Genomic DNA, 57671 nt, shown 5'->3' with positions numbered 1-57671 from the left:
CCATGGGTTCTGACGAGGACTGGGCACGCGCCGAGGAGGGCCTGCGCACCGCTCTGGAGAAGCTGGGCATGGACTACGAGGTCAACGAGGGCGACGGCGCCTTCTACGGCCCCAAGATCGACTTCCACCTGGAGGATTCGCTCGGTCGTACCTGGCAGTGCGGTACCGTCCAGCTCGACTTCCAGATGCCGCTCAACTTTGACCTGGAGTACGTTGACGCCGACGGCACCAAGAAGCGCCCCATCATGCTGCATCGCGTGTGCTTTGGCTCCATCGAGCGCTTTATCGGTATTCTGATTGAGCACTTTGCGGGCAAGTTCCCCACCTGGCTGGCTCCCGTGCAGGTCAAGGCGCTGCCTGTCTCCGAGAAGAGCCGCGACTATGCCCACGAGGTGTGCGCCACGCTGGAGGAGGCCGGCATTCGGGTGGTCTGCGACGACCGCGACGAGAAGATCGGTTACAAGATCCGCGAGGCCCGCAGCATCGACCGCGTGCCCTACATGCTCATCCTGGGCGAGAAGGAGGTCGAGGCCGGCAACATTTCCGTCCGCGATCGCTCCAACGAGACCGTTCAGATGAGCGTCGACGAGTTTGTTGCCAAGGTGCTCGAGGAGATCAAGACTCGCGCCTAAGGCAAGCTTCACAACAATTAACAAAGGCGACCGTCCACATAGGGCGGTCGCCTTTTTCATGCCGAAATAAGAAAAGCCGCAGGTTGAGCGGCTTTTTTTGTTGCACAAAAAGGTACAGGTTTTTGTATCTTTCGACAAACGTCATTATACGAGCAATTAATCAGCGTTTGCCCAGATTACGCAAATGTACTGCTAGTAGGTAAATCTCCATACCCCTCTACAAAAACCTGTACTTTTGCGACTGCGCCTAGCTGCGAGCGAGAAGCCTGTTCTAAACGCCCCTGCATTTGCGTGCATCGCAAAGCCAAAAGAGGGGGCGAGAACATGGAGCAGACGGCACGGCGTCAAGGGCAGCTGCCGGGTGCATTTAACGGCGCCACCACCAACAGCCAACATGGCCGCGTCCGCTGGTATCTGGTCCACACCCCCAATGGAAAAGAGCGCGAGACCTGCGAAAAGGTCCGCCGCATTATCCCACACAACCTTATGCAGGACGCTTTTGTAATGCAAAAGGAGTTCTGGTTTAAGCGGGACGGCGCATGGTCGCTCCAAACCAAACCCATGTACAAGGAATATTTCTTCGTCGCCACGCACGATGCCGCCGCGCTCGATAGGGCTTTGGCCCAGTTGAGCTTTGGCTGTCGCATTGCCGGCAGCAGGGAGCGGGCGTACATGCCCATGCCGGACGACGCGCAGGACTGGTACCGCAGCGTGCTGGACGACGACGGCGTGGTGCGCAACAGCGTGGCGCGCATAGAAGACGGCGTGCTGCACATAGAACAGGGTCCCTTGGTGGGGCAAGAGGCCCGCGTGCACATGATTGACCGCCATAAACGCTGGTGCCTGGTAGACGTGGGCGAAGGTGACTCCGCATTTAGAGAGCTGCTACCGCTGGACGTTCCCAGCAAAACGTAAGGAAGACGTCGCACCAGCTATTCGTTCGCATTTTTGAATTTACCGATTGGGGGATCCCTGGGGAACGGGGACGTAGGTTTGACTGTGGCTGCTAAAGAAGTAACAGAGAGCAATGCGCCCGCGGGGGCGGCGCTGATTGCTCAGGCCATGGACCGGCGTGAGGGCGCCGGCCGGTACAAGGCTATGCAATCCATCATGGACTGGGACCGTTCGCGCCTTGTCTATAGGGCCGTCAAGCGCACGTTCGACATCGTGTTCAGCGGTGCTGTGCTCGTCGTAATCGCGATTCCCAGCTTGGTGCTGGCGGCGCTCATCCGCCTGGAGAGCGACGGCAGCCCATTCTACAGCCAAATCCGCGTTGGCCAGACCCGCCCCGACGGCAGTCTGACTACCTTCCGCATGTGGAAGTTCCGCTCCATGTACAGGGACGCCGACGAGCGTCTCGCCGAGCTCAAGGAACAGAACGAGATCGCAGGTGCCATGTTCAAGATGAAGAACGACCCGCGCGTCACCAGGATCGGGAAGTTCATCCGTAAACACTCCATCGACGAGTTCCCGCAGTTCCTCAACGTGTTCCTGGGCCAGATGTCCGTCGTGGGCCCGCGCCCGCCGCTGCCGAACGAGGTGGCGGAGTACACAGAGTACGACCTGCAACGCCTTGCCGTGAAGCCCGGCATCACCGGCTGGTGGCAGGTGACCGACCGCAATGACACCGACTTCGACGGCATGGTGCGTAGGGATTTGGAGTATATCGCCAAGCGCGGAGTGCTCACTGATTTAAAAATTGTTCTTCTCACGGTTGTTGAGGTCTTTTCCGGTGGCGGTGCTTGCTAAATGACTGAACCGATTAGAGTAGCTCAGGTTGTTGGCAAGATGGTCGGCGGCGGTGTCGAAGCTGTCGTCATGAATTACTATCGCCACATTGACCGCAGTAAAGTGCAGTTTGACTTTCTTGTTGATGCCGATTCAACGCTCGTTCCGCGCGAAGAAATTGAATCGCTCGGTGGTAGGGTCTTTGAGATTCCGCCCTATCAGCATGTTGTTGAATACCAGCGAGAGCTCCAGCGTCTCTTTAAGCAAGAGGGCTGGAAGATTGTCCACAGTCACATCAACGCGCTTTCGGTCTTTCCGCTTCGTGCCGCGAAAAAGGTGGGTGTTCCTGTGCGCATTGCACATAGCCACTCTACGAGCGGTAAGGGTGAGTATGCCAAGAATGCCCTGAAGGCTGTACTGAAAACGCAGTCAAATCGTTATCCGACGCATCGTTTTGCGTGTAGTAAATTCGCTGGTGAATGGTTATTTGGATCTAGTTCTCAATTTGTAGTCATGCGTAATGCTGTCGACTTGTCTGTTTTCGCACCAGATGATGAGGATCGCTTAAGGACGCGGCGATCGCTTGGTGTTGCTGACGGACAGCTTCTAATTGGGCACATTGGTCGTTTTACAGAGCAGAAGAATCACTCATATTTGCTTAAGATATTCGATCAGGTTTTAAAGATTCGTAATGATGCAGTATTAGTTTTGGTAGGTTCTGGTCCGTTGGTTGAACAGATAAAGGACCAAGCTGATTGTCTGGGGATAAGCCATTCCATTCGGCTTTTGGGCACTAGAAGCGACGCTGCATCTTTATATCGAGCATTTGATGTTTTCTGCCTGCCGAGCCTGTATGAAGGTCTCCCAATGGTCGGAGTCGAATGCCAGGCATCGCATACACCCATTCTTGCGTCTGATGCCGTTACCTCTGAGACTGCTGTTACAACCATGATGCAATTTGAATCACTTTCTAGCTCCTGTATAAAGTGGGCCGAAAGACTTATTGAGTTGAGTACAAAGGTCTTCGCGCCTGGCGACGATGCCGGTTTGCAGGTATTTGAAATTAATGCTGCGGCCAGAGTTTTATTGGATTGTTATATGACCTATTTGGGTTCTGTTGATTAAGGGGATGGTTTGACTATTAAATGTTCTAAGCGAGTCGCAGTCGCGTCGTGTCATGACAAAATCAACTTTGGCAGCGTTCTTCAGGCGTACGCGACCCAGCGTGCCCTTGAGGAGCTGGGCGTTGAAGTCAATACTATTGATAAACGTGGTCTGGGTCATGCTATTTCTGCAGGACGTAATGATTACTATCTTGAGCATCTATTTGATGTAGATCTTTATCGTGCAAAGCTGGGGTTTGTAAAGCATCGCATCAAGCAGAAGTTTGATGCTGACTTTGGAAAGAAAATGGCAAAGAGGAAAAGTGCATTTTCCTCTTTCGAGTCAACACATTTTAGTTTTACTCCTCAAACTGCTTCGTTTGAAGATCTTGGGGCGCTTGTGGCTGATTATGACAGCGTTGTTGTTGGTAGCGATCAGCTTTGGCTGCCTGTCAACATTGCTGGTAGGTACTTTACACTTTCTTTCGTGCAGCCTCCTGTCCGTAAGGTGTCTTATTCCACTAGTTTTGGAGTATCTTCCCTTTCTGAAAAATATCTTCGTAAAACAAAAGAGTTTCTTTCTGATTTTTCGGCCATTTCTGTTCGCGAAGATACGGGAGCGGATTTGGTAGAAAAAGCTACGGGCGTCCGATGCTCTGTTGTATGCGATCCTACGATGCTGCTGGCTAGAGATCAGTGGACAAGCCTTGCTGGTTCCTCATCGATTAGCGTTCCTGACGAGCCGTATGTTTTCTGCTATTTCATGGGTAAGAATGCATGGAATCGTGAATGTGCCCAGGAGCTTGCCGAGCAGCATAATTTGAAGATCGTCGCAATTGCCCATCCCGATGAGTATGTTAAGGCTGATGACGATTACGCGGATTATTATCCTTGGGAGGCCGGTCCGGCTGAGTGGGTCAATCTGATTGCCCATGCTTCGTATGTCTGTACTGACTCTTTCCACGGAAGCGTGTTCTCAAATATTTTTGAAGTGCCCTTCTTCTCGTTCCGCCGCCACGAGAATATGGGTGCTCAGTCTACGAACTCACGTATTGATACATTGCTGCGTGTCCTTGGAAACTCCGATCGTATTTGCGAATCGAAGGATGCTTTCCATGCCGCAATGGCAAATGAAATCGACTTTGTGTCAGTACGTCAACGACTTAATGCGTATAAGAATGAATCGGCCAATTGGCTTAAATCCGCTCTTGAGCTGTAGGGAACAGTATGATCTCCATCACTGATAAAAGTAAATGCTGCGGTTGCGCTGCCTGTGCTCAGAAATGTCCCAAGCAGTGCATATCAATGGAATATGACGCCGAGGGCTGCGAGTACCCCGTAGTCAATGTTGATCAGTGCATTGATTGCGGATTATGCGAAAAGGCTTGCCCGGTGCTTAATGTTGATAAGGACGAGCCTAAGTCCCAGCGAGCCTTTCTAGTTCAGCATAATGATCAAAAGGTGCTTGCTGAAAGTACTTCTGGCGGGGCCTTTACTGCCCTTGCTCAGGCCGTGATTGCTAACGGCGGTATTGTGTTTGGCGCAGGTTATTTGCGCGGTGAACAGCTTGTGCGAGCCGAAGGAGCCCCTGGGCGACTTAAGGTCGGACATTTTTCTGTGGAAAGCGTTGATGAACTTTGGCGCTTCCGCAACAGTAAATATGTTCAGAGTGTCGTTGGCCCTGCGTATCCCGAGGTCAAACAACAACTAAAAACTGGACGTGAAGTTCTCTTTATTGGTACCCCTTGTCAATGCGAAGGCCTGCTTCAATTTTTGGGCGACAGGCCGGCAAATTTACGCGTGGCAGACTTCGTCTGCCGCGCGAACCCTGCTCGCGCTGTGTTCGCGCGGCAGGTCGAATGGCTTGACGCAAAGATTGGCGTAAAAGGTGAGACCGTTCTTTTTAGAGATAAATCACTGTTTGGCTATCGCTATTCAAATATGTGCGAGCTCGAAGGCGAGACTCTGGATGGAGAAAGGCTGTACAGCGAAGGTGTCGAAACGGATCCTTACCTAAGAGCTTTTTTTGCAGACCTTTCAGATCGACCCATCTGTTACGAATGCCCGTTCAAAAAGCGTTATCGCGTTACTGATTTGACTTGCTGGGATTTCTTCGATGTTTATCGACTCTCGAAAGAGTTCGATGACAATCGAGGCGTCACTCGAGTTCTAATCCAAAGCGATGAGGGGCAAGAATTGCTTGATCGTGCCTCAAGCTATGCCCGTATGAAGGAGATTGATGTTGAGGCCGCAGTAGAAGGTGTTCGTGAACTTACTAAGTCCGTGAAGTTGAATCCGCGCCGCGATGAATTCATGGCTGATGTGGCGAATCTGGATGGTGAGGAGCTAATGAATAAGTGGTTCCCCGATTCCGGAAAAGTGAAAGCCGAGCGCTTTGCTAGGCATATATGCGAAAAGCTTGGAATTTATGACCCGATGAAGCGTCTGGTTAAAAAAATCATAAAGAAGTAGCCTAATGTTCGAAAGGGAATTGATGATTCCTAAAGTTCTGCACTACATCTGGTTCGGAGGAAGTGAGCTTCCTGAACTTGAAAGAAAATGCATTGAGTCTTGGTCGAAGATCATGCCTGATTGGGAAATTCGTAGATGGGACGAAAGCAATTTCGATATAAATCAATGTGACTTTTCTCGTGAGGCATATGCCTCAAAAAAATGGGCGTTTGTCAGCGACTATGCGCGATACAAAATACTGTATTCAGAGGGTGGAATTCTTCTCGATACAGATGTTGAAGTCCTGAAGCCTTTGGACGGGCTTTTAGATAATGAGGCCTTTGCGGGATTCATGAAGAATAATTTCTTCTTGAATCCCGGCCTCATCATGGGTTCTGAGTCCGGAAGCCATGTCATGAGCGATGTCGCAAAATTATATGAATCTATGAAATTTGAGCTGCGAAAAGGCCGCAACTCTATGGATACCTCTCCGAGGGTGCTGACTGATTACTTGGAAGTGAATTGCGCTCTTAGGAGAGACGGTTCATTCCAGGAGTTAAATGGTTTCACTGCATACCCTGCTACTTATTTTGATCCCCTAGACAGCCATAGTGGCAAGTTTGAAATTACTGAGGATACATATTCTATTCATCATTATTCAGGCACCTGGTTGTCACCCGCTAAGAAGTTCCGTGTTGAAATGAGGAAAAAGCTTGCGCCAGTAATTGGACCCAAGCTGTCTTGGTTTATCTCCTCTGTTCTATCGGTTCTTAGATTTGGAAGGAAGGCTTTTTAATGGTTTCGTCTGCCTTGGACCACAATAAGCCTAGGGTTTTAGTTTCTGGCCTTTCAAATGGGCTTTGTGGAACCGAATTCGTTGTTGGGAGGTATATAAAGTGTCTTAGCTCATATGCTACGTTTGACTTTCTTGCAACGTTTGAGGGACTTGGTGTTGCTGCAATTGAGGCCCAGCTTAACGGATTGCCTTGTGTCTGTTCATTTGGCGTTCCAGATACGGCTGATATTTCTGATAAATTTTTAAAATGCTCCTTTAATGTTGCCGAATGGATTGACGTAATTATTTCTATGGGTCGTCCAAATAAGCTTGCGGGGGTCGTCTGTTTATGACGTCAACAAGCAAGCAGGTAAATTGCTGTCAATCTTCCTTGGTCAACAATCCTCTTGTGAGCGTGATTGTGCCGATGTATAACGCTGAAAAAACGATTCAAAAGACATTAAATAGTCTTCTGCGTCAGAGTGTGAGCAACATTGAAGTAATTATTGTTGATGATGGGTCGACAGATCGTGGCACTGAGCTAGTTATGGCTATTGCAGAGGGCGACAACCGGATTAAGCTGATTAGTCAAAACAATAGCGGTGTATGCGTGGCGCGTAATAGGGGTATCGATGAGGCCTCCGGTGATTGGGTGGCATTTGTTGATGCTGACGATATACTGCCTATAAATGCAGTTAGGTTGTTGCTTGAATCCTCAGATGGCTGTAGCTTGGTTATCGGGGCGCTGCTGAATGAGCATGGCGATTATTCGAGCAAGGCTATAAGTATTGGATGGGAAACAGCATGCTCGCTTAGCCTTGCATTTTGGGACAATGTTAATAAAGTACCGTTTCCGAGCTTTGCTAATGGTGTTGCATTTCGAAGCGTCTGTGGAAAGATATTTAACAAATCATTATTTCGGAACGGTTCTCTTAAATTTGAAGATGGCATTCGTTTCGGTGAAGACGCACTGTTTATGGTAGATGCTTATCGTCTGGCGGAAAATGTAAAAGTGGTAGACTCGGCGGTCTATTGCTATGTGAACAATAGTGATTCGGTGACGAGAAATACTGATATCTCGGCTATCGAGGGTGTCGATAATTTATTGATTAAACTATACGAGCTATGTCTCGTGAATCCGGATTTAAACGAACTTTACAAGCAATCTGCAGTCAGGGAAGTCTTATCTTTGATTCGTAATCTTGCACGGTTTGAATCGAATCAGCTTTATATGCCTGTCTCTGATATGGTCTGCCAGCCGTATTTCAGCTATTTAATGGAAGGTTTTGCCTCTCACCGTTATTCACGCCGTTTAATCTCTGAAGTGAAAAATCGCATTACGATCCGTCTTCTTCTCGCGAGGCGTGTTATGGCTGCAATTGGCTTTACTAAGTTTGTTTATGGGGTATGTTAATTGACTTTGACTAATGTTGAAAGATCCTGGACTGAGATTAAACGGGTAAATGCGGGGGCTGTACTGTTCAGCTTCGCATTGGCTTTATTTTCAACTTCTTATTATATTGGATCAGTAAATGCTAACAATGTGTTTGGGATTTCTCTTGCAGTGCTTTCGCTGGTTTTTGAGTTATGTGCCTTAGCGTTTCTACTGTTGAAGCTTTTACTACAAAAGACTTCCCATGTAAAAGTGCTTGTTGGGTTGCTGTTGATTTTAATCTGCGTCGGGTCGCTGAAATCAAATAAAGCTCCTCAGATTATTTGGTTGGCTCTGCTTTGTCTATGTGCTGAAGACGTCCCTGAATCCTACATTTCTAGGCCTATTCTTGTATCTTCCGTCTTAACTCTATTGATGGTTGTTGGTCTTAATAGTGTCGGTGCCATTCCTTCTGTATTAATGTCGCGCGGTAGCAATTTTGTTCGAAATTCGATGGGTTTTGCCCATCCTAATAATTTTGGCCAGCTTTTGTTTATCGCCTATTCTGCTTCTGTTTTTGAGCTGAAAGGCAGAAGTGGTCTTGTGGGTATCTTCTGCTTTGCAATTGCTTTTTTCGTAGCGGATTCAAAAACTTCTGCAGCAGGCATTTTCGTAATGGCCTTGTATTCGGTTATTTTATTCAGAAGCCCCCGTTCAAAACCATATGGGTCCCTTTTTACTTTTTTACCGCTTTTTCTGGCGATTGTTAGTATAGCCTTGCCTTTTATGTGGTCCCATGGTGTCAATACTTGGCTTGTCCAGCTTGATAATTTAATGACTAACCGGATTTTTTATTCCGCCTATTATTTTGAAAACTATCCTCTGACTGTTTTTGGTAATGACTTAACGGCCATAGTTTCGCTGCCGTCTGCAACGGGCGGTTATTTAATCCAAACAAGAGTCATGCTTGATAATGCTTATTGTCGATTACTTATTCAATATGGTTTGATCCCATTTACTGCGTTTGTTGTTTTCTATTGCGTAGCGATAAATAAAGCGCGTATTTCGGCCCACGTGACATTCATGGGCTTGGTCTTGTATTCCCTAATGGGGTTTGTTGAATGCGGAATGTTATATCCAGCATGTAATTTCTTTATGCTTATGGCGCTGCCCGCCTTTTCATATAAGGGGTCCTGTCAATCCGGGGTGCCATCAAAGGATGTTGTGGAGATGGCTAAATAATGGCAAAAATTAATACTACCAAGTCAGACATTTTGTGGAACTATGTAAGTACTGTTCTTTCAATGGGGAGCAGCTTTCTTCTTCTTCCGTTTCTGCTTGCTTACTTATCTAGCGCCGAACTTGGTCTCTGGTACACATTTGTTGCCATTGGTAATTTAACGCTCTTATTTGAATTTGGCTTCACACCAACTTTTGCGAGAAATATTGTCTATTGTCTTAGCGGTGCGCGTAGCATTAGCAAGAGCGGCTACGATTCATCTCAAGTTGGTGATTCTGTAGACTATGAGCTGCTTGGCAAATTGATTAAAACATCCCGGCTTGTTTACGCGTTAATTTCTTGCGTTGTCTTGATGCTTACCGCTACAGTTGGAACTGCCTACATTTCTTCAATTTCGAGTGCTATTGATCCCTTTTCTTGTTGGATTGCATGGTTAATTTTTTGTTTTGATGTGTTTTTTAATTTATTCTTTTTTCATTATACGACCTGCCTGAGAGGATTCGGGGATATCTCCGCTGAAAGCAGGGCAAAGTCTTATGGTCGCATTGGGCAGCTTGTGGTGTCTGCGCTTTTGCTGTTTATGGGTTTTGGCATTATTGGCGCTGCCATCGGTTATCTGTTTAATGACATTGTGCTGAGATTTTTTTGCGGTCGCTTTCTGGAGGTTCACTCAGAGGCGATGAGAAAAGCAAACGACGCTTGTGCGGGTGTTTCTATTTCTGAAATAAAAGAAACGTTTATTTCAGTGGCTTATTTGGCGTGGAGGGACGGCGTTGTTCAACTTTGCTGCTATGCTTCCACTCAGTTGAGTTCACTGCTCTGCTCCTATTTTCTTGGCGTGGAGGTAAACTCTCAGTATTCATTAATTATTCAAGTTGGCGGTGCAATTTACGGGTTTGCCAGCGCCTACGTTCGATCTTTTATTCCGATGTTTCAATCTGCTTATGCTGGTGGTGAAGTTCAGACTGCACGAAAAATTATTGAAAAAAGTCTGTCTCTATATTGGATTTTAATTGTTGTATGCACAATCGGTGTCTGGTTTGTCGGCTTCCCAGTCTTGTTCCTAGTTAAGAAAGGTTTTTCCCCCGACGGGCTTCTTTATTTTGCCTTGGTTGTTTATCTTGCGGTTTGGAACCATCATTCATTGTGCTGTAATTACATTATCAGTACAAATGAAATCCCCTATCTTCCGGCATATATAGTTTCGGCTATTGCAGGTTTTGTATTGTCGTATGTCTTAATTTCCTTTACTAACATGGGTGTCTGGGCGCTTGTGGTTGGTAATGGGGTTGCTCAGCTTACATATAATAATTGGAAATGGCCTATGTACCTTTCACGTAAATTTTCTTCTCATTATTTTGCGTTGATTAGAGCTGGTCTCATGCAGTGGTCCTGCGCATTGAAGAAATAAGTGTTAATCATTGTTTTAATGTGACTTATGATTTCGATCTCGTCAGATATGTTGATGTAAATCCGCAGACGGCCAGCCGTCGAAAAGGGCAAAACTGTCCCTGTTCATGAATCCGGAATACCATAATACGGATTCTGGGAAAGGACGGTGACCGCTATGGAGATGCTGTCAGACGCGATGCCGGGTCCGTGGCGATGCTGCACCCGGAGGCCGAGGCCGCGACGGCCATAGATCCGTCCACCGCGCTCGCCACCCGGTAGGCGCCGTCGTCGACGACCCTCTCCAAAGCTGTGTTTTGGTATTTAGCTGTTAGGTCGTACTTAGCGCACCATTTGTAGTTCGATTCTTTGGTGACGTTAGATGCCGCAGTAAGCTCAACCTTGGCGCCACCGGTCTTCCACTCCCTTAGATTCATCGCATAAGCAGCAATCCCGTTCTGAATCCCCGAGATGCTCGGCGGGAAGGACTGATTGCCGGCATCAATGGAAAAGCTCTTTTCCTTGGCATCCAAGTGATGCTGAATGCGGTCGGCATACTTCTCCGCCCATTCATCGGCCTTGCCATTTCGCACTGAGTAATTGTTGGACAGGTCGGTTGAGCGGTAGGCGTAGTCGGCCTTCTGGTAGTTAGCCGGGTGGTCGGAGTGGGCGATTGCCATGAGCTCGTCGGTCAGACCAAAGTACAGATGGCGCTGGTCCAGGTCTCCGTACCAGTTGTCGTTCGTGTCGTCCCAGGTTAGGTCCATCTGGCATCATTTACCGTCGATCTTTACGGCGTTCCAGGTGTGGCCGTTGCCGGTGATGCGGCCGTTGGCGATGCCCGCGGCGTCAAGGAGCTTGGAGTAGATGCGCTGGTAGCTCTCGCAGGTGCCCTGGTGGCGTGTGAGGCCGCTTTCGGCCGAGCACCAGTTGAGGCTGTGGTCGTACTCCAGCTGGTCGAGCGTCCAGTCGTGGAGCCACAGCGCCATGTCGTATTCCGAGCCGTCTGTCTGTTGCCTGCACAGGTCCACGGCGCCGTTGACGATCTGCGTGACGCTCGGACGGGCGGCGTCGTTTACGGTCACCTCCGCCGTGGTGCGCAGGTAGTAGATCCCCTTGTCGTTTTGAGGGTCGTTTCTGTCGTTGTCCATAAAGTAGAAGTAGATACGGTACGTGCCCGATGCCGTGAAGTCAAAGGTAAAGTCGTGGCCCGCGGTGCCCAGGCTGCAGTAGCTGGCCCATGCCGGGCGCGACGGGTCGCAGATGCTTTCCTGGCTGCCGCCGTCCCAATAGGTGGGCACGTCCATGCGCGCCTTGGCCTGGGACGAGCCGTCGGCCTGAGTTACGTGGAAGGTCGTCGCGGTGCCCGCGGGGGCGTCGTTCCACGAGACGGTGAAGGTGACGCCGTTTTGGGTTGCGGTAGTGGAGTGGGCGTAGCCGGTTTGTGACGTGGCGGAGATCGCGGCGGGCGCGGGGTTGGCTTGGGCTCGGAGGGATGGGGCGGGGGTGCCGGTTGTGGCGGGGGAGTCGGCATTGGTGGCGTCGGCGCTTTCCGTGTTGACTGCGCTCACGCCGGTGGATGTTGCGGTGCCGTCCTCTACGGTATCCGCTGTCGCATTTGTGCTGGTGCCGTCTTCGGCCTTGCCTGTGTCGCTGCTCGTGGCGTCGGCTTGCGCCTGCTGCTCGGCTGTTGCTTGAGGCTGAATCGCCTCCGCAATGGCTGCCATGGGCATCGTCGCGCCGACCATGGACGTGTACGCGATCGCGCAGAGCAGGTAGTAAAGGGGTCGTTTCATAGCGGAGCCTCTCGGTGAGCAGCCAATAGGGTCCGAAGGCAGCTCCAGGCCAGCACTCCGCACATATTTTGTTGGGGTTTATTTTACGGGAACCCCAGTCAACATCAGCGAACTTTCTGGGGAATGTTGGGGAGGGGGAGCCTTAGGAGACGGCTTGGTGCATGCAAACAACCTTCTTAGGACTACGCTTTTGATTTACAAGCCTCTCGAAGTGGCTGTGCCTCAAGTTCAGTACAACACGAGGCGTGTTAGATTGTTGGAAGCCATAAAACCATAAAGGTCGGGAGGACGCATGAGGATCTCTAAACTGAGGATTGAGAACTATCGGAATCTCGATGGAGTGTCGATTAGTTTTGACGAGGACGTGAGCTATATTGTCGGCGAGAACAACCTCGGCAAAACGAATGTGCTTGACTTGCTCAATACAGTTTTCAATCAAGCGACGATTAGCGAAGAGGATTTCGCTGACATTGAAAAGCGCGCAGGGGCTCTAGTAACTTTAAAGTTGGACGAGGACGAGATCGGAATAACGGGGCTCGACATCGATCCTACGACCGGAAACACTATTACCATCTGCGCTTTTGCTGACGACCCGGATTCTCGAATTGAATTTAAGGCCGAAGGGAGCGGAGAAAGTATTCCACCCTCTCTGATGCGATCCGTTCACATGTTCAGGTACTCGACTGCATCCTTTAATAGGGGAGACCTGGCGTTTGATGGTACCCGAGGTGTCGGTAAAGTTCTCTCCAAAGGTATCGCTCTTTATCTAGATAAGGAGGGTAAAGAGGTCTCCGATTTTCTGGATGGGAGCGAGCTCGAAGGTCTGGTTGCAGATCTCGGCGAAATCGTCGGCGACGTCCCGATCCTGTCATCATATGGTGTGAGGCCTGGCGTCGATTCATCGGATGGCGGAACGCTTGGAAGTTTGGTTACCTTGCTTGACAAGAGGGGCGTTCATTTTAAAAAGGCAGGGGTAGGCTTGCAGTACCTCGCTATTGCCTCGCTCTCGATAATCGAGAGCATTATGCGTCTTTCGCCTAAACGCCTTCAAGAGAGCCTTTGCTCAGATGATGATGACAGACGCGTGCTGCATGCCGTTCTGGCTTATGACGAACCCGAAGCCCACCTTCACCCGTATATGCAGAGGCGTCTCTCGAAGAGCTTGCATAGGATTTGCGAAGGGAAGGATGATAGATTCAATGCTCTTCTAAAGGACTATTTTGGAATTGATTCAATCAAAGCTCAGCTGATCATGGTGACGCATTCGCCTAACATTCTGGCTCGCGGCTATAAGAACATTGTGCGATTCGGGCAGGGCGAAAATTCGCCGAAGGTCATATGCGGTAGGGATATTGACCTGTCCGACAAGGTTGAAAAGCATCTTATGCTGAACTTTGAGTCGATACGAGAGGCCTTTTTCGCGCGGTCGGTTTTGGCTTTTGAGGGGCAGACAGAGTCTGGAGCCATTCCGGTGTTCGCTCGCAACCTTGGGATGGATCTGGATGATTATGGAGTTGTGCCTATCAGGGCCGGCGGGAAAAAGAACGTTAAACCACTCTGTGAACTTCTGGGCAAGTTCGAGATTCCAAATTATTCAATTGTCGACAGAGATGAGGATGAGCTGCAAGAAACTTCTGAAGACCATATAACGACAACCGAACGGGATTTCGAAGGTGAGGTCGTTGACTCGTTCTTCGCTAGCGATAACCAGGGTGCGTTTATTGCGCTTCTTGAGTCGATTGATCCTTTTCAGAGGGCAACTTGCATCAAGGGGAATAGTAAAGCTTTGAAAAGCGCCTGTGCTGTCTACGGCGTTAACTTGCGGGACCCTGAATACGATTTCCGGGGATCGGAGTTTGACGGGTTATTCGCAGACACGCCCAAATCACGTGCGCTTATGTATGCATGGCTTTCATCGAACAAGGGCGTCGTGTCTGGCGTCGCCCTCGCGGAGGCTCTTGGTGCTAATGGCGTTCCCACATGTTACAAAAGTATTATTCGCAAGGCCGTGGGGCTCGAATGCTGATGAGTCAGACTGACCTGCGGGATAGTGTTAGAGCCGAGATTGAGGCGCGCTGTGGTGGGGATGCATCGCAGTGCTCCGCGATTTTCTCGCCATCAAAGAGGGTGTTCGTGGAGGCGCCGGCAGGCTACGGGAAGACCACGGTGATGACTGGGCGGGCTTGCTGGCTGCTGGCATCTGGCGAAGTCCATCCGCCAAAAAGGATTTTGGCCCTGACCTTTAGCGTTGCCGCCGCGCGGAGGATGCGTATGGATTTGGGCATCACTATGTCGGCACTTCCTGGTCCCGTGGCCAAGCGTTTTGAGGACAGCGTCATGGCGACCAACTTCCACGGCTTTGCTTGGGCTCTGCTACGCAGATACTGGAAATCGCTCTCGCTCCCAGTGAACGTTGGCGAGCTCTCTATGGTTGATGACAACAGCGCCGTTAGCGAGCTGGTTTCGCGAGGTGGCAGGCTGACCTGGGATGAAAAGAATGCCGTTGACGACTTCCTCCGCTTCATGAGAAACGGTCAGGAAATGGACTTGAGGCGTGTGATGTTTTCCTTTAATAGGATCATCAAGGAAAGGTTTGCATCGAACGGTCTCTTGCCATACTCCGCAATGATTTCCCTTGCAATTGAATTGCTCGCTCATTTTCCCAAGTTAAGGTCCTATCTGTCGGCAGCATATCCTGTCGTGCTTGTCGACGAGGCGCAGGACACGAATGCGTTGTGCTATGTCTTCCTAAGGGGTCTGATTTCTGATGAGTCGGGGATCTGCATGTTCGGCGACCCCATTCAGCGTGTTTATGGTTTTATTGGTGCAATGGAAGGCTTAAAGGCAAAGGCCACTACCGACCTGCGTCTAACGCCGTTGGAACTCGAGTATAACCATAGGTTTTCTGGGAGATCTATCGTCGGAGAGCTCGGTGCTGCGATTCGCTCCAACATGAAGGGCGCCATTGCCGGCGGTACGCCCCGACTTCCCATATTTGTTGGCTCTACTCAGCAAGACGAAGCGACTGCCATCGTTTCCAAGGTTACGGCGCTCGCTCAAAGCAGTGGCGGGAGGATTGCGATTCTTGTTCGTAAGCGTGGTGCCCTTGCCGATCTCATTATGGAAGAGCTTGCTAAAGAAGGTATCTCTTACTTCAACGGACTCTTCTCGGATACAAGTCGGGGATTCATCGAATTCAATGCGTTTGCTTTATCCAGGATTACCGATGCAGTGTCTGGAGAAAAGGGCGTCAGCCGGTCTGCTGCGGACAAAATAATCGACTCCATCTCTGAGGAACTGCTGACTGGCTCCAAGAGGTTCGAGTATGGGCGGTCCTATGCCATGCTTCTAGGAGCGCTGCGGAAACACCTTAAAAATGACTGCGTCGCGATGGGACCTTCGGAGCGCTTCGACTATATCGTTAGTATCTTTTCCGAGGGCTCCCTGCGACGTTTCTCCGATTACCTTGATGTGGGCATCTCCATGATGACCGTTCACTCCGCTAAGGGGCTCGAGTGGGACACCGTTTTCATTCCGGGCGTTACGCGTTTCGATTGGCCTGGAGGGATTTGCTCTCGTTGCGAAAATGCTGGTATATGCTTACGTTCTGCGCGAGGTTGCCAGATTGCTGATGCGAAGAAAATGCCAGATGGGCTTATTGAGGAAATAGGCCTGCTGTACGTCGGCGTCACTCGCGCCCGCAAAGCGGTATACGTCTCCGCTTCGATGCAGCGCAGAACAAATTACGGGAACTATCAGGTTGCCTGCCCCTCTTGCCTAACGTCTCTTCCGGGCATTGAGCCTGTAAGCTGGACGGTCATGGACGGGGAGGGGTGACTTCCCTGTACCATGAAATGGGCACGCTATCGGCGCGTGAGCCGTTCAGCGGCTTTGGCCGGACCTCACTGGGCATGAGGAGGCCTTTCTTCAGCGGCTCGCTGAACCTAAATGGACCTAGCCGTGTCATCGTGCGAGTTAAATAGTTACGGTGGGGTAAAATAAAACCATTAATGACTTTATGGCGGTGTTATATGGACCGATCGGGAATATTCGCCCAAGCGGGTTTTGCTTTCCAGTTGAACGTGTTTCTAAAACAGGTTACAGAATTAACCCCTGGTGCAGTTGCTCGTTATGAATATCTTGATGATATCTCAGCTTCCACTGGCCTTGATGAATTAAGTGGGCAGATAGGGCTTTGTGAAACTCAGCTTTTTCAGGTCAAAAATACCAACGTTAGCAAAAAAGATGTAATTCAAATCTATACGAATTGGATTCTTGCTGATTGCGAGCAGGAGTCGATATCTTCTTTTTGGCTTCTTTATTCGGACCAAAAAACTCTCTCTGAGTTTTTTAATGCTATTACCGCCGGTCAATTCATCGAGATGCTGGATAATAGGGCGGAAAAGTCCAACAGGTCAAACGCTGCAAAACTAAAGGCTACTTATAGCAAAGATGAAATTGTTAGATACTTTTCTCGTGTTAAAAAGTGTGCATGTGCTCGTCCTATTAACGAGGATAAGCTCAATGCAGAGATTCGGGATGGACTTGCAAGCCCCTTTCACCTTACTTCAGACGTCGATTTATTCAACGAACGTATTGCTGAGTTGAAAAGGGTGATTCATTACAATATTGCTGATGCGATGTTAAAAGCATCTCCTTATGAAATCGGCTATGAGTCATTTATGCAGCTTTGCGAGCAGATATGCGAGAAAATATCCTCAAACCGATTTGAACCTGATTATTCTGCATGGATGGCTGCTGCGGATAGCGATTTGCTTAGTGCTAAGGAGTCATCGCGTGAATATCGGCAACTGCGGTCCTGTCTGGATGAGCCTTCATTCATTTCACGGCATCTGTATTATTCGGAATACTACCGTTCTGTTAATTATGAGAGGCTCGCTAGGTGTCAAGCTGGCGCTGCTGCTAGCTTGGAAAGTGTGACGTTCGATAACTTTCGTGACTCCTGTCTTTTGCTAAAGGCCAATGCAGACGATTCTCCAATTAAACGGCTGCTAGCTACTAAAGACAAATCAAATCAGTACGCTTTTAATGAGCATGAAAAATGGGGGTCTTGTATTTGGCTAACGAGGGAAGAAACCCCTGCTGATAAACTGATCTCTTGGGAAGACGAAGCCAATGACTAACTGTTCAAATAATCTATTTCTTCGCCAGCGAGCAATAGTGGTAAGCATTTATCTTGACTATTTGCTTGCCGTTCTTTCCTGCGTTAACAGTATGAGCATTACTAAATTACTAGTTTTAATGTTCCTATCTAAATCGATTGAATCTCATGGTAGCGAGCTGCTAAATGGCAGATATTCAAAGCATTTAATTGAGAGGGCGACCTGTGCGGTTTCTGGTAACTATGAGTCGTTCTTATATGAGCTTCAATATTCAGTTGAAACAATTGAGATAGCCGCTGAAGGCGGTCTCATTGCTATCGAAGGCGCTCTTGCTTGCCTTACTGGCGAAGGACGAGCACAGGACTGCAAGGTAAAGAATCCGTTTATCCCTAAATTGATATGTGAAGTCGCTTCCTTGGACGATAAATATGTTCTGTCGGAGATGATTCGTAATGTTTAGCATTGAGTGTTTGGAACTAATCTCTTTTTCTGGCAAGACGTTTAGATATTCCTTTTCTAGCGGTATAAATTACATCCACGGGCCGAATAGCTCTGGAAAAACGGAATTTTACAATTTTATTGATTATATGCTTGGCGCTGATAAAAAGAATCTATCCGAGGCACCTTGGTTTAAGGAGTCGTTGCAGACGGCCAAGATGCAGATTTCCTTTAATGGTCATGTCCTTATCTTATATCGCGATTTACTCGACAATGTGTTTAGGCTGGTAATAGATGGGACAGCTTGCAAGGTGTCTGATCTTGAGGAATATAGAAGATACCTTAATTCTTTGTTTCTGGAATCAGCGGACGAGCCAGCTAGCCTTTCTGAATATGTCGGACAAGATCTGACATATAGGACGTTCACCTTATTCTCTTTTCTAAGCGAAGTTACAGTCGGCCGAATTAACAGTTTCTTCAGCAAGCTCCTCGAAACTAAATATCGGGTTAAACAGAGGCCGCTATTTGATTATCTCTTTAGCATTGACGCGAATCAAATCGTGCTCCTTCAGCGCAAGATAGCTGATCTTAACAAACAGGCTCGCGAGTTGGAAGCCCGGCGCGCCTTTAATAATCATTATCTAGAGGCGGTTAATCAAGAGCTGGCAAAGCTTGGAATTGTCGAACGGTTTGACGGCAGCAATGCCGCTGTAATATCTGAATTGGTTGAGTCGGCCGCAATTTCCACCAAACTCGACTCTTCTTCGAGTTTAAATGCGAACGATGTTGTGGAGGCGGATCAGTTAAGGGACGATATCAAGGCTCAGAAACAAATGATTCATGAGCTGAATGGGACAAAGGTTCAGGATGCGAAACGGCATCGCCTTCTGGACAGGTTGAGTTCACTGATTGCTGAGGATGATTCTAGAGCAGATTTATTGGACCAAACTTGCAGTCTGCTTAACGAAATTGAGGTGTCGATACCCCGAAAAGATCTTGATTTGCAAACGGCTTTGCTTGAGCGCAAAGAGAATAGATTAACTCATCTTGAAGCTAAGTTAACAGCCGCAAACGTGGTATTCAATCCGCTTGATTTTAATGAAAAAAGCAAGGCCGTCTTGGTGGTAAATGAGTATCTATCTCAGTATTCGGCGCTCTGCAAGCCAGATAATTATGATGATGTGAAAAAGGAAATCTCTCGTTTAAAACGGGAGCTGTTTAAACTCAAGCATTCTGATGATGATACTTCTATTAATTCCATTTCTGACACCGTTACCGATTTGTATCATTCCGCTTCTCCGGCCTCTTCCTTTGTTGTGTCTGACTTTAAGCAACTTGATTTTCATATCAAGTTTCAAAAGGAAGGAGTGGGGCTTCAGCCTACATTTACTGAAGGAGAAGATAACGTTGATGTGTTTACGGGGAGTCGTGCTCGTCACACGTTGATGCAAGTCTGCGGCTATTTTGCCTTCATGCATTACTTGCTTCCAAAGCGCAACATTCCGCTTGTCCCTTTGCTTGCTTTTGACCATGTTTCGTCGCCGTTTGATGAGGAAAGCCGTGGTGCGATAGGGGCAATAATTTCGAAGTTTTATTCACTTGTCGATAAGGATGATGTCCAATTATTTCTGTTTGAGACGGAAGATCCTGATGCTTTGGGAGTCGTTCCAGATAAATACATTTCTCTTGTCTCAGACGTTCAGACTGGGTTTAATCCTTTTTACACAGCCGACTAGAGTGATTTGATTATGGTGGGGGTGTAAGTGTGCCTGGAGTTAAGAATCAGCATTACGTGCCTCGATTTTATCTTAGATCGTTTACCGATGACTCGGGTTATCTCAGTGCTGTAAGGCGTGACGCTAGCGGTTTGAAACCCGTCTTTCGAACGAAGCCCGAAAACGTTTGTGCAGAAAACTACCTCTATGAGGTTAGGCGACGCGAAGCCTTGGGCGAAGACGGTTTCGTTGAAAAGGGCGTAATTGAAGATGCTCTTGGCAGAATCGAGAATGATCTTGCTTCTGCCTACCGATCGCTGCTCAGTTATCTTGATTCTGGAAAAATGCCAAAAGGTGAAGCGTGCGTAGAGTTGATTACTCAGCTGGCTTTTTTGCTTGCCTTTCTCATTGTGAGGAATCCTAAATGGTTGAATGAGGTGAGGGGTAACGCCGGTGCCCACTCTGTCGAATTGTTGTCGAGTGGCTTTTTCTCGGACGAAGACATTTCGCAAATGGATTTGGCAGGGTACGGAGACGAATTTGAAGCCATTGTCGAGCTTGCCTATCTGGATACGGCGCTGTTCAGGCTCGACAAGGGCGCGCCTCTGTACGATCTACTTGTCTTATTGCTTGACATGGATTGCCTGTTTTACATAGCACCTGAAGGTACTGACTTTGTCACAACGTCGCTTCCCGTGCATGTCGAGTGGAAGGACGAGAGTGACGAAAATCCTTGTGGCATCTATTTCCCGTTGAGCCCTCGTCACGCCGTTGTATTTAGGCAAAGATTGGAGATTGAGCGTTGCGTCTCTATCTCTCACCTGGCTGATTATGCAGTAGATTCATTTAATCGCATGCTCATGAACGGTGACGGTTTGTGGGAGTTTCTGATCGCAAGAGATCGGTCTAAATTGGAGCGTCTTATTGAGGAATATTTTGACAGAGTTTAGGCCGAGTGATTATTTGCTCGCCTGAGTACTACTGAATATCGTCAATGGCACAGCCTCACGGTGTCTTTGCCATGTCAACCTAGGTCACGTTATTCGTACTCCTACTACTACACGCTGGACAACTTGACTTCGACTATAAGGCCCTCGCCAAGTCGCCTCCATGTTATACTTGCCGTAAAAACTTTACGGCAAGTATAACATGGAGGTTTCGATGCTAACGCGTTTTGAGGTCGAGGGATTCCGAAACTTCTCCCATAGATTTACCTTCAATTTGACCGATGTCAGGGACTACAGATTCAACACGTCAGCCATCGATGAGGGCATCGTTTCTTGTGGTCTTATCTACGGTAAAAACGCTGTCGGCAAAACAAATTTCTCCAATGCTCTTCTCGATATTTCAGCAAATGTGGGGCGTCGGACCTTCTATTCCAATAAAACTAATTACCTCAGCGCAGTTGATGGGGTCACGTCGGCGTGCTTTGCCTACACGTTTCGCTTTGGGAATGACGAAGTTGCTTATCGTTACGAAAAGACTGGGATAACAGATTATCTTCGTGAGACAGTGGCTGTTAACGGCAAGATTGCATTTGATTACGACCACCGTGCAGGTAAAGTGCTCGATGGCGATTTGGCTTCTATCGGTGCCGATCGATTGAACTGGGAGTTCAAATCTCCCGGCATTTCTGTTTTGGCGTATGTGTGCAATAACATTCCTTTTGAGAGGGCAATGCCTCTTTTTAAGCTTTATACGTTTGCGCGGTCAATGGATGCCATTGGCGACGCGCATATGAACGACCGTAACCTTGTCTCTACCATCGCCGAAAATGTTATTTCGAATGACTTGGTTTCTGAGCTTCAGGCTTTTTTGAATGACTTTGGGATTCGAGAACGCCTTACTGCGCGTGAAACGCCATCGGGTGATATCGCTTTGTACTTTGAAAAAAGTCGACTTATTCCGTTTGTAGAAAACTGCTCAAGCGGCACTGTTGCACTGCTGCGACTGTTTAATTATTTCCATGCTACAAGTGTGCCGTCCTTGCTTTTTGTAGACGAGTTCGATGCGTTCTACCATCACGATCTCGCCGAGAAGGTCGTTGGCTATTTTAAGTCCCAGACCGGACGCCAAGTGCTTTGCGCATCGCATAATACAGATTTGTTCAGCAATAAAATCCTTAGGCCAGACTGTTTATTCATTCTTTCGGATCACAATATTATTTCAGCTGCCAATGCAACAGATAGGGAACTAAGGGAAGGGCACAACCTCGAAAAGCTCTATAAGGCTGGCGAATTCGATGTCTAGGAAGCAAGTCCTGCTTATCGTTGAGGGTGTAAAGCAAGAGATTAATCTCTTTCATGCTCTCTTTGAGTGCTATGGCCTCGACATTGGCTATGAGATCGTCCCCTATAACACAAATATCTACGAGCTTTACGAAAGGATGTTTTCGGACGGCTTTCAGGATGACTTATCGCTGCTCGGCGTCCTTAAGGAACGTGCTTCTCAAGAGGATAAGTGGCTATTTGACCAGGATTATTCTGATGTTTTGCTGGTCTTTGACTATGAGCCCCAAGATAATAGGTTCTCACCTGCACGGTTAGAGGTAATGCAACGTTACTTTAACGAGAGCACAGACAATGGCAAGCTCTACGTTAACTATCCAATGGTTGAGGCATGTAAGCACTTTCTGAAAATGCCCGACGCTGAATATCTAAATAGAACTGTTTCTCGCGAAGACGTTTTGAAATACAAGTCAATTGTTGGCAATGCTTCTAGGTACCAGAGTTTTGAACGGCATTTTATTAGACCTGACGTTGATGAAATGATTGTTCTTACCGCCATCAAGGCGCTTCGGTTGTGCGGCTATAACGGCGAGGCCGGTTATGAGTCTGAGTATAGAGACCTTGACCATGAGACGATCGTGAAGGCGCAAAACGATACTTTGCGTTTGGCTGATGAGGTATGGGTTCTTGGTACCTGTCTGCTATTTATTTTAGATTACTCAACGGGTCTTATTGATTTCGCGGGAATCGAGTCGAAGCTACTTGGCTAGACTTCTGGACGCTGCTAGTTCTGATTAATGTTGTCGATGCGGGGCTGTCATTTCGGAAGTGCGGTGAAAAAATCGGAAACCTCCGAGCACAAACTGATTTTCGGCAACAAAACCGCAGGTCTCGGATGTCTAAAACAGGGGTCTGGTCGACCGTTCTCGGTTTTTCACCGCACTTCCGGATTGGGCGCTCATTTAGCACTCTCGATGTCCCCACATCCTCTAAAAAAGTTCTTAATACAGCCTTAAAGGCGCTCCAGCTCGCGTTGACAGCGTAAAATACGCATGTTTGACTATGACAGAAGTGGATTTTAGAGGAAGGGTGCGCTATGGAGGTGCTGGTTGTTGGCAACACCGCATATGTTGACGATGACTTTTGCGCCAAGGCGTTCCCCGGGGACCACGTTAAGGTCGTCGCTGCCGCGGAAGCGCGCCGCGACGAGTCGTCGCCCCATGCCTCGTGGAAAGAGCTGCTTCGGCACTTGGAGCAGGCCTACGAGTTCGACCGCGTGGTCTACCTGTCTAATTACCTAACCCCGCATACCGATACCGTGGGCGATATCGAGCTGCTGCGCTCGGTCTTTCGTACGTGCGCGGGTCGCCGGGTCCAACTGCTGTATGTAGCGGGGCCCGCGGGTGCCGAGGGTGCCGCCGATGCCGCGGGGCGAACGGGCAAGGGCATTATCGCGCACGCAGCCAACGACCTGTGCCGCTACTACGCTGCTCGCGAGGGCGTTCAGACCAAGATCCTGCGCGTGCCGTTCCTGTATACCGCGTCTGCCGCGCTGGAAGACCCGTTTTTGGTGCCGATGCTCGACGCATGCTCAACCGGATCGGCCGCTCTGCAGGGCGCGCAGGATGCGGCGTTTCCTCTGCTGTGTGCCGAGGAGCTTTCGGTGCTGGTACGCCGTATCTTCGACAGCTGGGATGGCAACTTTGAGACGCTCGACGTAGCCGATACCTTCCATCATACGGCGGGCGAGGTGGGCGAGGCCCTTCAGGCACTGTTCCCAGGGCTCTCAGTTGCCTATGGCGATTCTGCCGGCTACGCCCTGCCCGCCAGCGACGTCGCTCGCGTGCACTATGGCTGGTTTCAGCGCTACGACTTGCTGCGCGACCTCTCGACCATTCAGGCTCGCTGGGATGCTGGCCGTGCAAAGAAGGTCATCCCCTTGCGCGCGGCCATCGACCGCATTCAAATGCGCACGCTGCCTGTCAAATGCCTGGAGACGGCAGCCGCCTGGGTGCTCTTTGAAGTGCTGGAGCGCTTGTTCTCCCAATCGACCCAGCTCAACGTGCTCGATTATCGCCTGCTCTACGTGGTGCTCATCGGCACGCTGTATGGCTTGGACTTTGGCCTGGTTGCGGCGCTGCTGGCGTCGGTGGGTTTGGCTGCGAGTTACTTTACTTTGTACGGCTATACCTTCCAGGGCCTGTTCTACGAGCCGTCCAACTGGCTGCCGTTTATCGCGTACTTTGTTGTGGGTGCCGTGTGCGGCTATGTGCAGCTGCGCAACAGCGAAGCCATTAGGGCGGAGCGCGATCAAAACGAGCTCGTGCGCAACCGCAATACGTTTCTTACGCAGCTCTACCACGACGCGATCGAGGATAAGCGCGCGTACAGGCGCCAGATCGTGGGTCGCCACGACAGCTTTGGCAAGATCTTTGCCGTGACGCAGGAGCTTGACGTGCTCAACCCACGCGACATCTATCGCAAGTGCTGCGAGCTTCTGGGCGAGATCCTCGAGAACGATTCGGTGGCGATCTACCATGTTTCGGGCGGGGCATTTGCACGCCTGGTGGCAGCAAGTCCCGCGATTGCCGAAGATGCCGCACGCTCGCTTACGCTTGAGCAGCTTTCGCCCCTTTTGGGCGACGGGGGTCGTTCGAACCTGTGGGTGAACCGCGAGCTGACGCCGGGGCTTCCCATGTTTGGATACACGATCGAGTGTGACGGGGCGCCCGCCGTGTTGATCTTTGTGCGTCGTGCGGCCGAAAACCAAATGACCCTCTATTATCAAAATCTGTTCCGCATCTTGTGCGGCCTGGTCGAAAGCGCGCTGGGCCGTGCCTTTGACTATGAAGCGGTGGCACAGGATAAGCGTTGCGTTGACGGTACTTGCGTGCTCAAGCAGGCTGCCTTTGGCCAAGAGCTCGCGGCCGAGCAGGCGCTGGTAGATGGCAAGATGGGCAGCTTTTTGCTCCTGCGCGTGGTACCGGGCATGGAGCCTGTCGGCGAGCTAGTGGGCGCAATTGGGTCGGCAATCCGCGAGAGCGATGCGGCGGGCCTGGTCGATGGTGACATGCTCTACCTGCTTATGCGCCAGGCAAAGGCGTGCGATCTGCCCATTATCCGCGAGCGCCTGAGCGCAAAGCAGATTGCGGTGGAGCCCGTCGACGGCGAGGACATCGTGGCGCTGCTGCAGCACATCGCTTACACCGGTGACGGTGAGGGGGATGTCGCTTGATCTCGCTTGTCGTTGCCGCCGTCTTGTTGCTGATTCATGCGCTGGTTTGCCTGGTGCTGTGGATGCTCATGAAGTTGGGCCTGCTGCCGGTGCGCGGGCACATGCTGGCTGTGATAGTGCTGGTGCCGCTGTGGGGACCGTTGCTGGTGGTTCTGCTATCGGTCCGCAGCGCGGTGTTTGGCGAGGGACTGAAAGAGTCTGCGCTGGAGTCGCTGCGCTTCAACGACGACCTGCATCGCAGCATCCTAGTGCACGAACGTGATGCCGATGCAGGCGTAGTGCCGCTCGAGGAGGCGCTCATCGTCAACGACCCGGCAGACCGACGCCGCCTAATGCTCTCCATGCTCACCGAGGAGCCCGACGCGTACTTGGCGCAGCTGCAGGCGGCTAAGCTTAACGACGACGTTGAGGTGGCACACTATGCCGCGACGGCGGTGGCGCAGATCTCCAAGGAGTCCGACCTTAAACTGCAGCAGCTGGAGCGTGCCTTTAAGACGGACCCGAGCGCGCAAAACCTCAACGAATACTGCGATTTTCTTGGTGAATACTTGGGCTCGGGCTTGGCCGAGGGGCGCGTGGCTCAGATTCAGCGCCAACAGTACGCGCGCCTGCTTGCGCGTCGCTGCGAGCGCGAGGACACCCTTGAGCTTCGCATTCGATACGCGACGGCGCTGGCCGATGTCGGACAGATCGACGAGGCGCAGGCCGTGACCGACCAACTGGTGCTCGACGTGCCCGAGGAGCAGGAGGTTTGGATGCTTTGCCTGCGCCTGGCGGTGATGCGCCGCGACGGTGACGAGGTCCACCGCGTGATCGATGCAATTGACAAACAGCATGTATACTTGAGCGCCGCCAACCGCGAGGAACTGGCGTTTTGGCGCAACGGAGAGGAGGCCCGATGAGCGTGGTACAGCATATCCGCGACCGTGCGGGCCATTTTCGCTGGATGGGGCTGCTTGTGGTGTGGGCGGTCTTTATTGCCATGGCGGCCGTGCTGCTGGTGGAGCGCGCCGGCGTACAGTACAGTGCGGGCCAGCATAAGCTGGGGATGCTTGCCGCCAACGATGCGCTGCCGGCTTCCTCGGCAATATTTGGCCAAAAGCCCACGTGCCTGGTCATTACCGATTCCGATCAAGCTGGCGTCGAGGACGTAAAGGAGCAGTTCGACCAGATTCTGCTCGACATGAAGATCGCGCACCGCGACGTGGACCTTGCCCTGGACGGCGCGGATGCCATTCCCTCGCTGACCTCCTACGATTGCGTGATTTTGCTCATGCCGTCGCTCGATGGGCTCGGTACGCACCTGAGCGACATTATGAGTTGGGTGAGTGCCGGCGGTTCGCTTATGCTCGCCATGCCGCCGGATAACTCGAGCTATCTGCAAGTGATTGCCTCCAAGCTTGGCATTGAATCGGCCGGATATGACTATGTAAAAGCCGAAAGCATTGTGCCGGGCGAGGACTTTATGCTGGGCGGGGGAGAGCGCTACGAGCTCTCGGACCCCTTTGATTCGTCGCTTTCGGTTTCGCTGCGCGAGACGGCTCGTGTGTGGGCTAAGACCGGCGATGCGGGCGCCCCGCTCATTTGGTCGAATGACTGCGGTAGCGGTCGCACCGTGGTGTGCAATATCGGTATCTATGACAAGGTCATGCGCGGTTTTTACGCCGCGGCGATCAGCCTGCTGGGCGATGCCACGGCCTACCCCGTCATCAACAGCGCCGTCTTCTATCTGGACGACTTTCCCAGCCCCGTGCCCTCGGGCGACGGCACCTACATCAAGCGCGACTACGGGCTTTCTATCGCCGACTTTTATGCCAAGGTCTGGTGGCCCGATCTGCAAAAGCTCGCGCAAAAATATGGCGTTCGCTTTACCGGCGTGATGATCGAAAACTACGAGGACGCGGTCAACCAGACCGAGCCCGCGCGCCAGGCCGATACCACGCAGTTCCGCTACTTTGGCGGCATGCTGCTGCAGATGGGCGGAGAGCTGGGTTTCCACGGCTACAACCATCAGCCGCTTGCGCTCTGGGACACCGACTATGGTACGTTGTACGTCTACAAGACCTGGAAGAACAAAGAGACGCTCGTCGCTTCGCTCAACGAGCTTATCGCCTTTCAGGACGAGGTGCTGCCTAATGCGCACGGCTCGGTCTATGTGCCACCGTCGAATATCCTTTCGGCCCGTGCGCGCAAGCTTATCGGCACCGACGTTCCGCGCATTAAGACTATCGCCAGTACGTATTTTGAGGATGGCACTGACCTGCCGTACGTGCAGGAGTTTGGCGTGGCGAGCGATGGCATTGTGGAGCAGCCGCGCATTGTCTCGGGCGGCATGGTCGACGATTCCTACATGCGCCTGGCTGCCGTGTCCGAGCTCAACATGCACTACGTGAGCACGCACTTTATGCATCCGGACGACCTACTGGATCCCGATCGCGGCGCCAAGGAGGGCTGGGAGGTCTACAAGGGCGGTCTGACCGACTACCTGGACTGGCTTACCAAGTCTGCGCCCGACCTGCGGCGCCAGACCGGTTCGGAATGCTCGGGCGCCATCCAGCGTTTTTCGTCCGTGACGGTGGGCGTGGACACAGGCGCGGATGCCTGGACGATCAGCCTGGGCAATTTCCACGACGAGGCGTGGCTCATGTTCCGCGCCAACAACGGCGAGCCTGGTGCAGTCACGGGTGGCGAGATTACGCATCTGACGGGCGACCTGTACCTGGTCAAAGCCACGGACAAGAGGGTGACTATTGCACGCAAGGAGGGTGGCGACAAATGAGAATCTGCTTGGTACTCGAGGGTTGCTACCCCTATGTGCACGGCGGCGTGTCCACTTGGATGCACGGCTACATCCAGGCCATGCCCGAGCACGAGTTTGTGCTGTGGGTGATTGGCGCGCATGCTGCCGACCGCGGCAAGTTTGTCTACGAGCTACCCAAAAACGTGGTCGAGGTACACGAGGTGTTTCTGGACGACGCCCTGCGGCTTTCGGGCGAGCAAGAAGAGGCCGACTTTAACGCCCGCGAGCGCGAGGCGCTGCGCCGCCTGGTGTCGCTCTCCAATCCGGACTGGGACGTGTTGTTCGATATCTTCCAGCGCCGTCGCGTGCATCCGCTCTCGTTTTTGCAGAGCCGCACGTTTATGGATATCTTTCGCGACGTGTGCCTGGCCGAGTACCCCTACACGCCTTTTGCCGACGCATTCCACACTATGCGCTCCATGTTGCTGCCCGTGCTCTACCTGCTGGGCAGCGAGGTGCCGGTGGCCGATGTGTACCACGCCATCTCAACCGGCTACGGCGGCCTGCTCGCCTGCCTGGGCTCAAGCGTTCACCATGCGCCGGTGCTGCTCACCGAGCACGGCATCTATACCCGCGAACGCGAGGAAGAGATCATTCGCGCCGACTGGGTGGTGCCGTCGTTTAAGGACCGCTGGATCCGCTTTTTCTACCTGCTTTCGGAGGAGATCTACCGCCGCGCCTTCCGCGTGACGAGTTTGTTCCATAACGCCCGCAAGACGCAGATCGATATGGGCTGCGATGCGGGTAAATGCCTGGTCATCCCCAACGGCATCCAGTTCGACCGCTTTAAGGACATTCCCTTAAAGCCCGATGACGGCTGGGTGGACATTGGCGCGGTGGTGCGCCTGGCGCCCATCAAGGACGTCAAGACCATGATCTATGCCTTCTTTGAGCTGCACGAGCGCCTGCCCCGCGTGCGCCTGCACATCATGGGTGGCGTGGATGACGAGGAGTACGGCGCCGAGTGTCACGCGCTGGTCGATACCCTGGGCGTGCGCGACTTGATCTTTACCGGCCGCGTCAACGTGGTTGAGTACATGGAAAAGCTCGACTTTACCATTTTGACGAGCATCTCCGAGGGCCAGCCGCTCAGCGTGCTGGAGTCGCTTGCAGCGCGCCGTCCCTGCGTGACGACCGAGGTGGGCTGCTGCCGCGAGCTGCTCGAAGGCGCCCCGGGCGACGACTTTGGCGTGGCGGGTTTTGTGACGCCGCCTATGTATCGCAAGGGTTTGGCTGATGCCATGGAGCGCATGTGCAAAAGCCGGGCCCGTCGCATTGAGATGGGGGAGCGTGGCCAGCGTCGCGTTGCCACGTACTTTTTGCACGAGCAGATGCTCGCCAACTATCGCGCGATGTACGACGAGACGGCGCGCGTGTTTGACCTGCCCAGAGAGGGGGAGTAGCCGGTGGCCGGAATCGGTTTTGAGCTCAAACGCCTATTTAGGCGCAAGGGTCTTTTTGCCACGATGCGCGCCTATGGCTACGCCGGCATTGTGTGCACGGGCCCCATGCTGCTGGGCGTGCTACTCCAGGTGGGTATCTTGGTGCTGTGCGGTCTGTGGGGCGTGGGGCGCGCCAACCAGGATCTGCTGGTGTGCATGGTGACCTATACACTGCTGGCCTCGCTTACGCTCACAAGCTTTTTCTCCATGCCGGTCACGCGCTTTTTGGCCGACATGCTCTTTGCCGAGCGCGAGGATGAGATCCTGCCTTCGTTTTGGGGATCTAATGCCATCATGCTCGTTGCGGGCACGGTGCTCTACGGCGTCTTTTTGCTGTTCTCGGGGGCCACGCTGCTGCAGGGGCTGCTGTGCCTGTGGCTCTTCAACATCATGATCGTCAACTGGAACGGCATGAGCTATCTCACGGCCATCAAAGATTATCGTGGCATTCTGTGCAGCTTTGCGGCCGCCATTGGCGTGGCGTGCCTGTGCGCCCTGGCAGCGCTGGCACTGGGGCTGCCGCCGGTCGAGGGCCTGTTGGCATCAGTTGCTCTGGGCTACGGCGTCATGCTTGCCTGGGATGTGGTACTGCTGTACCGGTATTTTCCACAGAGTGATCGGAGTCCCTGGCGTTTTTTGCGCTGGCTCGACCAATTTATGCCGCTTGCGCTTACGGGGCTGTTTACCAACTTGGGGCTTTTCGTACACCTGGTTATTATCTGGGCGGGCCCTATTGGCGTGCAGATCAAAGGCCTGTTTTACGGGGCTCCTTACCATGACGTTCCGGCACTCATTGCGTTTTTGACCACACTCGTCACGACCGTCAACTTTGTGGTGTCGGTCGAGGTCAATTTCTATCCGCGCTACCGTGACTACTACAGCCTGTTCAACGACGGCGGCGTGGTGGGCGATATTGTGGTGGCCGAGGAGGAGATGCTCTCCACGCTCAACAGCGAACTGCGCTTTTGCGCGCTCAAGCAGCTGTTTGTGACCGCGGCGGTCATCTCGCTCGAGACCACAGTGCTCTCGGCCCTGCCGCTGGGCTTTAACAATCTTATGCACGGGTATTTTCGCACGTTATGCGTAGGCTACGGCCTGTATGCCGTGGGCAACACGATCCTGCTTATCTTGCTGTACTTTACCGACTACAAGGGAGCCGTTCTGGCCTCGGGCCTGTTTGCCGGTGTGGCAGGGCTGGCGACCGCCGTGTCGTTGCTTTTGCCGCAGCAGTTTTACGGCTTTGGCTTTTTGTTGGGTGCGGTGGTGTTTTTTATCGTGGCCCTGCTGCGGCTCGATACCTATACCGCCAACTTGCCGTATCGTATCCTGAGCCAGCAGCCCATTGTGGCGACCGACAAAACGGGTCGCTTTACACAGCTGGGCCGCTTGCTCGACCGTGCCGAGCAGCGCTATGAGGAGTGCCGCCGCAAGGGCATGCCGCACGGCGCGTTTCAGCGCGCAGTAGTTCGCGTGTATCGTAACCATTGGGGAGGTTCTGATGATCGATAAGTTGATGTCTCGCCGCTGCCTGATCGAGGCGGCTGCCGGCGCGCTGTTGCTTTCGGGCTGCTCGTCTCAGGACGAATCCTCGACTAAAAAGGGCAAAAAGCAGGACAAGATTAAAAAGGCCGAGGCCTCCGACCAGTCCAAGCACCTGCGCGATAAGGACGAGCTGTACGAGGTCTATGATGACTCGGGCATTGTGACCATGTACCTGACGGTCTCGCGCGGCAACAGCTCCGAGAACACCGACCACAGCTGGGCCGAGATCAATACGTACTCGGTATATGACTATGCCGACATGGGCGTGACGCGCTATCAGGTTATGGGCCTGCTGCAGCCGGGCGACGAAGACGGCCCGGTGGCCGGCGAGGTTGGCTATGGCGAGGAAGCGCCCAATGCTACCGTGCAGGTGCGTGGCCAGACGTCGAGCTCCTACACGCAAAAGAATTACAAGGTGGAGCTCAAAAAGGGCAAGGGTACCTGGCGCCAACAGCGCGCGATTGCGCTCAACAAGCACATGGGCGAGGGTATGCGTTTTCGCAACAAGATGGCCTACGACCTTATCCGCGGGATTCCCCAGATGATGGGCCTGCGTACGCAGTTTGTGCATCTGTGGGTGTGCGACCAGACCGAAAAGTCCAACGATACCTTTGAGGACTACGGCCTGTTTACGCAGGTGGAGCAGCTCAACAAGACGGCGCTTAAGGCACATGGCCTGGATAAGAGCGGGCACCTGTACAAGGTGAACAGCTTTGATTTCCATCGCTATGAGGACACCATTAAGCTCGCCGACGATCCCGACTATAACCAGGCAAACTTTGAGGGCATGCTCGAGATTAAGGGCGATTCGGACCACACCAAGCTCATCGAGATGCTCGATGCGCTCAACGACGAATCGCAAAAGATCGATGAGGTTCTCGACACCTACTTTGATACCGAGAATCTGGTCTATTGGCTGGCGTTTCAGATCCTGACGGGCAACTGCGATACTCAGAACCGTAACTGTTATCTGTACAGCCCGCTCAACTCAAATACCTGGTACTTTTTGGATTGGGATAACGATGGCATGCTGCGCAAGCTGGAGCTTTCTCTTACAGGGTTTTCGGACTACGCGAGCTGGGAGCGCGGCGTAAGCAACTATTGGGGTAACGTGCTGTTTAATCGTGCGCTGCGCAGCAAGGCGTTTCGCAGTGAGCTCGATCGCGCCGTCATGGACCTGCGCTCGTATATGACCGAGGCACGTCTGAGCAAGATGATCAAGCATTATCGCGAGGTTACTGAATCGCTGGTCTTTGCTTCGCCCGATATCGATAATCTGCCTGTCACCAAGGATCAATACGAGCAGATTGCCGCGGCGATTCCCTCCGAGATTGAGGAGAACTACAAGAGCTTTCGCGAGAGTTTTAAAAAGCCCATGCCGTTCTACATCGGCGTGCCGCAGATCGATAACGGTAAGCTGCGCATTAACTGGGATACGTCCTACGACTTTGAGGCGCGCGACATTCGCTACACCGTAGAGCTTTCGCGCGACTATGCCATAAGCGACGTGCTTTTTAAGGCCGAGGACGTGCTACTGCCCGAGGTGACCTGCGATGCGCCCAATGCCGGCCAGTATTTTGTGCGCGTGCGCGCCACCAACTCAGACGGCTATATACAAGATGCGTTTGACTACTATGTGACCGACGACGGCAAGCACTACGGCATGAAGTGTTTTTACGTGCAAGACGGCGGTAAGGTCGTGGAGGACACGTATGAGGAGGGCTAGCGCGCTGCTTGAGCGCTTAGCGGCTCCGCCTGTGCGCGCCACGCAGGAGCGTTATCGCCACGAGCTCAAATATCTCATTAATGAGGGCGAGCACGCCGCGCTTGCCTGCCGCATGGCGCCGGTGTTTAAGCTGGACAAGCATGCGCGGGCGGGTGGTTACACCATTCGCAGCCTGTACTTTGACGACTACTGCAACTCGGCCTACGAGGAAAAAGACGCCGGTATTCTCATGCGCAAAAAGTATCGCGTGCGCATCTATAACGGCAGCGACAAGGTGATTAAGCTCGAGCGCAAAAAGAAGTACGGCAGCTGGATCTACAAGGAGGACGCGCCGCTCACGCGTAGCGAGTATGAGCAGATTCTGGCCGGCGACTACGACTTTTTGCTGAGGAGCCCCTATCCGCTCTGTCGCGAGTTCTACATCGAGTGCATCTGTAATATGATGCGCCCGCGGACCATCGTGGACTACGAGCGCGAGCCGTGGGTGATGGACGAGGGCACCGTGCGCATTACCTTTGATAGCAACGTGCGTGCGGCGGTGGGGAGCTTTGACATCTTTGACGCGACGTTGCCCGCGTTGCCCGTGCTGGAGCCCGGCAAGCTGGTGATGGAGGTCAAGTATACCGAGTTTTGCCCGCAGCTGGTGCGCGATATGGTGCCGCCAGGTGCGGCCGAACTCACGGCGGTCTCTAAGTACTGCCTGTGTTATGACAAGACCGCCTACCTGCGCGGTTTTAACTACTGGGAATCGGATTTTGGGAACCGAGGGGATATTTAGACCATGAGCACTAGGGACTTTTTTAAGAACTCTGTCTTGGAGGCGTTTGGTCAGGTCGACCCTGCCAAGATCGGCCTGTCGCTGCTCGTGGCGCTCGCCATGGGCATCCTGATCTATTACGTGTACAAGCGCTTTTTTACCGGCGTGGTGTATTCGCGCAGTTTTGCCGTAACGCTCGTTGGCATGTGCGTGCTCACCTGCATGGTCACGCTCGCGATCTCGACGAATGTGGTCATCTCGCTCGGTATGGTCGGTGCTCTGTCTATTGTCCGCTACCGCACGGCGGTCAAGGACCCGCTCGACCTGTTGTATCTGTTTTGGGTCATTACCACGGGCATTACGGCGGGCGCCGGCATGTATGCGCTCGTAGGACTCACGGCAGTGGTGATCGTGGTGATGATCGCCGGCTTTGCGAGCCACCAGGACAAGGCGCGCGTGTACATGATGGTCATCCACTACACGGGTCAGACCACCGGCGATGATATCGTGCGTGCATTTGGGCGCACCAAGTTTACGGTGAAGTCCAAGACCATGCGCGGTGACAAGGTGGAGATGGCCGTCGAGCTGTTCTCGGACGGCGTTGACATGCCCTACGCCGATGCGATTCGCGCGCTCGACGGCGTTGAGGACCTGACGCTCATCCAGTACAACGGCGAATATCACGGCTAATTTTGTTCCGGTGTTCTAACGAACGCCGGACCGCTCGACGCTGCGCGGGCATCTGCCGGGCGATCTGCCGCTCAAACCGTCGCTCGCGTACATGAAGTACGCGTCGCTCCTCTTTCACGGCACCTCGCCACGACAGCTGCCCGCTCGCTGGCGCGTGCTCTTCCAGGATGGCTAATTTGGTTCAGTTTTATTATTTAAGGGACGGTGTCGCGTGGACGTGCAACAGCTAGAAGAGTCCTGGGCTGCAAGGGCCGGCGCGCGTGAGGCGCGTCTTGTTGCGGCCTCGCACGTGCCGGCGGCGCTGTCGCTGCTGGGGATTGTGCGTCCCAGCGATCGCTTGGTGGCCTTTGCCGATGACTTTGCCGATGCGTTTGCGCGCGGCTTTGATGCCTGCGACGTTGTGCTCGTGGGGGAGCCGTCGGTTGCGGCGTTTACCGCCGCGTCCGAGGGCTTTGATGCTTCGTTTGATGCTGGCGGGTCGCATCTGTGGTGGTTCGTCAATTCCATCGGCGGGTTTGGCCTACGTGTGCCCGACCTTCGCGCTCTGGGCCGCGCGGCTCGTGAGTCGCATGCGCTGCTTGTGGTGGATAACACCGTGGCAGGTGTTTTTGGATGCGATCCGTTGCGCTTGGGTGCCGCGCTGTCGCTCGAGGCACTCGACCGTGTGTGCGCCGGCGAAGCTCCTCGCAAGCTCGTCGCCGTCTCGGTGGCGCGCTCGCAGCTCAAGCGCCATCGCGTGGATGCCGCCGCAGAGTGCGCGCACGCGTTGCTTGCGACCTGCAGCGCGCCTGCTTTTGACCTGTCTGCTGAGGAGACCGATGTGCTGGAGCGCGGGCTGGACTCGCTCGATACCCGCATGCAGGCGCATTTCGACCGCGCCCGTGCGCTGGCCGAGTATCTGGCTGCCAACGAGATGGTGCGCAACGTGCGCTATCCCGGGCTGAGCTCGCATCCCGACCATGCGGTTGCAACGGGAATCCTCGAGCACGGCTTTGGCCCGGCAGTTGAGTTTGACCTTATCGAGCGAAGTGCGGGTGAGCTGTTCGACACATTGCCGGGGGAGTTCCGCACGTCGCCCGCCGGCGGCTCAACAACGCGCCTTTCGGCCCCGCGTGGTAAGCAGGGGGGCGCCATCCGCCTCTTCGCCGGCACCGACGATCCCCTGGTTGTAGCGTCCACCCTAGACAACGCCCTTCGCAAGTTAGCTACTCTTTGATGCTGGCGATGAGGTCGTCGGCTTTTGAGGCGATGACGTTGTTGATGTCGGTCTGCAGCTCCTCGTAGACCGCTATGGCTCGCTCGCCGGCCGGCGTGAGCGTGGATCCGCGGGCTCCGTCGCGCTCGATGAGCTTGCAGCCCAGCTGGCCTTCGGCCTCGTTCACGATGCGCCAGGCCTTGGAATACGCCATGCCCATGCTCTTGGCGGCACGGTTGAGCGAATGCTCTCGGGCAATACCTTGCAGCAGCAAGACACAGCCGTGGCCAAACACGCCCGGCAGGTCTTTGTCGCACGCTTGAATGACCAACTTTGCCGTCGTCTTGTACTCCATGTGCTCCACGTCTCCCCGCTAAAGTGTTTGCTGGGCAAACGCAAAGCCTGCGTCAAACCCTCGTGTGCTCTTCTTAAATCATGCATTGTAGCAGTCAAAGTGCGTTAAGATACTTGCCCAGTATTGGGCGCCCAAGGTTGGGCTGGGTCCTACGAGGCCTGCAGCCGACCGGTCGCATGGAAAAAGGAGAAACATGGCTACGTTCTTTCCCGGTGAGTCCCACACGTTTTCGGAGTATCTGCTGGTCCCTGGCTACTCGTCCTCGCAGTGCATCCCCAACAACGTCTCTCTTAAGACGCCGCTAACCCGCTTTAAGCGCGGTGAGAAGCCGGCAATCACCCTGAACATCCCCATGGTTTCCGCCATCATGCAGTCCGTCTCGGGCGTCGACATGGGTGTCGCGCTCGCTACCGAGGGTGGCCTGTCCTTCATCTACGGTTCTCAGACCCCCGAGTCCGAGGCCGCCATGGTTAAGGCCGTCAAGGATCACAAGGCCGGCTTTGTTCAGTCCGATTCCACGCTGACCCCCGACATGACCATGGAACAGGTCATCGAGCTCAAGGAGAAGACCGGTCACTCCACCATGCCGGTCACCGACGATGGCACCCCCAAGGGCAAGCTCCTGGGTATCGTCACCAGCCGTGACTATCGCCCCAGCCGCGATGACCACCAGAAGAAGGTCTCCGAGTTCATGACCCCGCGTGAGCAGCTCATCGTGGGCGACAAGAACATCAGCCTCAAGGTTGCCAACGACGTCATCTGGGACAACAAGCTCAACGCTCTGCCTATCGTCGACGACAACGATCACCTTATGGGTATCGTCTTCCGCAAGGACTACGACAGCCACAAGACCAACCCCAACGAGCTGCTCGATAACGACAAGCGCTACATGGTCGGCGCCGGTATCAACACCCGCGACTATGCCGAGCGCGTGCCGCTGCTCATCGAGGCCGGTGCCGATGTCCTGTGCATCGACTCCTCCGAGGGCTTCAGCGAGTGGCAGAAGCGCACCATCGAGTGGATCCGCGCCAACTACGGCGAGGACGTCAAGGTCGGTGCCGGCAACGTCGTCGACGCCGAGGGCTTCCGCTTCTTAGCCGACTGCGGTGCCGACTTCATCAAAGTCGGTATCGGCGGCGGTTCCATCTGCATTACCCGCGAGACCAAGGGCATCGGCCGTGGCCAGGCCACCGCGCTGATCGACGTCTGCCGCGCTCGCGACGAGTACTACGAGGAGACCGGCGTCTACGTGCCCGTGTGCTCCGACGGCGGTATCGTCTACGACTACCACATGACGCTCGCCCTTGCCATGGGTGCCGACTTTATGATGCTGGGCCGTTACTTCGCCCGCTTTGACGAGAGCCCGACCGAGCGAGTCAACGTCAACGGCCAGTACATGAAGGAGTACTGGGGCGAGGGTTCTGCGCGTGCCCGCAACTGGCAGCGCTACGACCTGGGCGGCGCGGCGAAGCTCAGCTTCGTCGAGGGCGTCGACTCCTACGTTCCCTATGCCGGTTCCCTCAAGGACGGCGTGGGCGGCACGCTCTACAAGGTCAAGTCCACGATGTGCAACTGCGGTGCCCTCTCGATCCCCGAGCTCCAGGAAAAGGCACGCCTGACCCTGGTCAGCTCCACCTCCATCGTCGAAGGCGGAGCCCACGACGTTGTCGTGAAAGACTCTCAGCAGTCTGTGTCTTATCGATAGGATAAGAGCTGCACATAAAGGTTGAGTATCAACCACGTTATTTAGATAAAGCGAGATGCCTGCAAGTCGCAGACATCTCGCTTGTTGTATTTGCTATCATCAGTCAAGTTAACCTTAGGGTCGGGCGGTTTAGCTTTGTTCGCTACAAGTTCCGCACGCAAAGAAGAGCACTTAATGTGCTCTTCGTCTTGCGCAGGACTGTCCGCAGTAGCGAATAAAGCCAAGCCGACCGACCCCATCTAAGATTAAAGGAGCTGATATGTGCGATTGCACAGATCATAAGGATGAGATCCCTGCCTACGACGCGCAGGCCATTGAGTCCAAGTGGATGAAGGCCTGGGAGGACTCCAACCTCTTTGCCGTCGACACCGACGCCAGCAAGCCCAAGAAGTACGTGCTCGAGATGTTCCCGTATCCGTCGGGCGACCTGCACATGGGCCACGCGCGCAACTATACCATCGGCGATGCCATGGCCCGTCAGGCCCGCATGCGCGGCTACGATGTGCTGCACCCCATCGGCTTTGACGCCTTTGGCCTGCCTGCCGAGAACGCCGCTATCAAGCACAACACGCAGGCTGCTGCCTGGACGTACAAGAACATGGACCAGGCGCTCGCCACGATGAAGCGTATGGGCTTTTCCTACGATCTGGATCGCATGGTCAAGACCTGCAGCCCCGATTATTACCGCTGGGGCCAGTGGATCTTTGAGAAGTTGTGGGAAAAGGGCCTGGTCTACCGTAAGAAGAACCCGGTCAACTGGTGCCCCACCTGCAAGACCGTTCTGGCCAACGAGCAGGTCACCGAGGGCAAGTGTTGGCGCTGCGGCACCGAGCCCGAGAAGCGCGATCTGGAGCAGTGGTACTTCAAGATCACCGAGTACTCCCAAGAGCTACTCGACGATCTGGAGAAGCTCCCCGGCTGGCCCGAGCGCGTCAAGCAGATGCAGGCCAACTGGATCGGTCGCTCCGAGGGCGCCGAGGTCGACTTTACCCTGTGCGACAAGGATGGCGAGCCCATCGAGGGCGACGAGGGCAAGATCACCGTCTTCACCACGCGTGCCGATACGCTCTTCGGTGTCTCCTTCTTTGTCCTGGCCCCCGAGTACGCTCGTCTGCACGAGCTCGTCGAGGGCACGGAGTACGAGGAGGCCGTGACCAAGATCGTCGAGGACTCCAAGCATATCTCCGCCGTCGAGCGTGCCCAGGGCACCCTCGAGAAGCACGGTGCCTTTACCGGCCGCTACGTGGTGAACCCGGTCAACGGCGAGAAGGTCCCCGTGTGGGTTGCCGATTATGTCGTTGCCGACTACGGCACCGGCGCCGTCATGGCCGTTCCCTGCGGCGACCAGCGCGATTTTGAGTTTGCCCGCAAGTACGACCTGCCGATCGTGCCGATCATCCTGGACGATGACGACCGCGCAGCCGTCGAGGCTAACGGTGAGACCATCGATACCTTCCATGCCGAGACCGTCGACTGGGATTGCGCCCACGCTGCCGAGGGCACGCTCGTCCAGTCCGGCAAGTACACCGGGATGCGCGGTGGCAAGCACTCCGAGGGCGAGGCTGCAATCGTGGCCGACCTCGAGGCCATGGGCTGCGGTCGTCGCAAGGTCGAGTTCCGTCTGCGCGACTGGCTCATTTCCCGTCAGCGCTATTGGGGCAACCCCATCCCGGCCATCCACTGCGAGCACTGCGGCATCGTACCCGTGCCCGAGGACCAGCTGCCGGTGACGCTGCCCGAGAATCTTGACCTGGGCGCCGGCGAGACCCTCGCCGAGTGCAAGGAGTTCTACGAGACCACCTGCCCGGTCTGTGGCCGCCCGGCCAAGCGCGAGACCGATACCATGGACACTTTCACCTGCTCCAGCTGGTATTACCTGCGCTATACCGATCCGCACAACACCGAGCTGCCCTTCTCCCGTGAGGCCGCCGACCGTTGGATGCCCGTCGATAACTACATCGGCGGCATCGAGCACGCCATTCTGCACCTGCTCTATAGCCGCTTCTTTACCAAGGCGCTGCGCGACCTGGGTCTGCTGAGCGTGGACGAGCCCTTCACCAACCTGCTGTGCCAGGGCATGGTCAAGGACGAGAACGGCGACACCATGTCCAAGTCAAAGGGCAATGTCGTGCCCCCGAGCTCGGTCATCGAGCCCTACGGCGCCGACACCATGCGTTTGGCGATCCTGTTTATCGCCCCGCCCGAGAAGGACTTCGACTGGGATCCCAAGGCCGTCGAGGGCGCTAACCGCTTCATTAAGCGCGCCTGGCGTATCGTTTGGCAGCTCGTCCAGTCCGGCGACGCCAACGTGGCCTTTGGCAAGTCCGCGCTCGACGAGGTTGCGATGAAGCTCTATCGCGAGCGTCACCGCACCATTGCCAAGTGCACTGAGGACTTCGATCGCGGCCAGTTCAACACCGCGATCTCGGCCGTCATGGAGCTCGTCAACGCGGCGAGCGCCTACCTCAACGCCACCGAGGGTGCCGCCCGCGACAAGGCGCTGTGCTACGGCGTGGCCAAGGACATCGTGAGCGTCCTGGCGCCCATCTGCCCGTTCTGGGCCGACGAGCTGTGGCACGAGGCACTCGGCTGCGAGGGCAACGCCTACACCGCCGCCTGGCCCGAGTTCGACCTGGCCGAGTCCGTTGAGGACACGGTGCAGATCGTGGTCCAGGTGCTCGGCAAGGTCCGCGGCCGCGTCGACGTTGCCCGCGATGCCTCCAATGAGGATATGCAGGCTGCCGCCGAGGCCGCCGTCGCCAAGTGGCTCGAGGGCAAGACGGTCGTCAAGGCCATCTGCGTGCCCGGCAAGCTGGTCAACCTGGTGGTCAAATAGGCTCTCCGTGTAAAGCTGACATGCAATAAACGAGGGACGGTCCGGTTGGGTCGTCCCTCGTTTTGTTTTGCCTGCCCAAAGCGCCCGCGGTCAATTGTTCTATTCTTGTGGAGAACCTGTGCGCACGCTGACCTGCAGATTCGTACTGTGCTTGCACGTTTCCGCAGCTATTGGTATAGTTTGCTTGCAAATGAAGTTGTAATTGAAAGAAGTGGGGTTTCGGCCCCGCTTCTTTTTTGTATGGATGGAGGTGCCGCAATGGTCAAGACCAAGACCGAGCAGGCGATCATCGACGCGCTCGAGGCCGTCGCTCCCCAGTACGATGTCGACATCGTCGACGTCGAGCTCGTGGGTGCCACCAAGGCCCCCTGCGTGCGCGTGCGTATCGAGGGTGCCGAGGGTCAGAGCCTGTCGCTCAACGACGTCACGGCCAACACCAAGTGGGTCGGCGATGTGATTGAGGAGCTCGACCCCATCTCTTCGAGCTACACGCTCGAGGTGTCGAGCCCGGGCATGGCGCGACCGCTGCGCCGTCCGCGCGACTTTGCCCGCTTTGTGGGCGAGGACTGCGAGCTCACCTCCACCGCCACCGAGGGCCGTCGCAAGTACACCGGCAAGATTGCCGCCGCGACCGAGACGAACGTGACCCTCGAGCTCGAGGACGGCGAGTCCGTTACCCTCGATTTCTCTGATGTTAAAAAGTGCAAGTTGAAGCCCACCTACGACTTCAAGCCCGCGAAGGAAGGAAAGTAAGATGGCAGCATCCGACATGATGTCCGCCCTGATGGAGCTTTGCCAGGAGAAGCACATCGACCAGCTCTACCTGATCGACCGCCTGGAGCAGTCGCTCGCCAAGAGCTACGCCGAGATCCTGCATCTTGAGTGGGGCGCCAAGGTGACCATCGACCGCACCACCGGCAAGATCTATGTCTACCGCCTGGAGCCGATCGACGATTCCATGGACGAGGAGGGCAACTTCACCGAGTTCGAGGAGATCGACGTCACCCCCAAGAACACGAGCCGCATCGCTGCCCAGCACGCCAAGGCCGAGATCAACGCCATCGTGCGCAACTCCGCCCGCGAGCAGATCTACGAGGAGTTCTCCGGCCGCATCGGTGACCTCATCAGCGGTACCGTGCTGCAGTCCACGCCCGACTTCACGATCGTCAAGATCCGTGAGGGCGTCGAGGCCGAGCTGCCGCACTTTGACCAGCGCCGTTACGAGAACGAGCGCAACGAGCGTCCGATGGGCGAGCGCTACCTGCACAACCAGCACATCAAGGCCGTGATCATCGACGTACGCGACCCCAACTCCAACCTGCAACCGGTTCGCGGCGAGCACAGCCGTCCGCCGATTGTCATCTCCCGCACCCACCCCGAGCTCATGCGTCGTCTGTTTGAGCAGGAGGTGCCCGAGATCTATGAGGGCACCGTCCAGATCAAGTCGATCGCCCGCGAGCCCGGCCAGCGTTCCAAGGTAGCCGTCCACTCGCTCGACGACCGTCTGGATCCCGTGGGCGCCTGCGTCGGCCCCAAGGGCAGCCGTGTTCGCGCTGTCGTGGGCGAGCTCCGTGGCGAGCGCGTCGACGTCATCCTGTGGGATGCCGATCCTGCCGTCTACGTCGCCAACGCCCTGTCGCCTGCCAAGGTCACCCGCGTCCTCATCGACGAGGAGAAGGCCTACGCCGGCGTCATCGTGCCCGACGACCAGCTGTCCCTCGCCATCGGCAAGGAGGGCCAGAACGCCCGCCTCGCCGCGCGCCTGACCGGCTGGCACATCGACATCAAGTCCGAGACGCTTGCCGCCGACATCCTCAAGAACGTTCCCGTTCACGAGGAGCCCGCCGCCGACCTGATCGGTGACGAGGAGGACGAGGACGTCCGCCGCTGCGAGTACGTGTCCGAGGACGGCGTCCAGTGCCGCAACCAGGCTCGTCCCGGCTCCCGTTTCTGCGGTGTCCACGACACCGACGCCTTCGATGATGCGGAGGACCTGATCTAGCGCGCGGTCGCGCCGGGCGGGTCCCGGCGCGTCTCCCACGCTCGTTCAGTCTCTAGGCACCCAAGGTGCCAGAAAGGGTAGGTGAAGTCATATGGCAAAAGTCCGTGTGTCCACCCTGGCCAAAGAGTTCGGCATGACCTCCAAGGAACTGATGGGTCATCTCGCCGATATGAAGATTCCCGCTAAGTCCGCGTCCTCCACTTTGGAGGACGCCTATGTCGCCATGGTCCGCAAGCAGCTCGCCTCGGTGATCGAGGCCCGCGCTCAGGAAGTCGAGGCCGCCAAGCAGGCCGAGGAGCAGGCAGCTGCCGCCGAGGAGGCCGCTCGCGCCGCCGAGGCCGAGCGCGAGCGCATCGCCGCCGAGAAGGCACGCGAGGAGGAACGCCGCCAGTTTGCCGCAGCCCAGGCTGCCGAGGAGGCTGCCCGCGCCGAGGCCGAGGCCAAGAAGAAGGCCGAGCAGGAGCGCCTTGCTCGCGAGAAGGAGGAGGCTGCCCGCGAGGCCCAGCGCCGCGCCGTTCCCGCTTCCGACTCCGGTTCGCGCTTCCGTTCGCTGCTCGACCAGATCGCCGCACAGGAGACCGTGCTCAAGGAGAAGAAGGACGCCGAGGACAAGGCCAAGGCCGAGCGCGCCGCCGAGCGCGGTAACCGTCGTGGCGGCAACAATGACCGCCGCGGTGGCCGCCGTAACGATCGTAACGCCTCCGACAACAACTCCGAGCGCAACGCCTCCGAGAGCCGTCCGCACAGCCATCGCACCAACGCCAGCAACAACGTCGCTGTCGGCATGGACTTCCCCAACCCCGATAAGCAGGGCAAGGGCAAGAAGCGCAAGGGCGGTCACAACAACGAAGAGGACCACTACAGCCGCATGGCTCGTGAGGCCGAGGAGTACAGCCGCGAGAAGGTGCTCGAGGAGGCTCGTGCTGCCGTCGAGGAGGCCTCTCGTGAGTCCACCGGTCGCCGCAAGAAGCGCAAGGAGAAGCGTGAGCGCGAGGCTGCCAAGGCTCAGGAGGAGCGCAAGATCGAGGAGGCATTGGCCCAGGGCGTGAACCCCGAGGAGCTCGACGCCATCAAGGTTTCCCAGGGCGTTACCGTCCAGGAGCTCGGCGAGGCGCTCGACGTTCCGGCCAACGACATCATCAAGCGCCTGTTCCTGCTGGGTACGCCGCTCACCATGACGCAGTCCATGTCCGACGACCTCGTCGAGCTCGTTGCCGACGACTTGGGTCGTCAGATCAAGATCATCACCCCCGAGGAGGAGAACACCTTCTCGTTCTACGACGATCCCGCCGACCTTAAGCCGCGCGCACCGGTCGTCACCGTCATGGGCCACGTCGACCACGGCAAGACGTCGCTGCTCGACGCCATCCGTCACACCGGCGTTGCTGCCGGCGAGGCGGGCGGCATTACGCAGGCCATCGGTGCTTCGCAGGTCATGATCAACGACCGCAAGATCACCTTCATCGATACCCCCGGTCACGCCACCTTTACGGCTATGCGTGCCCGTGGCGCCAAGGTGACCGACATCGTCATTCTGATCGTGGCTGCCGACGACGGTGTCATGCCCCAGACGGTCGAGTCGATCAACCACGCCAAGGCCGCCGGCGTACCCATCGTTGTCGCCGTCAACAAGATCGATAAGCCCGGCGCCAACCCCGACCGTGTGCGTCAGGAGCTCACCGAGTACGGCGTCATCCCCGAGGAGTGGGGCGGACAGAACATGTTCGTCAACATCTCGGCCAAGCAGAAGATCGGTATCGACGATCTGCTCGAGACCGTGCTGCTCCAGGCAGATGTGCTCGAGCTCAAGGCCAACCCGGACACCTTTGCCTCCGGCAACGTCCTCGAGGCCAAGCTCGACAAGGGCCGCGGCTCGGTCGCTACTGTGCTCGTGACCCGCGGTACCCTGCACGTGGGCGATACGCTTGTCGCCGGCCTCACCTACGGCCGCGTCCGCGCCATGCTCGACCCCAAGGGCCGCGCCGTCACCGAGGCCGGTCCCTCCGACGCCGTTGAGATCCTGGGCCTGCAGTCCGTGCCCAACGCCGGTGACGAGTTCCGTGTGTTCGAGGACGAGCGCGAGGCTCGCGCCCTTGCCGACGAGCGTTCGCTCAAGGCCCGTATCGAGGAGCAGAGCCGCGTCAAGCACGTCACGCTCGAGAACCTCTTCGAGACCATTGCCGACGCCGAGGTCAAGGAGCTCAACCTGATCATCAAGGCCGACGTCCAGGGTTCCATCGAGGCCCTTCAGGATTCGCTCGACAAGATGGATCAGTCCGAGGTTCGCATCAACACGATCCACTCCGCCGTTGGTGCCATCAACGAGACCGACGTCGTCCTGGCCGACGCCTCCAACGCCATCATCATCGGCTTTGGCGTCCGTCCCGACGGTAAGGCCCGCTCCGCCGCCGAGCGTGAGGGCGTCGAGATCCGTTGCTACGACGTCATCTACAAGTGCCTCGAGGAACTCGACGCTGCCCGTATCGGCATGCTTAAGCCCACCGAGGTCGAGGTCTCCACGGGTACCGCGACCGTCCTGGACACCTTCAAGGTGCCCAAAGTCGGTATCGCCGCCGGTGTCCGCGTCGAAGAGGGCGAGATCGCCGCGACCGATTCCGTGCGTCTGGTGCGCGACGGCATCGTGGTCTTCAACGGCAAGATCGCCTCGATGCGTCACTACAAGGACGAGGCCAAGAGCCTCAAGAGCGGTTCCGAGGGCGGCATTGGCCTGGAGAACTTCCAGGACATCAAGCCCGGCGACCAGATCGAGGGTTACCGCATCGACCAGGTTGCCCGTACCGAGTAGGGGGTAGCGCTATGAAGCAAACGCAGGCAACCCGCCGTCTGGGCGAGCAGCTTCGCGAGAAGCTCGGTTATATCCTGCTCTTTGAGGTTTCCGATCCGCGTCTCGACCTGGTTACTTTGACCGCGGTCGAGGTCGCGGTGGACCGTTCGTTCGCGCGCGTGTACGTGTCGTGCGATGCGAGCCGCTACGACGAGGTCTTGGAGGCGCTCGCAAGCGCTAAGGGCCGTATTCGCAGCCTGTTGGCTCGCTCGCTCGATTGGCGTGTTACGCCCGAGCTCGATTTTCGCATCGATCGCTCGACCGATGAGGCCGAGCGTATCACGCGTGCGCTGGAAAACGTTCCCGCCACGCTTGCGATCGAAAAGGACGAGGACGGCTATCCGATAGCGGATGCCGCCCAGGAGGCAGCTTTAGATGACTAATTCCGCCGACCTCGCCTCGTGCGAGTCTGCAGATATTCAGCGACGCATCCTCGAGCTCATCGAGGGTGCGTCCTCCATTGCGATTTCGGGACATACTTCTCCCGATGGCGATGCCTTGGGCTCCGTTTTGGGTCTGGGCCTTTCGCTCATGAAGTTTTTCCCCAACAAGGACATTGCCCTGCTGCTGGCAGACGATGATCCGGTTCCGCGTATCTACCGCTTTATGGAAGGCTCCGATCGCCTGGTGCCGGCATCTGCGTACACCGGCAATCCGGACCTGTTCATCTCGGTGGACGTGCCGGTCGTCGAGCGTCTCAATAATTCCGCCGAGGTGCTTCGTCGCTCCAAGCATGTGGTGTGCTTCGATCACCATCCGGCGCGTGAGGAGTTTGCCGAGCTCAGCCTGAGGCGCGTCGAAGCTGCAGCCTGCGCCATGATCATCGACCGCTTCTTGGACAATTGCGGCATTGTCGCACGTGATGGCGTTGCGACCTGCCTGCTGTGTGGCTTGGTTACCGATACCGGCCGTTTTCAGTACCAAAACGCCGATGCCGCCGCGTTCCATGCAGCCTCGCGTCTGGTTGCCCACGGTGCCGATCCGGCGCGTGTGGCACTCGAGGTCTACCAGAGCATGCGCGTTGAATTTTTGCACCTCAAGTCCATCGTTATGGGCCGCATTAAGACGGTGGCCCACGGGCGCGTCGCGTATAGCTACGCGTACCAGAGTGACCTTGAGGCCTGCGGTGTCACCTCGGATGAGTGCGACGGCCTGGTCGATGTGGTTCGCTCGGTGATGGGCGTCGAAGTCTGCCTGTTCCTGAAGGGCATTGAGGGCGATACCAAGGTGCGCGGCAACCTGCGCTCCAAGGGCGACCTCAACGTGTCCGAGATCGCTGCTGCCTTTGGCGGAGGCGGACATCCCGCTGCCGCCGGTTTCTCCAACAACGGAACGATTCTCGAGACGCTCACCGTGGCACTTCCCATGCTGGCCGAACTGGTAGGGGAGGATCCCGCTTCGGTGACCGTCGAGCTTTAACTTTTTGGATGGTACATGGCTCGTCGTACGCCTTCTCAACTGAATATGCTGCTCGCCGTCGATAAGCCGGTGGGCTGCACGTCCCACGATGTGGTCTCGCAATGTCGGCGCGCCCTCCATGAGCGTCGCGTCGGCCATGCCGGCACGCTCGACCCCATGGCATCGGGTGTCATGGTGGTGGGTGTTGGCCAGGCTACTCGTTTGCTGGGCATGCTAACCCTCGATACCAAAAGCTATGTCGCCGACATCTCGTTTGGCGCCGAGACCAATACCGATGATGCGGAGGGCGAGGCGGTCCGCACGGTGGCTATTGCCAACGAGCTGCGCGATCCTGCCTATGCCCGTGAGCGCTTGGCGGCCATGCTGGGTTCGCAGATGCAGGTGCCGCCGGCGTTTTCGGCTATCTCGGTCAATGGCGTTCGCGCCTACAAGTCTGCTCGCGAGGGCAATGCGGTGGACCTGCCTCCGCGCCCCGTCGAGGTCTATGCCGCCGACCTGATCGCCGTGGGCGGCGAAGGTGATACGTGTGTGTGGACCGTGGCGTTCTCGGTGAGCAAGGGCACCTATATCCGTGCGCTCGCTCGAGACTTGGGCCGCGCCTGTGAGAGCGCCGCGCACATTTCCGCGTTGCGCCGCACGGCCTCCGGTGTTGTTTCCATTGGCGCTTGTCATGCGGTCGAGGAACTTTCCCCCGAGTCCGCGCCTGGCTTTGCCCTGGATCCCATTGCGGCCCTGGGCGCCACGCGTGTTGACTTGCCTGGCAATCTTGCCGATGACCTGCTCTGCGGCCGACGCATTCCCGTTGAGCGTGCGCTTGCGGATTTCGATGCCTCGAAGGCGCCGTTTGCGTTGGTGCTCGATGGGGGACTCAAGGCGCTCGCCCGCATTGAGAGTGGCCGCTTTGTCATGGAGCACGTGTTTCCGCAGGCAATCGGCGGTGTTCGATGATGTTGTCCGCTCGCGAGCTCGCGCGTATCTTTTTCGCGGGCGAGTCGGACGAGGCTCGCATCGTTGCTGCCGATGCATTTGATGAGTGCGAGCACTTGGGTGCTGCCTCCATCGCCATCGGCGTTTTCGATGGTGTGCACCGTGGACACCAGGAACTCATCGAAGCGCTTGTCTGTGATGCCCGTGCCCATGGCTGTAAGGCGGTCGTGGTTACCTTCGATCCCGACCCGGACGTCGTGGTGAGCCCTTCGCCCGCTCAAAAATTGATGACGACGGCCGACCGTCTGCATGCCCTGGCTCAAACCGGGGTCGATGCAGTGGTGGCCGTTCCCTTTACGCCTGAGGTTGCGGCGCTCGACCATGTCGGTTTTCTCGCACTGTTGTCACGCGTTGTCGACATTCGTTCGATTCGCGTTGGCAGCGATTTTAGGCTGGGTCGCGGCGGTGCTTCTGGTGTTGCCGAGATGCGCGCTTGGGGTTCCGAGCGCGGAGTTGACGTGTATGGTCACGACCTGCTTTGCGAGGGCGGCGAGGCCATTTGCGCCACCCGCATTCGTCACGAGCTGGGACGGGGCCATGTGGGGCTTGCTGCTGGGTTACTCGGCCGCCCGTATATGGTGCGTGGCGGTGTTATTCGCGGCCGCCACGAGGGCTCTGGCATGGGCTTTCCCACGGCAAACCTACAGGTTCCCGACGGCATTCAGGTGCCTGCCGATGGCGTGTATGAGGGCCTGGTGCTGGTAAACGACATCGTGTGGCCCGCTGCCGTTAACGTCGGACTGCCGCCGACGTATGCCGACGATGCGGCATCTGCGCATCTTGAGGCTAATTTAATTGGTTATACGGGCGACCTGTACGGTGCTTCCGTTTCGCTGGCGTTTACGCGCTGGCTGCGTCCGTCGCGCGTGTTCGATTCGCTGGATGAGTTGATCGCGACCGTCGAGGGTAATATCGAAGATATTCGTCACAACTTGGGCGAGCAGGGGGTGAGCGTCCGTGATTAGCGATGAGGAAAAAGACCAGGTACGCGCTGCGTCCGACTTAGTCGCCATCGTGCAGGAAACGGTTGAGCTCAAGCCCCGCGGTCATGAGTTTTGGGGTTGCTGCCCTTTTCATGGCGAAAAGACTCCGTCCTTCCACATTATTCCCGCCACGCAGGTGTGGCATTGCTTTGGCTGCGGCGAGGGTGGCGACGTCTTCACCTATATCATGAAGCGCGAGAACCTGAGCTTTCCCGAGTCAATCCGTTATTTGGCCGATCGCGCGGGTATTGAGCTGCACGACACCGGAGACCGCCGCGAGCGCGGTACCAAGCGTGCCCGCATCTACGATCTGTGCGCCGAGACCGCCCAGTTCTATCACACCATGCTTATGCGCGGTAAGGACGGCCGTCCGCGCGAGTACTTTGCCAGCCGCGGCATGGGTGGCGACGTCTGCCGCCGCTACTGCCTGGGCTTTGCGCCTGGCCGCAACGCGCTGGTGTCGCACCTGTCCCAGGTGGGTTTTACCCCGCAGGAGATGATCGATGCCAACGTTGCCGTGAGCCGCGGGCGCGGGCAGCTTGCCGACCGCTTCTACGACCGCGTGATGTTCCCCATTTTTGATGAGCAGGGTCACAACATCGCCTTTGGCGGTCGCATCATGGGAGACGGCCAACCCAAGTACCTCAACACCGCCGAGACGAGCGTGTTTCATAAAAAGCGAAACCTCTACGGCTTTAACTGGGCCAAGGAGTTTATCGTCGCGCAGGATACGGCCATCGTGGTGGAGGGCTATACCGATTGTATCGCCTGCTGGGAGGCGGGGATCAAAAACGTTGTCGCTACGCTGGGCACCGCGCTCACGGAGCATCACGTCAAGACGCTCACCCGCTTTGCCAAGCGTATCGTGTATATGTTCGATGGCGATGCCGCGGGCCAGAAGGCCGCCCGTCGCGCGATTCAATTTATCGAGCAGGATTCGATGGACCTGCGCTGCGTGGTGCTGCCCGACGGCAACGACCCCATGGAGTTCATCACAGCGCATGGTGGACAGGAGCTTCAGGCGCGCATCGACGCTGCCGAGCCGCTCATGGACTTTGTCTACCGTTCGCTGCAGGAGTCGAGTGACATCACCACGCCGGGCGGTCGTGCCAAGGCGCTGGAAGATGCGCTGACGCTTATCTATCCTCTGCGCGATAGCTATATGATCGACACATACTTTATCCAGATTGCCGATCTGCTGGGTTTGGATCTGGAGACGGTTCGCGCGAGTTCGGGTCGCGTGTTTCGCGATGTCGCCAAGCGCGAAGATGCGGAACGACGTCGTGAGCAGAACTATGAACGCCAGCGGGCGCAAGCCGAGCGCTCTGGTAGCGCGGGCGGTCGGACGTCTGGTTCGCAGGGGGCATCTCGCGGTGCTTGGGCATCGGGCGCGACGCCGCCGGTGTCCGCGCCGGTCGAAGAAGAGCCGTATGACTACGTCCCGCTCGATGCCTACGGTGCCGCGCCCGTGGAGGTCGTCGACGACCTGCCGCCGATCGATGTGCCTGATGGTATGGGTGCTGTGCCTGTGACTGATGGTTCGGGCGCTCCGGCTGCGGCGGCGCCGATGGTTCTTACTGATCTTGAGCGCAAGTCCTTGGCAGGGGAGCGCGAGCTGTTGACGATGCTCACGAGCTACCCCGACCTGTTCCGCACGTATGCCGACCGCATCTGCTCTATCGAGTGGGTTGACCCACGTCACGAGTCCATCGCATGGGCCGTTCTGGCAACGCCGCCGGGAACCGATCCTGCAGCCTGCATGGATGCGGCGCGCTCGGTCTGTCCCGAGGCGGCAACGCTTGTGAGTGCCGGGCGCATCTCCGCGACGAGCAAGCACCCCACCGAGACGAACATCGTGTTCATGCTCGATACGCTCGAGCTCTACACCATCAAGCGCCGCATGCGTGCCGCACAGGCCAAGCTGCGCCAGGACCGTTCGCTCGATGATGAGGCCCGTCGCGCGCTTACCGTGCAGGCCGCGCAGGATTCGCAGCGTCAACGCGAGCTGCAAAAGTCGATCGGCGGCGTGGCGGACCCGTTCCGTTTGATCGGTCTGGAGGCCGCAGGCACCGAACAGGCCTAGATGTTGTGGTCAACCAGCGTATTCTCGCCTATATCCAGTCCTCTTTTTGGGTATAGACGCCTATGTGTGTGCTAAAGTATTGAGTCCTGTGGACTATGAAGGGAGAATCTGTGCCAAAAAAGACTGAGAGCACGGGTACTGGGCTGGAATCCTACGTTGCAAAGCTCATGGGCAACGGCTCAAACAGGACTTCGGTAACCGAGGACGAGATTCAGGTCGCCCTGAAGGATATCGATGTTTCTGACGAGCAGCTCACCGCGGTGTATTCCGCGCTGCGCAACAGCGGCATCCAGATTATCTCCGCGAGCGGTAACGACGACGCCCCCATGGACGTCGACGATGACGATAACGATACCGACGATTTCGATGACGACGACGAGCACGATTCCGGCTCGCTCGACGATCACGAGCTCAAGATGGCCCGTCAGGCCGATGCCGAGATGGGTTCTTCCAAGAGCAAGAAGAAGCGCACCGTGCGCACGTCCCGTTCACGCTCCCGCGTGCGTGGCATCGATGCCTCCACGGTGATGCTGACCGGCGATCCGGTTCGTATGTACCTCAAAGAGATCGGCAAGGTCGACCTGCTGACCGCCTCCGAAGAGGTCGATCTGGCCATGAAGATCGAGGCCGGTCTTGAGGCCACCGAGAAGCTCGAGGCCGCCGATGCCGGTGAGCTCGAGCTCACGCGTGCCGAGATGCGTCGTCTTACGCGCATTGAGAACGTTGGCCTTGAAGCCAAGCAGGCACTCATCAGCGCAAACCTGCGTCTGGTTGTTTCCATCGCCAAGCGCTATGTCGGCCGCGGCATGCTGTTCCTTGACCTGATCCAGGAGGGCAACCTCGGTCTGATCCGCGCCGTCGAGAAGTTCGACTACCAGAAGGGCTTCAAGTTCTCCACGTACGCCACGTGGTGGATCCGTCAGGCCATTACGCGCGCTATCGCCGATCAGGCCCGTACCATCCGTATTCCCGTACACATGGTCGAGACCATCAACAAGCTCGTCCGCGTGCAGCGCCAGCTCCTTCAGGACCTGGGTCGCGACCCGACCCCCGAGGAGATCGGTGCCGAGATGGACATGAGCGCCGACCGCGTCCGCGAGATCCAGAAGATCTCGCAGGAGCCCGTGTCGCTCGAGACCCCCATCGGCGAGGAAGAGGATTCCCAGCTGGGCGACTTCATCGAGGACTCCCAGGCTATCGTTCCGCCCGATGCCGCCAGCTTCTCCATGCTGCAGGAGCAGCTCACTCAGGTGCTCGACTCGCTTGCCGATCGTGAGCGCAAGGTTATCGAGCTGCGCTTTGGCCTTGTCGACGGGCATCCCCGCACGCTCGAGGAAGTCGGCCGCGAGTTTGGCGTCACGCGCGAGCGTATCCGCCAGATCGAGTCCAAGACCCTGGCCAAGCTCCGCCACCCGAGCCGTTCGAGCAAGCTGAAGGACTACATCGAGTCTTAGTAGTTACGGCGTTTTACCAAACGCCGTAACTGGCCGACGCTGCGCGGATACCAGAGCGACAACTTGTCATTCAAAGAGGACGGCATGACCAGAAGGTCTATGCCGTCCTCTTTTCATGCCAATTTGTTCGCTCTGGTGCCCGCTCGCTGGCATTGTCAAAACATCGGCGTTTCCGTTGCCGGTGCCGGCAGTTAGGCCGTCCCCAAGGGATCAAGGCGAGAAAATTTCTTAAAAAAGTTCTTGCCCTTCGCCCGATCGTCCGTATAATAAACTTCGTTGCTTGAGAGCACGCACCTATTCCTCGGTAGCTCAATGGTAGAGCACGCGGCTGTTAACCGCGCTGTTGTAGGTTCGAGTCCTACCCGGGGAGCCAGAATTTCTCAGCCCATTTCGCTGGGCTTTTTAATTCCTCGGTAGCTCAATGGTAGAGCACGCGGCTGTTAACCGCGCTGTTGTAGGTTCGAGTCCTACCCGGGGAGCCAGGTTGTAAAACCCGTCGCTTATGCGGCGGGTTTTTTCATGCCGCGACCACTTGACTCGAACGTTGCCATATCAACATTTCGTGTCGAGGATGTAATCCCGCGACCCACCACCTCAACATGGCGCGGTCGTTGTAGAATATTGCAATGATTGCTCCCACGACATGGTGCCGCGAGCACCAGATAAGGAGATTCTTGTGTCTGAGACCATTAACGGCAGTCTGAGCGTCTCGAACGACGTTATTGCCGATATTGCCGGTTATGCCGCGATGACGTGCTATGGCGTTGTCGGAATGGCTGAGCAGCTCCAGGGCGCCGAGAGCGTGCGCCTGCTTGCCGGTCAGCGCCTCCGCAAGGGCGTGCTTGTCTCCGCCGACGAGAACGGCCTTACGGTCGATCTTCACGTCGTGCTCGAGAACGGCGTCAACATGAAGTCCGTCTGCCACAATCTTTCGAGCTCCGTTGCCTTCACCCTGCAGGAGATCGCCCAGATCGATCCCGCCAGCCTTAAGATCGGCATCCATATCGACGCGCTCAAGAGCCGTCTGAACTAGCATCCGAAAACGGAGATTCAAATACCCATGATTGCAAAGACCATTCGCACCTGTTTTCCGATCGCTGCGGCTGCCGTTTCCGACAAGGCCGAGGAGATCAATAAGCTCAACGTCTTCCCCGTGCCCGACGGTGACACCGGCACCAACATGTCGCTCACGCTCGCCTCGGTGACCAAGGAGCTCTCCGCTCTTCCTGCCGACGCCGACATGGAGGCCATCGCCGGCGCCATCACCCACGGCTCCCTGATGGGCGCCCGCGGCAACTCCGGTGTCATCACCTCGCAGATTCTGCGCGGTGTGGCCGAGGGTCTCGTTTCTGCCGATGAGCCCATTACGTCCGCCAACATCGCCTATGCGTTCCGCCGAGCCGTCAAGGTCGCCTTCCAGGCCGTCCGCAAGCCCATTGAGGGCACGATCCTCACGGTGCTGCGCGATGTCTCGACCAAGGCCGACGAGTGCGAGAAGAAGAAGTTCTCGGCCGAGGACGCGCTCGACGCTATCGTCGTCGAGGCATATCAGTCTGTCGCCCGCACGCCCGACCTGCTACCCGTTCTGAAGGAGAACGGCGTGGTCGACTCCGGCGCCTTTGGATTTGCCATTTTCCTCGAGAACTTTGTGGCCGCCGCGCTTGGCCGCAGCACCGTGGTCGAGGATTTCTCCGCTACGTTTGACTCCGCCGGCTCTGCCCGCGATGCCGCTCTTGGTCGTGTTGAGATCGAGGCTAACGACGACTGGGAGGGCTCGGAGTTCCGCTACTGCAACGAGTTCCTCTTTAAGGCCGACGCCCCGTTTGACGAGGACGAGTGCCTTAAGTTCCTAGGCTCCATGGGCGACTGTGAGCTGCTCGTGGGCGCCTATCCCGACTACAAGATCCATGTGCACTCCAACACCCCCAACCTGGTGCTCGAGCACATGCTGCAGCTTGGCCAAATCTATGAGGTCTTTATCCACAACATGGAGATGGAGGCCCACGACCGTACCGCCAAGATCCACGAGGATCAGGAAAAGGCCGTCGAGCCCGCGAAGGCCCTGGGCTTTGTCGCCGTTGCCGCTGGGTCCGGCGAGGCAGACATCCTCAAGTCTCTCGGCGTCGACGTGATCGTGTCGGGTGGTCAGACCATGAACCCCTCGACTGCAGACCTGCTGGGCGCCGTTGACCAGGTCAACGCGACCTCGGTTATCATTCTGCCCAACAACGGCAACATCCGCATGGCCGCTGAGGCCGCTGCCTCAGCCTGTACCGACAAGAAGGTCGCCGTCGTTCCCACCAAGACCGTTCCGCAGGCCTTCTCCGCGCTGTTCGCGGTCCTGCCCGATTCCGAGCTCGAGGACGCCGTCGCCGCCATGGTCGACGCCATCAGCGAGGTCCGCGATGGCGAGGTCACCCGTGCCGTGCGCGATTCCAGCGCCTCTGACGGCTCTCCGATTCACTCCGGTGACGTCATGGGTATCATCGCCGGCTCCATCGACGTGGTCGGCTCCGACGTGAAGCAGGTCACGCTCGATTGCATCAACCGTATGCAGGAGGAAGAGGAGGGCGACGCGCTGACGATTCTGGCCGGCGAGGAACTGTCCGATGAGGCCTTCCAAGAGATCGTCGACGCTATCGAGGAGGCTCAGCCCGATCTGGAGATCGACGCCCATCGTGGCGAGCAGCCGCTCTATCCCGTGATCTTCTCGATCGAGTAGGCAACTGCCTATGTCCGAACTGTGCTCCGTGCCGCGCGTCTCGGAGCGCTTTGCCCAGAGCAATGCGCTCGACGAGGATATCGCGCGACTCAAATATGTTTCGGGTAAACGTGAGGAGGCCCTTCGCCGTCTGGGAATTCGGACGGTGGGGGACCTCCTTCTCCATATCCCTCATCGATACCTGGACTTTACGCGCTCCTGGTCCATCGAGATGGCGCCCATCGGTACCGTGTGCACCATCATCGCCACGGTCGATCGTATCGTCCAAAAGCAGCCGCGTCCGCGCATGCAGGTGACCGAGGTCTCACTCGTTGACGAGACGGGCGTGCTGCAGGTCGCCTTTTTCCGCCAGCCCTGGATTGCCCAGCAGCTTAAGCAGGGCGATCGCCTGGCCGTAATGGGTAAGGTCGAGTTTGCCTACGGCTTTAAGCAGATGGCCTCGCCGCACTTTGAAAAGCTTGAGGAAGGGCGCGCCGCGGGCACTATCCTGCCGGTCCATTACGTGAGTGACGGCGTGAGTCAGGCATGGATGCGCCGTATCGTAAGTGGCGCGCTCGAGGTCGTCGGCAATCCCTTTGATCCCATTCCGGCACGCTTACGCGTTAAACGTCGCCTGATGAGCCATGCCCGTGCCCTTCGATCGATCCACTTTCCCTCGAGCATGGCTGAGCGCGATATCGCGCGCGCACGGCTTGCCTACGAGGAGTGCCTTTACCTGCAGCTGGCGCTGCGCCTGCGCAACGACGGCAGCCTGGTCGATGTGGTGCCCTACGCCCACGCCGCGGGCGAGCACCTGGCCGCGCTCAAGCAAGCCCTGCCATTTTCGCTGAGCGACGAGCAGGAGGCCGCGTTCCAAGATATCCTGCGCGATATGTGCGATGGCGGGCGCGTGATGAACCGCCTGCTGCTGGGCGATGTCGGTACCGGTAAGACCGCCGTTGCCGCCTGCGCGCTGGCTGTGGCTACCGATAGCGGCACGCAGGCCTGCGTTATGGCGCCCACGGGCGTGCTGGCGCGTCAATATGCCGATAAGACCGGCCCCTTGCTCTCGCAGGCTGGCATGACCTGGGCGCTTCTGACGGGCGCCACGCCGGCGGCCGAGCGCGAGCGGATCCATGCCCAGCTGGAATCGGGCGAGCTCGATGTCCTCTTTGGCACCCACGCGGTGCTTTCGGATAACGTGGCGTTCAAGCATCTGTCGCTCGTGGTCATCGATGAGCAGCACCGGTTTGGCGTCGGCCAACGCAACGCCCTGCGTGCGAAGGGCCCTGGTGCCGATCTGCTCGTTATGACGGCAACGCCCATCCCACGTACGCTGGCGCTTTCGGTCTACGGCGATCTGGACACGAGCATCATCCGCCATCGGCCCGTCCCTGGCGCTGGCGTGACGACACGCGTGCTTACCGAGTCGAGCCGCGACCTTGCCTATGGCGCCATCCGCGAGGCGCATGAAAAGGGTCAGCAGGCCTACGTGATTTGCCCGCTCGTGGAGCCGAGTGACTCGGCCGATGATCTGGAGGACGTGCCCGGTATCGCCCGCGACGACGAGGGCCGCGTGACGGTCCCCGTGCCGCTGCACGATACGGCGACCGAGCTCGATCGCCTGCGTCTGGCGTTGCCGGGTCTTGCCATCGAGCGCCTTCACGGCCGCATGCCAGCGGGGGAGAAGGACCAGGTTATCGATGCCTTCAAGCGCGGCGAGATCGACGTGCTCGTCTCGACTACGGTGGTCGAGGTTGGCGTCGACGTGCCCAACGCCACTGTCATGGTCATCGAGAACGGCGAGCGCTTTGGTTTGGCGGCCCTACACCAGCTACGCGGCCGCGTGGGCCGCGGCAGCGTGTCGGGCACCTGCCTGGTCATGACGCACTCCAAGGGCAACGGCGGCGCTTCGGCAGCACAAGATCGCCTGCAATCGCTCGAGAAGACCTCGGATGGCTTTACGCTCGCCCAGATGGACCTGCGTCTGCGCCACGAGGGCGAAATCCTGGGGTACCGCCAGCATGGCGGAGTGACCCTGCGCTTTGTCGACCTGGATGCCGACGAGGAGCTGATCGAGTGGGCCCATTTGGACGCGGTCGAGCTCTTGCGGTATGCTTGCAACCTTGACTCCGTGGCGACGCGCCCCCTGCGCGATGCGGTCGCCATGCGATATCGACACATTTTTAAGGAGGTCAGCGGAGGATGAGAATCATCGGCGGCGAATGGCGCGGTCGTAAGATCGAGGAGCCCCGTGGTCGCGATGTTACCCGCCCCACGACCGATCGCGTGCGCGAGGCATGCGCATCTATGGTCATGTCGGCATTCGACTTCGATCTGGACGAGGTCCGCGTGCTGGACGCCTTTGGCGGCTCCGGTGCCTTAGGGTTAGAGATGCTCTCACGTGGTGCCCGCTCACTCACGACGTTCGAGATCGATCGGAATTCCGCGCGGCTCATTACCAAGAATATCGAGTCGCTCTGCCGTGACCGTGCGCGTTGGCGCGTGGTAACGGGCGACATGCTGGCGAGTGCCTCGCGCGGTCGTGTGCCGGGCGGTCCCTTTGACCTGGTCCTGCTCGACCCGCCCTATGCTTTTGGTGCCGAGTCGGTCGAGATACTGCTGCAGAACCTGGCTCAGCAGGGTCTGCTTGCACCTGGCGCTTATGCCCTGTTTGAGCATGCCGCCGCCGATGCGGGCGCGCATCCGGCAGGCTTTGAGATCGTGCGCGAGAAGCGCTACGGCATTACCTCGGTCGACCTGCTTCGTTGGGTCGGCGATGACGATGGTGAGGAAGATTGCACCGGCACCGATGCTCACAACAACGATGCCATGACGGTTCAGGAGAACGCCCATGAATGACACCATCAACCGCGTGATCGTCCCGGGCACCTTCGATCCCATCACGTTTGGCCATATCGATG

General features: G+C 56.3%; 47 protein-coding genes, 2 tRNA genes and 1 pseudogene (2 of these 50 running past the window's edge). 47 read left to right on the top strand and 3 right to left on the bottom strand.

Features of this window, described 5'->3' with window-relative positions:
- The 12 genes and pseudogenes from thrS to wzx form a co-directional block, all read left to right on the top strand.
- Positions 1-632: the final stretch of a threonine--tRNA ligase gene (thrS, locus tag ACESSC_RS03320; protein WP_373161203.1), read on the top strand. Its footprint begins 1132 nt before the window's first position; the window shows 632 of its 1764 coding nt (coding positions 1133-1764); its start codon lies off the left edge, out of view; its stop codon occupies positions 630-632.
- Positions 633-956: 324 nt separating this feature from the next.
- Positions 957-1547 (top strand): hypothetical protein, encoded by a 591-nt coding sequence (locus ACESSC_RS03315; protein WP_373161201.1) that lies wholly within the window; start codon positions 957-959, stop codon positions 1545-1547.
- Between the two features lie 84 nt (positions 1548-1631).
- Positions 1632-2381, top strand: a complete 750-nt coding sequence (locus ACESSC_RS03310; protein ID WP_373161200.1) for a sugar transferase — start codon at positions 1632-1634, stop codon at positions 2379-2381.
- On the top strand, positions 2382-3485 hold the full coding sequence (locus ACESSC_RS03305) for a glycosyltransferase family 1 protein (protein WP_148332113.1): 1104 nt from the start codon (positions 2382-2384) through the stop codon (positions 3483-3485).
- Between the two features lie 9 nt (positions 3486-3494).
- Positions 3495-4682: a polysaccharide pyruvyl transferase family protein gene (locus ACESSC_RS03300; RefSeq protein WP_373161198.1), complete on the top strand. Its 1188-nt coding sequence runs from the start codon at positions 3495-3497 to the stop codon at positions 4680-4682.
- 8 nt (positions 4683-4690) lie between these two features.
- Positions 4691-4855, top strand: a pseudogene (locus ACESSC_RS09790) (4Fe-4S binding protein); the annotation flags it as partial.
- Positions 4856-5935 carry a Coenzyme F420 hydrogenase/dehydrogenase, beta subunit C-terminal domain gene (locus ACESSC_RS03295; RefSeq protein WP_505541466.1) on the top strand — a complete coding sequence of 360 codons (1080 nt, stop codon included), beginning with the start codon at positions 4856-4858 and terminating at the stop codon, positions 5933-5935. It abuts the pseudogene before it with no gap.
- 22 nt (positions 5936-5957) lie between these two features.
- Positions 5958-6710 carry a glycosyltransferase family 32 protein gene (locus tag ACESSC_RS03290; protein WP_373161195.1) on the top strand — a complete coding sequence of 251 codons (753 nt, stop codon included), beginning with the start codon at positions 5958-5960 and terminating at the stop codon, positions 6708-6710.
- Positions 6710-7042 carry a hypothetical protein gene (locus ACESSC_RS03285; RefSeq protein WP_373161194.1) on the top strand — a complete coding sequence of 111 codons (333 nt, stop codon included), beginning with the start codon at positions 6710-6712 and terminating at the stop codon, positions 7040-7042. Before ACESSC_RS03290 ends, ACESSC_RS03285 begins: the two co-directional genes overlap by 1 nt.
- A complete protein-coding gene (locus tag ACESSC_RS03280) occupies positions 7039-8103 on the top strand; it encodes a glycosyltransferase family 2 protein (protein WP_373161193.1) in 1065 nt (354 codons plus the stop codon). The genes ACESSC_RS03285 and ACESSC_RS03280 overlap by 4 nt, the downstream gene beginning before the upstream one ends.
- Positions 8104-9303 carry an O-antigen ligase family protein gene (locus ACESSC_RS03275; RefSeq protein ID WP_373161191.1) on the top strand — a complete coding sequence of 400 codons (1200 nt, stop codon included), beginning with the start codon at positions 8104-8106 and terminating at the stop codon, positions 9301-9303.
- Complete coding sequence (wzx, locus tag ACESSC_RS03270) at positions 9303-10712, top strand: O-unit flippase-like protein (protein WP_148332106.1); 1410 nt, start codon at positions 9303-9305, stop codon at positions 10710-10712. The genes ACESSC_RS03275 and wzx overlap by 1 nt, the downstream gene beginning before the upstream one ends.
- A 154-nt stretch (positions 10713-10866) precedes the next feature.
- On the opposite strand, the gene ACESSC_RS03265 is transcribed toward wzx, so the two are convergent.
- Both ACESSC_RS03265 and ACESSC_RS03260 read right to left on the bottom strand, forming a co-directional pair.
- Positions 10867-11457 carry a hypothetical protein gene (locus tag ACESSC_RS03265; RefSeq protein ID WP_373161190.1) on the bottom strand — a complete coding sequence of 197 codons (591 nt, stop codon included), beginning with the start codon at positions 11455-11457 and terminating at the stop codon, positions 10867-10869.
- 6 nt (positions 11458-11463) lie between these two features.
- Complete coding sequence (locus ACESSC_RS03260; protein WP_373161189.1) at positions 11464-12486, bottom strand: hypothetical protein; 1023 nt, start codon at positions 12484-12486, stop codon at positions 11464-11466.
- Positions 12487-12778: 292 nt separating this feature from the next.
- Here ACESSC_RS03260 and ACESSC_RS03255 point away from each other — a divergent pair, with 292 nt between their 5' ends.
- The 17 genes from ACESSC_RS03255 to ACESSC_RS03175 all read left to right on the top strand — a co-directional run bounded on the left by ACESSC_RS03255 (position 12779) and on the right by ACESSC_RS03175 (position 35398).
- The gene (locus ACESSC_RS03255) at positions 12779-14512 is read left to right on the top strand and encodes an ATP-dependent nuclease (RefSeq protein WP_373161187.1); all 1734 of its coding nucleotides are present in this window, start codon (positions 12779-12781) and stop codon (positions 14510-14512) included.
- Complete coding sequence (locus tag ACESSC_RS03250) at positions 14512-16323, top strand: UvrD-helicase domain-containing protein (RefSeq protein ID WP_373161186.1); 1812 nt, start codon at positions 14512-14514, stop codon at positions 16321-16323. Before ACESSC_RS03255 ends, ACESSC_RS03250 begins: the two co-directional genes overlap by 1 nt.
- Positions 16324-16517: 194 nt before the next feature.
- The gene (locus ACESSC_RS03245) at positions 16518-17630 is read left to right on the top strand and encodes a hypothetical protein (RefSeq protein WP_373161184.1); all 1113 of its coding nucleotides are present in this window, start codon (positions 16518-16520) and stop codon (positions 17628-17630) included.
- Positions 17623-18069: a hypothetical protein gene (locus ACESSC_RS03240; RefSeq protein ID WP_373161182.1), complete on the top strand. Its 447-nt coding sequence runs from the start codon at positions 17623-17625 to the stop codon at positions 18067-18069. Before ACESSC_RS03245 ends, ACESSC_RS03240 begins: the two co-directional genes overlap by 8 nt.
- Complete coding sequence (locus ACESSC_RS03235) at positions 18062-19783, top strand: ATP-binding protein (RefSeq protein ID WP_373161181.1); 1722 nt, start codon at positions 18062-18064, stop codon at positions 19781-19783. The genes ACESSC_RS03240 and ACESSC_RS03235 overlap by 8 nt, the downstream gene beginning before the upstream one ends.
- A gap of 29 nt (positions 19784-19812) precedes the next feature.
- On the top strand, positions 19813-20712 hold the full coding sequence (locus tag ACESSC_RS03230; protein WP_373161180.1) for a DUF4238 domain-containing protein: 900 nt from the start codon (positions 19813-19815) through the stop codon (positions 20710-20712).
- Between the two features lie 199 nt (positions 20713-20911).
- Positions 20912-22012 (top strand): AAA family ATPase, encoded by a 1101-nt coding sequence (locus ACESSC_RS03225; RefSeq protein ID WP_373161179.1) that lies wholly within the window; start codon positions 20912-20914, stop codon positions 22010-22012.
- A complete protein-coding gene (locus ACESSC_RS03220) occupies positions 22005-22760 on the top strand; it encodes a hypothetical protein (protein ID WP_373161177.1) in 756 nt (251 codons plus the stop codon). Before ACESSC_RS03225 ends, ACESSC_RS03220 begins: the two co-directional genes overlap by 8 nt.
- A gap of 326 nt (positions 22761-23086) precedes the next feature.
- Positions 23087-25225 carry a DUF4118 domain-containing protein gene (locus ACESSC_RS03215; protein WP_373161175.1) on the top strand — a complete coding sequence of 713 codons (2139 nt, stop codon included), beginning with the start codon at positions 23087-23089 and terminating at the stop codon, positions 25223-25225.
- The gene (locus ACESSC_RS03210; RefSeq protein ID WP_373161174.1) at positions 25222-26127 is read left to right on the top strand and encodes a hypothetical protein; all 906 of its coding nucleotides are present in this window, start codon (positions 25222-25224) and stop codon (positions 26125-26127) included. Before ACESSC_RS03215 ends, ACESSC_RS03210 begins: the two co-directional genes overlap by 4 nt.
- A complete protein-coding gene (locus ACESSC_RS03205; RefSeq protein ID WP_373161172.1) occupies positions 26124-28004 on the top strand; it encodes a DUF2194 domain-containing protein in 1881 nt (626 codons plus the stop codon). The genes ACESSC_RS03210 and ACESSC_RS03205 overlap by 4 nt, the downstream gene beginning before the upstream one ends.
- Positions 28001-29428, top strand: a complete 1428-nt coding sequence (gene pelF, locus ACESSC_RS03200) for a GT4 family glycosyltransferase PelF (protein ID WP_373161170.1) — start codon at positions 28001-28003, stop codon at positions 29426-29428. The genes ACESSC_RS03205 and pelF overlap by 4 nt, the downstream gene beginning before the upstream one ends.
- Positions 29429-29431: 3 nt before the next feature.
- On the top strand, positions 29432-30976 hold the full coding sequence (gene pelG, locus ACESSC_RS03195; RefSeq protein WP_373161169.1) for an exopolysaccharide Pel transporter PelG: 1545 nt from the start codon (positions 29432-29434) through the stop codon (positions 30974-30976).
- Entirely contained in the window at positions 30966-32735 is a 1770-nt protein-coding gene (locus tag ACESSC_RS03190) for a CotH kinase family protein (protein ID WP_373161168.1), read from the top strand. The genes pelG and ACESSC_RS03190 overlap by 11 nt, the downstream gene beginning before the upstream one ends.
- Positions 32722-33513 carry a polyphosphate polymerase domain-containing protein gene (locus tag ACESSC_RS03185; RefSeq protein ID WP_373161167.1) on the top strand — a complete coding sequence of 264 codons (792 nt, stop codon included), beginning with the start codon at positions 32722-32724 and terminating at the stop codon, positions 33511-33513. Before ACESSC_RS03190 ends, ACESSC_RS03185 begins: the two co-directional genes overlap by 14 nt.
- A 3-nt stretch (positions 33514-33516) precedes the next feature.
- Positions 33517-34182, top strand: a complete 666-nt coding sequence (locus ACESSC_RS03180; RefSeq protein WP_373161166.1) for a DUF4956 domain-containing protein — start codon at positions 33517-33519, stop codon at positions 34180-34182.
- Positions 34183-34393: 211 nt separating this feature from the next.
- The gene (locus ACESSC_RS03175) at positions 34394-35398 is read left to right on the top strand and encodes a PLP-dependent transferase (RefSeq protein WP_373161164.1); all 1005 of its coding nucleotides are present in this window, start codon (positions 34394-34396) and stop codon (positions 35396-35398) included.
- Here the strand turns inward: ACESSC_RS03175 and ACESSC_RS03170 are convergent.
- On the bottom strand, positions 35388-35732 hold the full coding sequence (locus ACESSC_RS03170; protein ID WP_117806151.1) for a winged helix-turn-helix domain-containing protein: 345 nt from the start codon (positions 35730-35732) through the stop codon (positions 35388-35390). The genes ACESSC_RS03175 and ACESSC_RS03170 overlap by 11 nt on opposite strands.
- A 193-nt stretch (positions 35733-35925) precedes the next feature.
- On the opposite strand from ACESSC_RS03170, the gene ACESSC_RS03165 reads away from it, so the two are divergent.
- The 18 genes from ACESSC_RS03165 to coaD all read left to right on the top strand — a co-directional run.
- The gene (locus tag ACESSC_RS03165; RefSeq protein WP_089571691.1) at positions 35926-37437 is read left to right on the top strand and encodes an IMP dehydrogenase; all 1512 of its coding nucleotides are present in this window, start codon (positions 35926-35928) and stop codon (positions 37435-37437) included.
- Positions 37438-37696: 259 nt separating this feature from the next.
- Entirely contained in the window at positions 37697-40273 is a 2577-nt protein-coding gene (gene leuS / locus ACESSC_RS03160; RefSeq protein ID WP_373161163.1) for a leucine--tRNA ligase, read from the top strand.
- 258 nt (positions 40274-40531) lie between these two features.
- Positions 40532-41026 (top strand): ribosome maturation factor RimP, encoded by a 495-nt coding sequence (rimP, locus tag ACESSC_RS03155; protein WP_373161161.1) that lies wholly within the window; start codon positions 40532-40534, stop codon positions 41024-41026.
- Position 41027: 1 nt separating this feature from the next.
- A complete protein-coding gene (nusA, locus tag ACESSC_RS03150) occupies positions 41028-42275 on the top strand; it encodes a transcription termination factor NusA (protein ID WP_117629484.1) in 1248 nt (415 codons plus the stop codon).
- Positions 42276-42366: 91 nt separating this feature from the next.
- Complete coding sequence (gene infB, locus ACESSC_RS03145) at positions 42367-45081, top strand: translation initiation factor IF-2 (RefSeq protein ID WP_373161159.1); 2715 nt, start codon at positions 42367-42369, stop codon at positions 45079-45081.
- Between the two features lie 11 nt (positions 45082-45092).
- Positions 45093-45503 (top strand): 30S ribosome-binding factor RbfA, encoded by a 411-nt coding sequence (gene rbfA / locus ACESSC_RS03140; protein WP_117637767.1) that lies wholly within the window; start codon positions 45093-45095, stop codon positions 45501-45503.
- The gene (locus ACESSC_RS03135) at positions 45496-46539 is read left to right on the top strand and encodes a DHH family phosphoesterase (RefSeq protein ID WP_099431635.1); all 1044 of its coding nucleotides are present in this window, start codon (positions 45496-45498) and stop codon (positions 46537-46539) included. The genes rbfA and ACESSC_RS03135 overlap by 8 nt, the downstream gene beginning before the upstream one ends.
- 15 nt (positions 46540-46554) lie before the next feature.
- Entirely contained in the window at positions 46555-47487 is a 933-nt protein-coding gene (gene truB / locus ACESSC_RS03130; RefSeq protein ID WP_373161158.1) for a tRNA pseudouridine(55) synthase TruB, read from the top strand.
- Entirely contained in the window at positions 47484-48491 is a 1008-nt protein-coding gene (gene ribF / locus ACESSC_RS03125) for a riboflavin biosynthesis protein RibF (protein ID WP_373161157.1), read from the top strand. The genes truB and ribF overlap by 4 nt, the downstream gene beginning before the upstream one ends.
- Complete coding sequence (gene dnaG, locus ACESSC_RS03120) at positions 48484-50592, top strand: DNA primase (protein WP_373161156.1); 2109 nt, start codon at positions 48484-48486, stop codon at positions 50590-50592. The genes ribF and dnaG overlap by 8 nt, the downstream gene beginning before the upstream one ends.
- Before the next feature lie 110 nt (positions 50593-50702).
- The gene (rpoD, locus tag ACESSC_RS03115; RefSeq protein ID WP_373161154.1) at positions 50703-52046 is read left to right on the top strand and encodes an RNA polymerase sigma factor RpoD; all 1344 of its coding nucleotides are present in this window, start codon (positions 50703-50705) and stop codon (positions 52044-52046) included.
- 298 nt (positions 52047-52344) lie between these two features.
- A tRNA-Asn gene (locus tag ACESSC_RS03110) sits at positions 52345-52419 on the top strand.
- 34 nt (positions 52420-52453) lie between these two features.
- A tRNA-Asn gene (locus ACESSC_RS03105) sits at positions 52454-52528 on the top strand.
- Positions 52529-52689: 161 nt separating this feature from the next.
- A complete protein-coding gene (locus ACESSC_RS03100) occupies positions 52690-53079 on the top strand; it encodes an Asp23/Gls24 family envelope stress response protein (RefSeq protein WP_187361832.1) in 390 nt (129 codons plus the stop codon).
- Positions 53080-53106: 27 nt separating this feature from the next.
- Positions 53107-54768, top strand: coding sequence for a DAK2 domain-containing protein (gene fakA, locus ACESSC_RS03095; RefSeq protein ID WP_373161152.1), 1662 nt, complete (start codon positions 53107-53109; stop codon positions 54766-54768).
- A 10-nt stretch (positions 54769-54778) separates the two neighbouring features.
- Positions 54779-56956: an ATP-dependent DNA helicase RecG gene (gene recG, locus ACESSC_RS03090; RefSeq protein WP_373161150.1), complete on the top strand. Its 2178-nt coding sequence runs from the start codon at positions 54779-54781 to the stop codon at positions 56954-56956.
- Positions 56953-57609 carry a 16S rRNA (guanine(966)-N(2))-methyltransferase RsmD gene (gene rsmD / locus ACESSC_RS03085; protein WP_373161148.1) on the top strand — a complete coding sequence of 219 codons (657 nt, stop codon included), beginning with the start codon at positions 56953-56955 and terminating at the stop codon, positions 57607-57609. Before recG ends, rsmD begins: the two co-directional genes overlap by 4 nt.
- Positions 57602-57671 carry the 5' portion of a pantetheine-phosphate adenylyltransferase gene (gene coaD / locus ACESSC_RS03080; protein WP_117564151.1) on the top strand. It continues 428 nt past the right edge of the window, so only the first 70 of its 498 coding nucleotides appear in the window; its start codon is at positions 57602-57604; its stop codon lies off the right edge, out of view. The genes rsmD and coaD overlap by 8 nt, the downstream gene beginning before the upstream one ends.

Origin of the sequence: Collinsella aerofaciens (genome assembly GCF_964243765.1) — a bacterium.
Classification (GTDB): Bacteria; Actinomycetota; Coriobacteriia; order Coriobacteriales; family Coriobacteriaceae; genus Collinsella; species Collinsella aerofaciens_BU.
The sequence above is the reverse complement of the archived record's forward strand: the minus strand, read 5'-3'. Positions and strand labels throughout refer to the sequence as shown.

Excerpts from the sequence above, each read along its gene's own strand:
- ACESSC_RS03235 (WP_373161181.1), top strand. The coding sequence starts at position 18,062 with ATGTTTAGCATTGAGTGTTTGGAACTAATCTCTTTTTCTGGCAAGACG.
- ACESSC_RS03255 (WP_373161187.1), top strand. The coding sequence starts at position 12,779 with ATGAGGATCTCTAAACTGAGGATTGAGAACTATCGGAATCTCGATGGA.
- ribF (WP_373161157.1), top strand. The coding sequence starts at position 47,484 with ATGATGTTGTCCGCTCGCGAGCTCGCGCGTATCTTTTTCGCGGGCGAG.
- ACESSC_RS03190 (WP_373161168.1), top strand. The coding sequence starts at position 30,966 with ATGATCGATAAGTTGATGTCTCGCCGCTGCCTGATCGAGGCGGCTGCC.
- ACESSC_RS03205 (WP_373161172.1), top strand. The coding sequence starts at position 26,124 with ATGAGCGTGGTACAGCATATCCGCGACCGTGCGGGCCATTTTCGCTGG.
- ACESSC_RS03225 (WP_373161179.1), top strand. The coding sequence starts at position 20,912 with ATGGAGGTTTCGATGCTAACGCGTTTTGAGGTCGAGGGATTCCGAAAC.
- ACESSC_RS03185 (WP_373161167.1), top strand. The coding sequence starts at position 32,722 with ATGAGGAGGGCTAGCGCGCTGCTTGAGCGCTTAGCGGCTCCGCCTGTG.
- ACESSC_RS03215 (WP_373161175.1), top strand. The coding sequence starts at position 23,087 with ATGGAGGTGCTGGTTGTTGGCAACACCGCATATGTTGACGATGACTTT.
- ACESSC_RS03245 (WP_373161184.1), top strand. The coding sequence starts at position 16,518 with ATGGACCGATCGGGAATATTCGCCCAAGCGGGTTTTGCTTTCCAGTTG.
- recG (WP_373161150.1), top strand. The coding sequence starts at position 54,779 with ATGTCCGAACTGTGCTCCGTGCCGCGCGTCTCGGAGCGCTTTGCCCAG.
- ACESSC_RS03180 (WP_373161166.1), top strand. The coding sequence starts at position 33,517 with ATGAGCACTAGGGACTTTTTTAAGAACTCTGTCTTGGAGGCGTTTGGT.
- ACESSC_RS03100 (WP_187361832.1), top strand. The coding sequence starts at position 52,690 with ATGGTGCCGCGAGCACCAGATAAGGAGATTCTTGTGTCTGAGACCATT.
- ACESSC_RS03135 (WP_099431635.1), top strand. The coding sequence starts at position 45,496 with ATGACTAATTCCGCCGACCTCGCCTCGTGCGAGTCTGCAGATATTCAG.
- ACESSC_RS03290 (WP_373161195.1), top strand. The coding sequence starts at position 5,958 with ATGATTCCTAAAGTTCTGCACTACATCTGGTTCGGAGGAAGTGAGCTT.
- ACESSC_RS03240 (WP_373161182.1), top strand. The coding sequence starts at position 17,623 with ATGACTAACTGTTCAAATAATCTATTTCTTCGCCAGCGAGCAATAGTG.
- ACESSC_RS03315 (WP_373161201.1), top strand. The coding sequence starts at position 957 with ATGGAGCAGACGGCACGGCGTCAAGGGCAGCTGCCGGGTGCATTTAAC.
- rsmD (WP_373161148.1), top strand. The coding sequence starts at position 56,953 with ATGAGAATCATCGGCGGCGAATGGCGCGGTCGTAAGATCGAGGAGCCC.
- ACESSC_RS03260 (WP_373161189.1), bottom strand. The coding sequence starts at position 12,486 with ATGAAACGACCCCTTTACTACCTGCTCTGCGCGATCGCGTACACGTCC.
- ACESSC_RS03165 (WP_089571691.1), top strand. The coding sequence starts at position 35,926 with ATGGCTACGTTCTTTCCCGGTGAGTCCCACACGTTTTCGGAGTATCTG.
- ACESSC_RS03265 (WP_373161190.1), bottom strand. The coding sequence starts at position 11,457 with ATGGACCTAACCTGGGACGACACGAACGACAACTGGTACGGAGACCTG.
- rimP (WP_373161161.1), top strand. The coding sequence starts at position 40,532 with ATGGTCAAGACCAAGACCGAGCAGGCGATCATCGACGCGCTCGAGGCC.
- ACESSC_RS03305 (WP_148332113.1), top strand. The coding sequence starts at position 2,382 with ATGACTGAACCGATTAGAGTAGCTCAGGTTGTTGGCAAGATGGTCGGC.
- wzx (WP_148332106.1), top strand. The coding sequence starts at position 9,303 with ATGGCAAAAATTAATACTACCAAGTCAGACATTTTGTGGAACTATGTA.
- leuS (WP_373161163.1), top strand. The coding sequence starts at position 37,697 with ATGTGCGATTGCACAGATCATAAGGATGAGATCCCTGCCTACGACGCG.
- ACESSC_RS03280 (WP_373161193.1), top strand. The coding sequence starts at position 7,039 with ATGACGTCAACAAGCAAGCAGGTAAATTGCTGTCAATCTTCCTTGGTC.
- fakA (WP_373161152.1), top strand. The coding sequence starts at position 53,107 with ATGATTGCAAAGACCATTCGCACCTGTTTTCCGATCGCTGCGGCTGCC.
- infB (WP_373161159.1), top strand. The coding sequence starts at position 42,367 with ATGGCAAAAGTCCGTGTGTCCACCCTGGCCAAAGAGTTCGGCATGACC.
- ACESSC_RS03220 (WP_373161177.1), top strand. The coding sequence starts at position 22,005 with ATGTCTAGGAAGCAAGTCCTGCTTATCGTTGAGGGTGTAAAGCAAGAG.
- pelF (WP_373161170.1), top strand. The coding sequence starts at position 28,001 with ATGAGAATCTGCTTGGTACTCGAGGGTTGCTACCCCTATGTGCACGGC.
- truB (WP_373161158.1), top strand. The coding sequence starts at position 46,555 with ATGGCTCGTCGTACGCCTTCTCAACTGAATATGCTGCTCGCCGTCGAT.
- ACESSC_RS03285 (WP_373161194.1), top strand. The coding sequence starts at position 6,710 with ATGGTTTCGTCTGCCTTGGACCACAATAAGCCTAGGGTTTTAGTTTCT.
- nusA (WP_117629484.1), top strand. The coding sequence starts at position 41,028 with ATGGCAGCATCCGACATGATGTCCGCCCTGATGGAGCTTTGCCAGGAG.
- ACESSC_RS03250 (WP_373161186.1), top strand. The coding sequence starts at position 14,512 with ATGAGTCAGACTGACCTGCGGGATAGTGTTAGAGCCGAGATTGAGGCG.
- ACESSC_RS03170 (WP_117806151.1), bottom strand. The coding sequence starts at position 35,732 with ATGGAGTACAAGACGACGGCAAAGTTGGTCATTCAAGCGTGCGACAAA.
- rbfA (WP_117637767.1), top strand. The coding sequence starts at position 45,093 with ATGAAGCAAACGCAGGCAACCCGCCGTCTGGGCGAGCAGCTTCGCGAG.